The following is a 57,671-nucleotide window of genomic DNA, read 5'->3' as shown; positions in this document are numbered from 1 at the left end:
CGCAGATGGATACGGATTACCACTTAAGGTCATTTGAAGTTTCCCCGCAACCTCTCCAGAAATTGGTATAGCCATAGTTCCGTTGTTAGGACGTCCAGCAAACTCATACGTTTGGGCATGGTTTCCAGCTGTAGCTCCAGCACCTCCATTGTTCAATCCTTTCATGGTAAATCCAAATCCGGCAGGAACTTGGGTGGCGTATATTCTTTCATAATCTGCTTCTGCCTCCGTGCCAGGGTTTACGTGTGAGTACAACCATCGCTTTGAGATTGTCACCACGGGACTATTATATCCCTCAAAATTATTTGTTGTAGCTGATGCAGAAAAATCTGTCAACGACGTACCTGTAATATTTTTGATTATACCGATCCCGAAGTTTTTATTTCCAGATCCCGCAATATTTGGAGCGCCGACGGGGGAACACCAGTATCTATAATCATAGGCATCATCTCCGGGAGCTGTTTGCCTAACGGCTAAAGAACCATTCCCATCATTTAAAGCTGCATCGTTTCCTTGAATAAGTTGACCATTATCACGTAAATAAATGGAAGCATTAGTAGCTAATCCCGGATTGTTTTTCAAAAGATTCACATCTTCTTTCACAAACAAAACTTGATCCTTTACATAGATATAAGAATTGGTTGATGCATTTACAGGTTTTACCGTAAGCTGCGCGAAAGTATAAAAAGATGAAAATAGGAGAAAAGATGAAAGTAGTAGGTTTTTCATATTTTTGGGGTTTAAAAGAATTGCCCTTTGGGAAGACAAGCCTTTATTAATCAATGCAAATTTATAAAGATTTTTCATAAGTCAAACATATATTTTGAATTTACGTAAAAATTTCGTTTTTAGGTTTTTACATCCGTTAAAATATAATTTAATTTAAAACATGAAAATAGGGGACAAAGTTTCGGTATTGGATGATGATATTTCTGGCATCGTTATTAATATCAAAGGTTCGCAAATCACAATTGAAACCAAAGATGGTTTCGAAATAATCTTTGAAGCGGATGAACTTATTGTTCTCGATGGTTCCCTTTCAAAAAAGGAACTGGCACAAATGGATATTGATGACATTTTATCTGAAAAAAGCCAGCCAAGACGAAACAAAACACAGCGCCTTAAGCCAAAAGAAAGAAATCTTCCGCCAATGGAAGTAGATCTCCACATACACCATTTGGTTGAAAAAACTCGCGGACTTAGTAATTACGATATGCTGAATATTCAAATGGAAACTGCCCAACGACAGCTGGATTTTGCTATTTCAAAACGAATTCAAAAAATCGTTTTTATTCACGGAGTGGGTGAGGGCGTTCTAAAAACAGAGTTGGAATTTCTGTTCAACAGATATGAAAACTTAAAATTTTACGATGCAGATTATCAGAAATATGGCAAAGGTGCTACCGAGGTCTATATTTTTCAAAATGCCGCTCAATAATTAAAATGTGGGCGTGATGTTCACATCTGGAAAAGCGATATTTTCGATAGTCCCCAATTCTAAGGTTTCTATCGTTAAACTTTCTTCACCATTCACCAAAACCAAATTTTTAAGAGTTACTCTAATGGTCTTCCTAACAGTGTAAGTATGTTCAATATATTGCGTGGTATCCACGGATCCTGATCTGTCTTCGCGTAAATAATTAGGAATTTCACTGCCATTTTCAATATCATTTCTGGGGTTCAAGTCTGCGCTTATCGGTTCTTCATTTATTGTTAATACTTCATCACCATCGTCATCCATGTCCAGATAATCTGGGGTGCCATCCGCATCAGTATCCAATGGATTTGTATTCGGGTCGTCATCGGTATCATCTTCATTGTTTAGCTCAAATGCTGTGGGAACGTTATCGCCGTCATCGTCAAAATCGTAATAGTTTGGTATGCCATCTCCATCCGTATCCAAGGTTTCCGGCATTTCGAATTCGGCAGGAATTCCATCATTATCGTCGTATTCAAAAGTGACAGTTATTTCCACGCTTCCAGAAATACTTCGGTAATCGGTTAAAATACCCGGACTGGTTGGTGGCACGCTGCTACAGAAATAATCATTTGCAATTGTCGCGTTGTAAGTTCTGTAATTCACAAAATTGGTTGCCCCGTCGAGGTTAAAAATTTGTATTTCGTCCTGCGTATTGAAAATGCTGTCAGTGGCTCCCAATTTCAACGAAATGCTCTCCTGTAAATCGTCATTTATTTTGAAAAAAACATAATTTCCCACCTCGCCGCATATTTCAAGATTTTCATCAGAAAAATCAAAAGACGTAACTATAATGTCTCCGTCGTCGCAACTTTGAACGAGAAAAGCGGCAAATATAAGAGCAAGAAATTGTTTCATTTTATTCAATTAAATTTAAGATGCGCTACAAAGTAACGTATTTCTTTTTAACTGAAAATGTCACAAAACCTATTTAATATGTATTTTTGCCGTCATCGGAATTTTTTTCACACAAGTAATTTTTTTGGAATAAAATAGTTTAAAGGCATGAAAAAAGTATATTTTGATAGCGCGGCTACAACCCAATTACGAAGCGAAGTTATTACTTGTATTACTGAAGTTTTAAAAACCGAATACGGAAATCCATCCTCCACACACTCGTACGGCAGATCTTCAAAATCCTTATTGGAAAATGCCAGAAAAGAGATAGCAGGTTTTTTCAACGTTTCTGCGCCCGAAATAATTTTCACTTCCGGAGGTACCGAAGCGGACAATCTTATTCTGAAAAGTTGTGTGAACGATCTGGGCGTGAAAAGAATTATCTCCAGCAAAATCGAGCATCACGCCATTTTACATACGTGCGAAGATTTAGAAATGAACCCCGGTGTAAAAGTGGATTATGTGAAACTTGATGAATGTGGGCAAGTGGATTATGAAAATTTGGAAGAACTGCTGAAAAATTCTACTGAAAAGACACTGGTGAGCTTAATGCACATCAATAATGAAGTAGGCAATATGCTGGATTTAAAGCGCACCGCACTTCTTTGCAAAAAATATGATGCACTTTTTCATAGCGATACGGTACAATCCGTTGGGCATTTTGAATTGGATTTTTCTGAAATTCCCATTGATTTTGCAGTAGGCGCGGCACATAAGTTCCACGGTCCCAAAGGCGCTGGATTTGCCTTTATAAGAAAGAATTCAGGTTTAAAGCCTTTGATTCATGGAGGTTCCCAAGAACGGGGAATGCGTGCAGGGACCGAAGCTGTGTATGCTATCGCGGGTATGGCGGAAGCATTAAAACTTTCGTATAAGAATTTGGAAAAAGAGCGTGCGTATGTTGCAGAATTGAAAGACTATTTCAAACAACAGCTTGTTAAAAATATTCCCAACGTAAAGTTTAATGGCGGATGCGACAATAATGAGCGCAGTACTTATACACTTCTTAATGTTTGTCTGCCAATTTCACCCGAAAAAGCTTTAATGCTTCTTTTTCAACTTGATTTAAATGGAATTGCTTGTTCAAAAGGAAGTGCCTGCCAGAGTGGAAGTGAAGGCGGATCACATGTTTTGAAAGCATTTTTATCTGAAGAGGATTTAAAAAAACCGTCCATTCGTTTTTCATTCTCCAGTTTCAATACCAAAGAAGAAGTGGATTATGTGGTTGAAACGCTGAAAAATTTTATCGAAAACTAATTTTTTCTTCTCAATTTTTCCATTAAAACCTCATTGTCGTACGGAGGTTGAAAACCCTTGGCGTCAAAAAATTTGGAATGGAATATTGTACTTTGGTATAAACATCTCTTACAAAAGTGCTGGTAATTGAATTCTGTACATCAAAAATATTGAATATCTCTGCACCAATTGTCAGTTCTTTAAATGGCTTTAGCCATCCGCTTTGGCGTAATTTATTTTCGTTTACAATTACATAGCTAATTCCCAAATCGGCACGTTTATAATCGGGTAGTCTTATTTGATAATCGTATGGGTCTGCATAACTTGGTGATCCACCCGGAAGCCCGGTGTTGTAAGTTAAGTTAAGGTACATTTTTAAATCAGGAATAACTTTTACGTAATCCTGAAAAAGGACGCCAAATTTCAAGCGTTGATCCGTTGGCCTAAAAATATAACCACGGTCCTCGATATTTTCTTCTGTTTTCAAATACCCAAAACTCAGCCAACTTTCAGTTCCGGGAACAAATTCCCCGGCCAAGCGAAGATCAAGTCCGTACGCATATGCCACGGCATTATTGCGTGCGCGGTAACGAATGCGAACGTTTTCAAGTGTATAAGGATTTACATCTGTTAAATCCTTAAAATATATTTCAGAATTCAATCGAAACGCCCGATCCCACATTTTAAAACTGTAATCGTTCCCGAAAACGATGTGTACAGATTGTTGCGCTTTAACCCCAGGGCGCACGGTTCCAGTAGAATCCCGTAGTTCCCTATAAAAAGGTGGTTGGTGATATAGCCCTCCGGAAAGCCTGAAAAGCATATCCATATTCCAATCTGGTTTTAAAGTTATTTGTGCCCTAGGACTGAATACCGTTTGGGTTACACTTTCAATGGCATCGCCGCTTACCGTCCAGTTGTGCGCGCGTACGCCGGCGTTCAGCCAGAGATCGCTAGTACCTATCATCGTCCTGCGGCTCCATTGTGCGTAACCGGAAACACGGTTTATTTGAACATCATTGATTGCGCGAATATTCGTATACGGAGTGATGGGTGCGTCGTAAGGCTGATACGGCTGATTGTTTCCCGGAAGTACCGGCGGACGGATTGAAAACCCTGCTGAATCAATGATTTCGTATTCCTGTACGCGATCACGAATATCTTCGCGGGTAAATTTTATACCGTATTCAATATTATTATCATCTATTGAAATATTTCCTTTGTGTTCCACATTCACAATAAGCGCATCAAGATCATTACGGGCGTGGGTCAATTGGCCTCCAATTCCTTCAGAGAATTCAACTTCGCCCAAATCCTCGCTCCCAATGCTTGTGTTGACTTGGCCTAAGCGATATTCAGCAAGAATATCGTAGTATTCCTGTTCTGTGGTTTGATAGATGGAGCCAATAAATTTTGAAGTATAATTATCAGAAACAACCCACGTAGATTTTAGTGCGCCGAAGTACGTGTTGTACCGATCCTCTTCCTGTCCTTCATAAAAAATTAAAAGTGCAACAGGGTCTGTAAGCGTTCCGAAATTTGTCTGCCGTGTAAGAGGCTGGTAATCATATTGATTGATGGAAACATTTCCCAAAAAACTCAATTCAAATTTATTGGTGAATTTATAAGTTAAATAAGTTTGCGCATCCGCAAATCTGGGGCGGAAATTTGTTTCCGTCTGTTTGGCATCCACAAATAAGCTATTATCACGGTATCGGATGCCTGTGATACCAGTAAGCCTTCCGTCTTTTGAAATTCCTTCAACCGCAGCGCTTGCCCCTAAAAAACTGAGGTCTAAACTTGCTCCAAAATCAACTGCCCTTTTATAGGTAATATCTAAAACAGAAGAAAGTTTATCGCCATATTTTGCTTGAAAACCTCCAGCTGAAAAATCCACGTTGCTTGTAAGATCGCTATTCACGAAGCTTAAACCTTCCTGTTGACCGCTACGTATCAAAAAGGGACGGTATACTTCAATTTCGTTTACATATACAAGGTTTTCGTCATAATTTCCGCCACGTACCGCGTATTGTGTGCTCAGTTCATCATTACCGTTTACCCCGGGCAGCGATTTTAATAAATTTTCTACTCCAGGATTGGAACCTACCATTTTACGAACGGTTTCAGGATCTAAGGATACTACACCTTCCACACGCTTATTTTCGCGACCAGAAATAACAACTTCCGTGATCTGCTCAATTTCCGTTTTCATGACAGGATTAAATTCATAATCCTCATTCGGGCTCAGATTAAAGCGGAGCGTCACATTTTTATGCCCCACGTGCGAGTACTTCACAATAACTTCTTGGTTTGATGGAATTTCCAAAAGATAAAATCCGTTGAAATCTGAAATAGTTCCCGTCCCGTCGTGGGTAACGTTTACGCCTGAAAGCGGAGCATTGTTTTCATCAATCACCAAACCTCTAATGGTAGCCTTTTGTGCGAAAACGGTAGTTGCGAAAAAAACGAAGAGGAAAAAAAGCGGAAGTTTTATTGTTTTCAAAAGTAATGGTTAGGAATTTTTTCTGAAAAATTTTGCTTCAAATGTAGCACTATTTCCTACATTATCTACAACGATTACTTTCAAATTGTTCTCGCTTTCCAGAATTACGTTATCGTTAAAATTATAGGTTAAAACGTCGTTTTTGTAATTATATTCCATCAAAATGAATTTTCCATTGATGGTTGCCCTGTAAGAACTTATGCCACTTAAATCATCGGTAATTTTTACTTCCAGAAAATTCTTATTGCTCATCCATTTGCCATCAGAAAAATTTACTGGCTTTATCACGGGTGGCGTAGTATCAGCGGCCACCGTAAATTTTCCAAAAGTTCTGGTCTTGCCAGTAAGTTTGTCGCCATTGCGGCTCGTGGAATTGTAATACGGAACTCCTTTATAATTAAGCCTGCCAATGTAAAGTTTATCCCTATCAACATCTTTATAATCTGAAATATCTGCTGTTATCGAAATATTTTGGTGGATGGGAACAATATCCTCATGAAAATTGAGCACATCGCCATTGGCATCAATGTTCAAATATGTATCCTCATAAAGTGCGTTTGCGGGAATGTAAATGCTGAATTTTCCTTTGGTAATTGAAGTAGCTTGATCTGAATAAATAAAATCATCTGATGTTTTCCTGATTTTCGGTTCAAGAATTTCGAGTTTTTTTCCTTCAATTGGTACGGTAATCACGATTTTGTTTCCGCTGAAATCAGAAACATCAATAGTATAAACTGATTGTCTTCCATCTTCAGCAATTATATAACCATTGTCATCTTCATTTGTAATGATGCTCAATGGATTATTTTTTTCCCTAAAAAGTTTTTGGATCATACTTTTATTGGTCTCGTAATATTCATAATCCGTATATCTATTCAAATATCGGGTTTCATCGAACGAAAATTTATTGAAGAGCACCTCAAATTTTTCCGTTCCGTTATAAACCGTTTTTATTCTGTAAGAACCATTTTTATTTGAAGCGCCATCCTGTTGATCATACGTGGTTATACCGAAACCCAGTTTGCCGAAAGCTTTTACGCTTTCCGTTTTATAGCTCCCGTCTTTTTGTTTTATTAATCTAAGTTTCTGTCTATTTTGGTTTTGGTTCACTTGTGAGTCTTCATCAATAGGATACACAAATAAATTGGTCACAATTGGTATCTGCGTATCTGGAATGGACACGCCGAAAAGTAACGGATTCATTGGTCTTTGCGCTCCATCGCGTATTTCATAGTGTAAATGGGGGCCGCCGCTGCCGCCCGTGTTTCCAGTGTAGGCAATTAAATCACCTTTTTTTACGGGTAGCAAACTTGCATCTGGAAATAGTTCAATTTCAAATGTTTCCTTTGCGTATTGCGTATCTTTCACATATTTCTCAATTTCCCCGGCAAAACTTCTTAAATGCCCATAAACTGTAGTGTATCCATTTGGGTGCAAAATGTAAAGAGCCTTTCCGTAACCATAATGTTGTACATTAATGCGGCTTACATAACCATCTGCGGGTGCATAAACCGGTAGGCCTTCGCGCTGTTCGGTCTTAATGTCTATTCCGCTGTGAAAATGATTGGCCCGCATTTCCCCAAAATTTCCCGCAAGTATAAGCTCGATGTCCAGCGGATTTGCAAAATAATCTTTAGGAATTTCACTTTGCGATTGTACGGCAGTTGCGAATAATAGAAATGGTAAAATATATTTTGTCATGGTGCAAAAATAATAACGTGCTAGTAATAAAGGGGGGAGAAACAAATTTATTGTAATTGACCCTAATAATACAAAAAATAATACAAAACAGTTTGCTTATTAATAAGTGTATGTTAACTTTGTGCAAGAAGTATTGAAGCAAGTTTTTATGAGCAATCTTTCAGAAATAGTTGATTCTCTTGAAAATAGAATTAGCAAACTGCTCAACAGGCATGAGAAATTGAAAAGGGCTAATTTGGAATTGGAAGAAGAAATAGCTATCCTGAAATTTCAACAAAATCAATTTCAAAAAGAAATTGAGGTGTGGACCGAAAAATGCAGCTCGTTAAAAACGGCAAATTCAATGCTCGGCAGCGACCAACACAAAAGAGAGACTAAACTCAAGATAAATGCTCTTATTCGGGAAATAGACCAGTGCATAGCACAACTTTCTGGATAAATTATAATAATGGCCGAACCTTTAAAAATTAAACTATCTATTGCGGACAGAGTCTACCCGCTAACTATCAACCCCGCACAGGAAGAGGGTTTGAGGCTTGCCACAAAAAAGATAGAGGAAATGATTAAAAAGTTTGAACAAAATTATGCCGTAAGGGATAAGCAGGATGTACTGGCAATGTGCGCATTACAGTTTGCGGCCCAAGTAGAGCAAAAGGAAATAGATAAATCTAATGATAGTACGGAGGTGGAAAAGAGGCTAAGCGCTTTGGACACACTTTTGCAGGAACAACTATCATAACGTTCTTTACATTAAAAAAGGTTACTGCCTACATTAATACTTATTTTTGGTAAACTCAACAGGAATTCTTTAAAAAGGGTGAGTTTAAGTTGTAAAAGCGAGCCGTCTTTGAGCGGATACTTGACCAGCTTGTTAACCCTAAACTTGTTTTTAAGGAGTTTATTCAAAATCACTATATTAATGTAGGCTTTTTTTATATATAAACTCAATGAAATAATGGATGTAGTTATACCCGTAATAGCCGTAATTGTAGGATTGGCGTTAGGATTTTTAATAGCAAAAATGTTGGAACGCAACAATGCTTCCCAGCTTATAAAAAACGCTAAAAAGAGCGCCTCAAATATTTTAAAGGAAGCAAAGTCTGAGGCGGAAGCCATAAAAAAAGATAAGATACTTCAAGCGAAGGAAAAGTTTTTGGAACTTAAAGCAGAGCACGAAAAAGTAATTTTAAGTCGTGACAAAAAGATTTCTGAAGCCGAGAAAAGAACTCGTGATAAAGAATCTCAAGTTTCCAGCGAACTTTCAAAAAACAAAAAATTGAGCGCCGAACTTGAGGAGAAGCAAACGGATTACAACGAGCGCCTTTCTTTGCTCGATAAAAGGCAAAACGAAGTAGAAAAACTTCACCGCAGCCAAATCGAGCAATTAGAAGTTATTAGCAGCCTTTCTGCCGAAGATGCCAAATCCCAGTTGATGGAAAGCCTTAAAGAGGAAGCAAAAACGCAGGCAATGGCTTATGTGCAGTCTTCTATGGAAGAAGCCAAAATGACAGCTCAGCAGGAAGCCAAAAAGATTATTATAAACGCTATTCAACGTATTGGTACGGAAGAGGCGATTGAAAATTGCGTTTCGGTATTTAATCTTGAAAGCGATGATGTAAAAGGTAGAATAATAGGTCGCGAGGGTAGAAATATTCGTGCCATCGAAGCGGCAACGGGAGTAGAAATTATTGTTGACGATACCCCGGAAGCAATCATACTTTCTTGTTTTGATTCGGTACGAAGGGAAATTGCACGTTTATCGCTTCATAAATTGGTAACCGATGGTCGCATCCACCCAGCCAGAATAGAAGAAGTTGTTCAAAAAACAACCAAGCAAATTGAAGAGGAAATCATAGAAGTAGGTAAGAGGACCGTTATTGATCTTGGAATTCACGGGCTTCATCCAGAGCTTATTAAAGCTGTGGGTAGAATGAAATATCGTTCCTCTTACGGTCAAAATTTATTGCATCATTCACGCGAAGTTGCAAGGCTTTGTGGCGTGATGGCGGCTGAACTTGGCTTAAATGCCAAACTTGCAAAAAGAGCAGGATTGCTGCACGATATTGGGAAAGTTCCTGAAACCGAAACTGAAATGCCGCACGCCCTTTTAGGAATGCAGTGGGCAGAAAAATACGGAGAGAAACCCGAAGTTTGTAACGCAATAGGGGCACACCACGACGAAATTGAAATGACCGGGTTATTGTCGCCAATTGTGCAGGTTTGTGATGCCATTAGCGGTGCTAGACCTGGTGCCAGACGTCAAGTATTGGATAGTTACATTCAGCGTCTGAAGGATTTGGAAGATATTGCCTTTGGTTTTGGAGGTGTGAATAAAGCATATGCAATTCAGGCCGGAAGAGAATTACGGGTTATGGTAGAAAGTGAAAAGGTGAGCGATGAGAAGGCAGCGCAGCTTTCATTTGAAATTTCACAAAAAATCCAAACAGATATGACTTATCCGGGGCAGGTAAAGGTCACCGTAATAAGGGAAACCCGGGCAGTAAATATTGCCAAATAAGACTAAAAAAAACCGCTTTTTCAAGCGGTTTTTTTTTATTTCTATTAATTCCTAAAGATTATTATTCATCATAAATATTTTCATACCCTTTTGAAGGTTCCTCAAAAAATTTCCCTGTAACATAGCGAAAATGCTTATCCAGCTTTTCGATTTTTTCCATATCCTTTTCAGATAATTCCAAACTGGCAGCTTGAAAATTTGATTTTATATGATCTTTTGTTGTTGATTTTGGAAGCGTAGCGCAATCCCGGTGGTTTTGCCATGCGATCAAAACCTGAGCAACAGATGCATTTTGCGAGCGAGCTAATTGCTGAAGCGTTTCATTTTCAAGTAAACTTGGCTCAGATTCTCCTTTCATGGAATCTGCACGATCGCCCGAACCCAACGGGGAATATCCCGTGACCAAAATATTTTCACCTTTGCAAAAATTTAAAAGTTCCTGTTGTTGTAAAAATGGATGCAGTTCAACTTGGTTCATTTCTGGTTTTATGGATGCCTTTGATATCAAGTCCTTCAATTTCTTAATGCTAAAATTTGAAACTCCAATGTGTCTAGTCAAACCATCAGTCTTGGCTTTTTCCATTTGTTTCCACGTATCTATTATGGGAGCTTCCTGAGGGGTTAAATAGTCATCAGGTTTTTTTGGAAAATCGACTCCATTTTTGAACGCCACCGGCCAGTGGATAAGATATAAATCCAAATAATCAAGTTGTAATTTTTTAAGCGAATCTTCCAAGGCGGGCCTAACTTGACCTTCGGCATGGCTGTCATTCCAAAGTTTTGACGTAATAAATACATCTTCCCGAAGAATTTTCCCTTCATCAAAAACTTCTTTTAAAGCTTCCCCTATCAATTTCTCATTTCCATAGGCTGCGGCAGTATCAATGTGGCGATAACCAGCCTCAAGGGCATCTTTCACCGCTTTTTTTACTGCATTTCCCGTAGATTTCCAAGTTCCCAGACCTATGGCGTGCATAGAATCGTTGTTACTGAATTTTAATGTTTTCATGTTTTTTGTTTTGTTTGGTATTGAAATTACAAACAATACTGCCGGCACTAAAGTGATGACGCTACTTTAGCGTTTTTTTAACCTGAATGGAATTGGAGTCTTATTTCAATTTTCAGAATCCTACTTTCGAGGGTGGAATTTATTTATGACTTCTGTTAAATGGCGTCTGTCCACGTGCGTGTAAATTTCAGTGGTCGTTATACTCTCGTGACCTAACATTTGCTGAATGGCCCTTAAATCAGCACCATTTTCCAATAAATGCGTTGCAAAGGAATGTCTAAATGTATGTGGGCTTATATTTTTATGAATGCCGGCAGTTTCTGTCAATCTTTTAATTATAGTGAATATCATGGCTCGTGTTAGCGCTTTTCCCCTACGGTTTAAAAAAAGAGTATCCTTCGCGAGTGGGTGTATTTGTTGGTGAACACGAATTTCATTTCTATAAATGGAGATAAACTTCTCGGTAACGGCACCAATAGGAACAAGCCGCTGTTTATCGCCTTTACCCGTTACTTTTATAAAACCTTCTTCGAAAAATAAATCTGATATTTTTAAATTGACCAGTTCCGAAACCCTAAGGCCACAGCCGTATAAAGTTTCTAAAATGGCACGGTTTCTTTCACCCTGCGGTTTTGAGAGATCTATTGAATTTATAAGAAGATTTATTTCTTCCAGCGATAGCGTATCCGGAAGCTTTCGGCCAAGATTAGGAGATTCAATCAATTCCAGCGGATTTGTTTTTCTGTAATCCTCAAAAATAAGATAGGAAAAAAATCCTTTGAGCCCCGAAATTATGCGGCTTTGTGACCGGGGATTTACCTGTTTCGCAATGTCATATATAAATTGTTGAAGCGTTTCCTCAGAAATATTTATAGGGTTGACATCAATGGAATTGGCTTCCAACCAGCTTTCCAATTTTTTTACATCCAGCGCATAATTTATAATGGTGTTATTTGAAAGTCCACGTTCCAGCCGCAAAAAATTCTCATAATCCTTAAGTGCTTGTTTCCAATCCATATAACGATATTACTGTAAATTTTAAAAGTTAACAAAAAACTAAATGCATAATTGCCCACGATCACAACATTATCTTTGCGTAATCAAAACAAAAAACTTTTACTTATGAAAAAATTTATTTTAGCGGCATTGACCGTGTTTATGGGATCAAACGTATTTGCACAGGAAATTGATTTCGGTATTAAGGCCGGGGTAAACTTCGCCAGTATTTCAGATGCGGACGATCTTTCAAATAGAACAGGTTTCCAAGCAGGTATTTTTGGCGGAATTAAATTTACCGATAATCTGGGCATACAAGCAGATTTGCTTTACTCCCAACAAGGAGCGGAATTTGATGCCGGCGATTTCGATTTAACGTATGTAAACGTTCCTGTGGTATTAAAATATTATTTGGTTCAAGGATTGAATATTCAGGCGGGGCCACAGTTTGGATTTATTGTAGATGATAATATATCAACTGTCGTTGGGGATATTGAAGAGTCTATTGAAGCAGAAAAAACCGATGTTTCTGGTATAGTTGGTGCGGGATATGATTTTCCATTCGGGATTCGCGTGGATGCCCGTTATAATTTTGGACTTACCAAAGTAGTGGAGGGGAGTGATAGCAAAAACAGCGTTGTGTCCATTGCTCTTGGATATTCTTTTTTATAAAAAACATAGATACTTCTTTAAAAAGCCACCAATTTCTCCGTGGTTTTTTTTATAAAAATGGTTGAATAAAAAAGAAATGTTCTCAGTTTAAACGTTTTTTTTTATCTTCGATTTAATTACTAACATTTAAAAACAATTTAATTATGAAAAAATTATTACTTATTGCAGCGTTTGTTGGATTCTCGACCATGGCCGTACAAGCGCAGGAAGTTCGCTTTGGGGCGAAAGCCGGGGTTAATTTTGCAAATGTAAATGGTGATGACGTTGATGACACTAATGGTCGCGCTGGTATTCACGTGGGTGGCGTAGCACGAATTGGTATTTCTGAAATGTTTTCTATCCAACCTGAATTAGTATTTTCAAGCCAAGGTTACAAATTTAATTTACCGGGTGAAGATGGTCAAATACGTTTAGGATACATCAATATACCAGTTTTAGCGGATATCACATTAGCTGATGGATTCAGTCTTCAAGGTGGTCCCCAATTTGGATTTAATATCTCAGCAGATGCAGAATTTGATGGTGATACTGAAGATATTGAAGACGCACAGACCATTGATTTTGGAGTGGGTATTGGTGCGCAGTATATCTTTCCTATGAATTTGTTTTTCCAAGCTCGTTATGTAATAGGCGTAACAAATGTTTTTGAAGAAATTGAGGGATTTCAACCTGATGCAAAAAATTCTGTATTAAGTTTATCGGTTGGGTATTTTTTCAATTAAAAAGAATATGATTATTTAAAAAGCGGAAGAGAAATCTTCCGCTTTTTTTATTTCATATCTTTACAAAATGAAATTTATAATTATAAATGGACCAAACCTGAACCTTCTCGGGAAACGGGAAAATGATATTTACGGCGATGAAACTTTCAATGATTTTTTTGAAAAATTAAAGAAGAAATTTGCCAATCAAGAAATATCCTATTTTCAATCAAATATTGAAGGCGAATTGATTGATAAAATTCAGGAAGTAGGTTACAATTATGATGGCATTATCTTGAATGCCGCAGCCTATACCCATACATCCATTGGAATTGCTGATGCAGTAAAAGCAATTACAACTCCAGTAGTGGAAGTACATATTTCCAATACTTTTTCACGTGAGGATTATAGGCACAAAAGCTATATATCGCCAAATGCGAAAGGTGTTATTGTTGGATTTGGATTACAGAGCTATGAATTGGCTTTGCAGAGCTTTTTATACATAGCGAAGAGGAATTAGTGAAGAGCGAAAAGATCCAAGAGTCAAGAAACAAGACTTAAAAAAAACCGCATATAATGCGGTTTTTTTATATCTCTTATCGCTACAAATGTATCACCTCTCCATACGCATCAGCAACTGCCTCCATTACGGCTTCGCTCATCGTTGGGTGTGGATGTATGGCTTTAAGAACTTCGTGACCCGTGGTTTCAAGTTTTCTACCTAAAACAGCTTCCGCAATCATATCGGTTACCCCGGCACCTATCATATGGCAACCCAGCCATTCGCCGTATTTCGCATCAAAAATCACTTTTACAAAACCATCTTTTTCACCTGCGGCGCTCGCTTTTCCACTCGCACTGAAAGGAAATTTACCAACCTTCAATTCATAGCCGGCATCTTTTGCCTGTTTTTCAGTCATACCCACACTCGCGATTTCCGGCGAAGCGTATGTACAACCCGGTATGTTTCCATAATCAATTGCTTCAACATGCAGTCCGGCAATTTTTTCAACACACGTAATTCCTTCAGCTGAAGCAACGTGGGCGAGGGCAGGACCGGGCACTACGTCTCCAATAGCATAGTAGCCGGGAATGTTGGTTTGGTACCAGTCATTCACCATAATTTTACCTTTATCAGTAACAATACCTACATCTTCCAAGCCAATGTTTTCAATATTTGAAGCGATTCCCACTGCGGAAAGTACGATTTCGGCTTCCAAGATTTCTTCACCTTTTGAAGTTTTTACGGTTGCTTTCACAAGTTTTCCGGAAGTATCCAATTTTTCAACAGAAGAACTTGTCATAACTTTAATACCCGCTTTTTTGAAAGACCGTTCAAATTGTTTTGACACATCCTCATCTTCCAAGGGTACAAGATTTGGTAAAAATTCTACGATGGTAACGTCGGTTCCCATTGCATTATAAAAATGAGCAAACTCAACACCAATGGCGCCGCTGCCTACAACAATCATACTTTTAGGCTGCTTTTTTAATGTCATTGCTTCACGGTAACCAATCACTTTTTTTCCATCCTGCTTAAGGTTTGGCAATTCTCGGGAGCGTGCTCCCGTTGCAATAATGATATGGTCTGCGGAAATTTCATTTCCATCAACTTCAACTTTTTTTCCGGGTTTCAGTTTTCCGAAGCCATTAATAACTTCAATTTTGTTTTTTTTCATCAAGAACTGAACTCCTTTACTCATTCCGTCAGCGACACCACGGCTGCGATCCACAACCTTTCCAAAATCCTTATCAAAATCCTTCACCGTAAGGCCATAACTGTCCGCGTGCTTCAAGTAATCAAAAACCTGTGCGCTTTTTAATAATGCTTTTGTGGGAATACAGCCCCAATTTAAGCAGACGCCGCCAAGGTTTTCTTTTTCAACAATTGCAGTTTTAAAACCTAATTGCGAAGCTCTAATTGCGGTTACATAACCGCCCGGTCCGCTTCCTAAAACTATTACATCGTATTTGCTCATTATCTATTTATTCTGAATTTTTATTGAAGCCACGAATTTACGAAATACAAAAAGAAATCCCGATAGCTATCAGGACAAATAACAATCCCGATAGTTATCGGGACCAAAATTCAAATAATTCAAAATGCAAAATGATAAAAATCAAAAAGCACCGAATTCCAAAACGGTACACTGGAATTCGGTGCTTTAAATTTTTTTGACTGAAGTTTTATTTCTTTTTAAAATCCATTGAAAGTGAATTCACACAATAACGCTGGCCGGTTTGCGTAGGACCATCTTCAAAAACGTGGCCCAAATGGCTTCCGCAGTTTGCGCATAAAATTTCTGTACGGATCATTCCGTGGGTTTTATCCTGCACATATTCAATAGCGCCATCAATTGCATCATCGAAGGAAGGCCAGCCGCAATTGCTTTTAAATTTGTTATTGCTTTCAAAAAGTGGGGTGTGGCAAGCACCGCATACGTACGTTCCGTCTTCAAAGTGAAGGTTGTATTGTCCACTGCGCGGAAATTCTGTTCCTTTTTCACGAAGAATATGGAAACGTTTCTCGCCCAATTCCTCGCGCCATTCAGATTCCGATTTTGAGACGGGATATTTATTTGGATTGCTCATTTTCAGGAATAAAATTTAGTGCAACGCCGTTTATGCAGTGTCTTTTTCCTGTAGTCTCTTTAGGCCCATCGTTAAAAACGTGACCCAAGTGTCCGCCGCAAGTTGCGCAATGTTCCTCGGTTCTAGTATAGCCCAATTTGTTATCTGATGAGTATGCAACATTTCCTTCCACGGCGCGATCAAAACTTGGCCACCCCGTACCGCTATCAAATTTATGCTCACTTTCAAAAACAGGAGTTCCGCACGCAGCGCATACATATGTTCCTTTTTTCTTGTTGTCGTTGAGATCGCTGCTAAAGGCCATCTCTGTACCTTCCTTTCGCAGTACGTTGTATTCTTCAGGAGTTAGTTCCGCCTTCCATTCGGCATCTGTTTTATTTATTTTGAATTCCTCCTTTTTCTTCTGTTGCGCGGATGAATTGCAACTGAAAAGGATGCAACCTAAAAGCATGATTAGTATGTATTTCATAATATTATTTTTGGATTCGTTCAATTTCAGAAGTATCTATTTGCCCTCGTTCCAAAATTTGTTCAATCGTGGGATTAGTAGCTGCGAACTCTGCCGGTACTACTGCAATTCGAAAGATTTGATTATTTAAATCTGAAGGATCGATATTTGTTAAATCAAAATTACCTTCGATAGTAAATTGTAAGTCTCGAAATGTATTGTTAAAATTATATTGAAAAATATCTCCAGTTCCATCTTGATAAAAAACACTTTGTGGTAATTGTGTCCAGATATCCGCCGGAGGGTTTATGGTATTATCTTGACCAGATAGGCGATATGTCAATACAACATCACTTTCGAAAACTTCAAATGGAAATGTATAGATTGGACTAAAATAGGTGTTGCTAGGATAATCTTCATAATTAAAATTAGCATTTACTTCAAAAACCTGAGCGAAAATCAATCCACCTGGTTCACCCGGAGGTCCCGGATCGCCTTCGCAGGAAGTGAAAAAAATAGTGGAGGAAAGGGCTAAGAATAAAAGTAAGTGTTTCATAATTCTAGTTTTATATTGTGTAAAGATTGTTTTTCGAAAGTGGTTTCAACTTTTGTGCCGTAAATTTAATTGGTATATGTGGGCTTCATTATTAATGAAAGATTAAAGTTTGTGCGAAAATTCCCTTTTGAAGTTTTAAAATAATTTTAATAGTAAGCTATCATTATATCTGTAATTTTAACAAATAAACAATCAATAACTATGAAACTAAAATTAGCAACTTCCATCTTCGCTGTAGCAATTTTCGCAATAGCGTGCAACACAAACCCCTTTACAGGTAAACAGACACTCGCACTCGTGCCAAATTCCCAAATATTACCGATGGCTTTTCAGCAATACGAACAATTTTTAAGTGAAAACAAAGTAGTTACAGGTACTTCCAACGCTAATATGGTAAAAAGCGTGGGGCAAAAAATCGCCGCGGCTTCCGAAAGATATTTAAATGCGAATGGATATTCTGGTTATTTGACGGATTACCGTTGGGAATATAATCTAGTTGATAGCCCAGAGGTAAATGCGTGGTGCATGCCGGGCGGAAAAATTGTAATCTACACGGGAATACTTCCCATCACAAAAGATGAGGCTGGACTAGCTGCCGTCATGGGCCATGAAGTTGCGCACGCCTTGGCAAATCATGGGCAACAACGTATGAGCGCAACCACATTGCAGGAGATTGGCGCCGCGGGATTGAACGTGGCAACGGCAAGTTCGCAATATGGCCAGATTTTCAATCAGGCTTATGGCGTTGGGACCAATATTGGCGTTATGTTGCCGTTTAGTAGAAGCAATGAAACGGAAGCCGATAAAATTGGTTTGACGCTTATGGCCATTGCAGGATACGATCCTATGGCCGCTGCAGAATTATGGAAACGAATGCAAGCGCAGGAGCAGGGAGCTCCGGCGGAATTTTTGAGTACCCACCCCTCCAGTGGAACGAGAATTCAAAACATACAGGCCTGGGCACCCGAAGCAAAAGCCGAAGCTGCTAAATTTGGAGTTACTTCATTTAAAAAATAATATCTTTAAATAAAGGTTACATAATTAAGAAATCCCGCTATAGCGGGATTTTTTTATTAGTTTAGTGAACAGAAAATTATATCGAATTTCTACACGAATGGAAAACCTAACCAAAGGAAGTAAAAAACTGCTAAATGCTTGGGCGTTTTATGATTGGGCGAATTCAGTATATAGTTTGGTCATTGCATCGGCTATTTTCCCCATATTTTACCAAGCATTATTCAATGCTTCAAATGTGGAAACTATTTCCATTTTTGGAAGAAATATGCGCAGTACGCCTTTGATCACTTTTACAACAGCGGCCGCATTTCTTTTAGTTTCATTTATATCGCCACTACTTTCCGGTATTGCGGATTATGTGGGAAACAAGAAAAATTTCATGAAATTCTTTTGCTATTTGGGAGCAATATCGTGTATGGGTCTTTATTTTTTCAGCCTAGAGCGTATATATATAAGTCTTCTGTTTTATTTTTTTGGGCTGATAGGATTTTGGGGGAGTTTGGTTTTTTACAATTCCTATCTGCCAGACGTTGCTTTTCCGGAGCAACAGGATAAAATTAGTGCCAAAGGCTATTCTTTGGGATATATAGGAAGTGTTATTTTGCTTCTTTTCAATCTGGGAATGGTAATGTTCCCTCAGTATTTTGGTTTTGGAGAGGGTGGCGCGGCAAGTCTTGAGGCAATGAAATGGTCTTTTATTTCAGTGGGCGTCTGGTGGATTGCTTTTAGTCAATATTCATTCTATTATCTTCCGAAGGGAAACAAAACTGGAAAAAAAGTAACGGGAAAGGTAATTTTAAATGGTTTCCGGGAGTTGCGCGGTGTATATAATTCGCTTTCAGAAAATAGACAATTAAAAAGATATTTGATTGCATTTTTTGTTTATAGTATGGCAGTACAGACTGTGATGCTCGTAGCCACATACTTTGGAGAACAAGAGATTTCTTGGGACGGTGACGAAGGTAAGACAATTGGGCTGATTATGAGTATTTTGATAATTCAATTGGTTGCAGTTGTTGGGGCAATATTAACTTCCCGAGCTTCAGAAAAAATAGGAAATATTCCTGTCCTTATTTTTATTAATTGTATCTGGGTAATTATTTGCGTAGTGGCATATTTCATAGAAACTCCACTTCAGTTTTACGGTACGGCAGCCGTGGTAGGTTTGGTTATGGGGGGCATTCAATCACTTTCACGTTCAACATATTCTAAATTTTTGCCACAAACAAAAGATACTACTTCATATTTCAGTTTTTATGATGTTTCAGAAAAGATAGGAATTGTAATAGGAATGCTTATCTATGGGCTCATAGACCAAAGCACGGGAAGTATGCGGAATTCAATTCTTTTTCTTGTTGTATTTTTTGTAATGGGCGTAGTTTTATTGCTAAGAGTGCCAAGAAAAAAAATCAGTTAAACAATTTTTACTTATGTTTGCGGTTATTAGAAAGGAAATTACATATTTATGAAAAAAATCTATTTTTTACATGCATTGCTTCTTGGTTTTTTGGCATTCCAATTTATTTCTTGTGAAAACGAACCTTTAGAAGGGGATTTTCCACAAGAGGATCCAAATACCAATGTTGAGAGCACTTTTATTAAGGCAAAAATAGATGGAGAGGATTTTTTCACCAACATGGGAAATGCAAATTTCAATTCAAATAATCAAATCATATTGCTCGGTGGAAAACCAAACGGACAATTAATATCAATTTCAATTTCAAATCCTTCTTTAGGAGAATTTGATCTTGCTACAGATGAAGATAATCGTAATTCAGCAAGTTATAAAGATGAAATTTTTGGATCTATTCCATTTGCAACATTAGCAAGTTATGGGGGATCAGGTCAAATAAATTTATCACTTCTTGATACGATTTCAAAAACTGTTTCTGGAACATTTAGCTATGATGCCTTCCGGATTAAATTAGATGAAAATGGGGAGCCAATGATTGATGAAAATGGTGAAAATATATACGAAGGAGTGAATGTCACAAATGGAGAGTTTTCCTTACCTATAATATAATCTTATAAATTTCGATTTATTTTCCCAGACCCCAAAACCTTAATATCCTTAAACATTGGGTTTCCGCTGTAGGTGATAGAACCAGAACCTTGCACTCTCGCCTTTAATCTCTGCTTTGCATACACTTGGGCTGCTCCCGAGCCAGAAACGAAGACGTCCGTATTGTCAGTAATTAATTTTTTTCCATTGTAGCTGCCACTTCCGGTTGTTTTAATGTCTAGATTGGTTGAATTTCCTTCCAAATCCATCGTTCCTGAGCCGTTCAACTTGGCATCTGTAGATTCTGTTTCTATAACTAAATCTATGGAGCCTGAGCCTTGAAGATTTATTTCCAAATTTTTACTTTGGATTGTTTCAGTGCCGGCAATACTTCCCGAACCGACCAATGAAATTTTAGATAATTTTTCATAGGGAACTTCAATTCTAACATTCTTCACATTTTTAAGTGAAATATTATTTTGAAACGTAATTTTTAAATTTTCATCTATTGATTCTATAGATAAAAAGTCAATGATTTTGGATTCGGCGGTAACATTAATCTTTCCTATCTGGTCTTTTATCAAGACAATTTCCATTGATCCTATTATTTCAATTGAATTATATGTTTCGGTTGTGAAAATTTTGGATATCATTTTTTCATTTCCTTCTACATTTTTTTGGGCAATAGCGTTCGTATTAAAAATTAGAATTTGGATGAACACAAAAACTTTTAAAAGATTTTTCATATATAAATAATTTAATTTGGGTTATGCATTTTGAAGTTGGTATTGTAAAGACACTATTTTTAAGATTGCGTTACACTTTTGAAGTTTTTTCTAAAAAATTGAAATTAAAAATTGTCGCATTTTAAGGTGGCATAACCTTTGAAATAAATGAATTTTAGAAACCTGAATGTTTTGTAATTTCAGTATTAAAAATACAAACTGTTGAAAACAAATACATTGTGTAAATAAATTATGTGACACAATGTCCTAGAATAATATATGGCTAATACAAAATTAACATCATTAGACAAATTGTCATTGCAAAATTTAAGTGAAGATGCAGACTTTATACCTTTAATGTCTGCGGAGGATGAAGATGCAATGCATAAAGAAAATCTTCCAGACACCTTGCCCATTTTACCTTTGCGAAATACTGTTTTATTTCCTGGAGTGGTAATCCCCATTACCGCCGGAAGGGATAAATCCATCAAACTTATCAATGAAACTTACAAGGGAAGTAAGGTAATTGGGGTTGTTTCGCAAATTGATGAAAACGAAGAAGAACCGGGTATTGATGATATAAATACTATTGGGACCGTTGCCCAGATTTTGCGCGTTTTGAAAATGCCAGATGGCAACACCACGGTAATTATTCAAGGTAAAAAACGATTTGAAGTAGCTGAAGTAATTAAAACTTCACCTTACATCACGGCAACCATTCGCGAAGTAGCGGAGGCGAGGCCGGCAAAAGAGAATGAGGAATTCAAGGCTATCATCGAATCTATTAAGGAAAAATCTTTGGAAATAATAAAAGATAGTCCAAACATTCCTTCGGAAGCCGCTTTCGCGATAAAGAATATTGAAAGTTCAAGTTTTTTGGTCAACTTCGTTTCTTCAAATTTGAGTATTTCTGTTGAAGAAAAGCAGACGTTGCTGGAAATTAATGATTTGAAAGATCGCGCGCTGGAAACGCTACGGTATATGAATATTGAAATGCAAAAATTATCCCTGCGAAACGATATTCAAAGTAAGGTGCAAAATGATATAAGCCAGCAGCAGCGCGAATATTTTCTTCATCAGCAAATGAAGACCATACAGGAAGAACTTGGCGGTTCTTCCACGGAGGAGGAAATTGAGGAAATGCGTCAACGTTCCAAGGAAAAAAAATGGAGTAAGGATGTTCAAAAACATTTCGATAAAGAGCTTGGAAAGTTGCAGCGAATGAATCCACAAGTGGCTGAATACAGTATTCAGCGCAATTATTTGGATCTTATTCTCGAACTTCCCTGGGAAAAATTCAGTAAAGATAAATTTGATTTAAAGCGGGCAAGAAAAATTTTGGACCGTGACCATTATGGCCTAGATGATGTAAAAAAACGCATCATAGAATATCTTGCCGTTTTGAAGCTTCGGAATGATATGAAATCGCCAATTCTTTGTCTTTACGGCCCTCCGGGAGTTGGTAAAACATCCTTGGGTAAATCAATTGCCGAGGCGCTTGGAAGAAAATATGTGCGAATGTCTTTAGGCGGATTACGAGATGAAGCAGAAATTCGTGGCCACAGAAAAACTTACATTGGCGCAATGCCCGGTAGAATTATCCAAAGCTTGAAAAAAGCCGGTACGAGTAACCCTGTATTTGTTTTGGATGAGATTGATAAAATTTCAGTTAGTAATCAAGGGGATCCATCTTCGGCTATGCTTGAAGTGCTCGACCCAGAACAGAATAATTCGTTTTATGATAATTTCTTGGAACTGGGCTACGATCTTTCAAAGGTGATGTTCATTGCTACTTCAAATAGTTTGAGCACCATACAGCCTGCATTGCGCGACAGGATGGAGATTATCAATGTTACCGGTTATACAATTGAAGAAAAAGTAGAGATTGCAAAGCGCCATTTGCTTCCAAAACAATTGGAGGAGCACGGTCTGGATAGCTCACATATAAAAATTGCGAAGCCACAGCTTGAAAAAATTGTAGAAGGCTATACCCGGGAGAGTGGTGTACGTTCGCTCGAGAAGCAAATAGCCAAAATGGTTCGTTATGCAGCCATGAAAATTGCAATGGATGAAGAGTACGAAGTGAAGATTACAAACGAAGCTATTGTCGAAATACTCGGCCCTCCAAAAATGGAACGCGGAAAATATGAAAATAATGATGTAGCCGGAGTAGTGACAGGTCTTGCATGGACTTCCGTGGGCGGTGACATCCTTTTTATTGAATCTGCGCTTTCGCAGGGAAAAGGAAATTTGAATATGACCGGAAACCTTGGAAAAGTGATGAAAGAATCTGCAACCATTGCTTTGGAATACATTAAATCCCACGCTAAGGAATTGGGTGTTTCCGCAGATATTTTTGAGAAATACAATGTGCATATCCACGTTCCAGAAGGTGCAACCCCAAAGGACGGTCCCAGCGCTGGGATTACAATGCTTACATCTTTGGTTTCACTTTTTACTCAGCGAAAGGTAAAGAAAAGCATCGCGATGACCGGAGAAATTACACTTCGCGGAAAAGTGTTGCCCGTGGGAGGAATTAAAGAAAAAATCCTAGCGGCAAAAAGAGCTCGCATCACCGACATCCTTCTAAGTGAAGAAAATAAGCGTGACATCGCTGAAATAAAGCAGGAATATTTGAAAGGATTGACCTTTCACTATGTGAAGGATATGAGCGAGGTACTAAATTTGGCACTCACGAAAGAAAAAGTCAAGAACGCGAAGAAATTATAGGAAATTTCATTTCAAATAGATTTCAGGTCTCGGTTACATTTCTTACCGAGGCCTGATTTTGTTTTAATCAGATTATAATTTTATTTCATGAACAATCATTTCTTTCCTTTGCAAAAATAAATTATCATTGCATTCGTTTTAAATTTCAGTTACGGTAACACACCTCTATGGCCCAAAAGGTTTGCTTTTTTTTCTTTTTGATTGTATCTACAGTTGTTACTGCACAAATTGGGGGTAGATCTACTTACCAATTCTTAAATCTTATAAACAATCCACGAATGGCGGCCTTGGGCGGAAAAGTAGTGACCAACTACGATTACGATCCCACACAGGCAATATTCAATCCAGCCAGCATCAATCCAGAGATGGATAACCAACTTTCTTTAAACTATACAAATTATATAGGCGATATAAATTATGGAACGGCAGCCTACGCCTATCTCTGGGATAGGAGAACGCAAGTAATCCATGCAGGAATTACCTATGTAAATTACGGTCAATTTGATGGTTACGATGAAGCAGGAAATCCTACTAGTAATTTCAGTGGGGGAGATGTGGCAGTCTCCGTGGGACACGCGCGAAATATACCGTTTACGGATTTTCACGTTGGCGGAAATTTAAAATTTATTTCTTCAAAGTTGGAACAGTATTCATCTTTTGGGGTGGCCGTTGATATTGCGATTATGTATGTTTATGAAGATTGGGATCTAAATATCACTGGGGTAGCCAGAAATTTGGGAACACAATTGACGCCGTATGATATTGAACTGGAACCACTTCCATTTGAACTTATCTTCGGAATTTCCCAAACGGTGAAAAACATTCCCATCCGCTGGCATTTCACTTTGGAAAATATGCAGCGCTGGAATATTGCATATTCTAACCCTAATCGTGAAGAAACAAATTTGGAAGGAGAAACTACGGAAGAAAACATTAATTTTATAGATAACGCATTTCGGCATATGATCGTGGGAGTTGAATTATTTCCCGAAAGTGGATTTAATATTCATTTGGGTTATAATTTGAGAAGAGGGGAAGAGTTGCGCATTGAAGAAAGGCGCGCTTTTGCCGGACTAAGTGCCGGTTTTGCCATAAAATTGAATAAACTAAGATTGAGTTATAGCTACGCAAAATTCAGCACTGCCGCGGCCTCCAGCTATTTTGGTCTCAATATAGATCTACAGTAAATGAAAAAAATTACCATTGCGATAGACGGATATTCATCTACCGGAAAAAGCACCGTTGCCAAACAACTTGCGGATTCCCTGGGATACGTTTATGTAGATAGCGGTGCAATGTATCGAGCGGTTACACTTTTTGCGCTTGAGAATAATATTATTTCTGAAAATTATTTCGATGAAGAAAAATTGCTGAAATCCTTACCTGAAATACATTTGGAATTCAGAAAAAAAAATCCATTGGAACGGGCCGACATTTATTTGAACGGCAAAAACGTTGAAAAGGATATCCGTACCATGCACGTTTCGGAATTTGTGAGTCCTATTGCCGCAGTGCACGAAGTCCGCGTAAAATTGGTAGCGCAGCAAAAAATGATGGGTGCCGCAAAAGGCGTGGTAATGGACGGCAGGGACATTGGCACAGTAGTATTTCCGGATGCTGAATTGAAAATTTTTATGAATGCTTCATCCCGGCAGCGGGCGCAAAGAAGATTCTTGGAATTGTATTCGCGAGGTGAGGAGGTTCAGTTTGATGATGTTTTAAAAAACATTGAAGCACGCGACCACATTGATACCACGCGCAGCGATTCTCCGCTCGTAAAGGCACAAGATGCCATTGAAGTTGATAATTCTGAAATGAATTTGGATGACCAGTTCCACACCGTACTTCAGCTTGCAAAGGACAGGATAGCCGGCAGAATTTGATTTCGTTCTAAAATCTTTTTTGAATACTCCCCCAATTTTCTGAATCTTTGCGAATTCATTAAAAATTATTTCAACTAAAATCATGGCTTCATTTTTTCAGGAATTTAAAAACTTTGCGGTTAAGGGAAATATGATCGATATGGCAGTGGGTATCGTAATAGGTACTGCCTTTAACGATGTTATCAGTGCCATCGTCAAAAAAGTTGTATTGCCCCCGCTTTCACTTTTAACGGATGGCGTAAACTTTTCAGACCGAAAGTATATTCTTCGTGAAGCTTCTGCGGGCAATGCTGAGGTTGCAGTAGGTTATGGTGAACTTTTTGAGGTAATGCTGGATTTTCTTATAATTTCATTTACCATTTTTCTAGTTGTGAAATTTATAAACAGATTTAAAAGAAAATCTGAGGATCCAAATGACAAAACCGTAGATACGCCTAAGGATATTCAGCTTTTATCGAATATTGAAAGATTAATGGAGGAGCAGAATTCGTATTTGAAATCCAAAAAATCCTAATCTACTTTTCGCGCAGTTGCTTTTCGGGTCTTTGTTTTGCCAACTTCCTTAAATTCAAAAGTATATTTGTTTTTATCGGTAGTTAATATCTTCATGTGGATGGCCTTTTTCTCAGCCATATTTTTGGGATTTAATTTCTGCACGACATATTCGCAATCATTTATCCATCTAATTGAAGACGTGTCGCTCTTTCCCTGAAAATAATCGATTTCTGTGGTGTCATTGCGCACTATTCGTGTTTTCAGCACTTCGGTACCGGAGAGCGCCTCAAATTCAAATATACCCGTTTTAAAATCCTTGCAATCCCTTTTTGGTTCGTAACAACCATAAACAAATAGCAGGAGTATGATTAGGGAAAAACGCATAAACTATTTTTGGCGAATTTCAGAAAAAAAAACCAGACGCTCAATTTTGGTAGGATTTAAAAGAACCATTTTTATAGAAAATTACAATTCGCTCAATTGAATCATCCGAATTCCTAAGAGGTGAAAACTCATTATGATTTTTAGCAGAAATTTCTGAAAACAGGTCAGGCTCCCGATTCTTATTTTTTGGGCTTTCCGTTTTTTCAGGTTTTGCTTCAACAATTTTACTTTCAGAAACTTTACTGGAAGGGAAGGTACCTTTTCCATCCATTAGCCAATAAAGATTTACCTCTGGAAATTTCTTCAAAAGATTCATTACAAATTCCAAGCTGGGTTTATTTCTGCCCGAAAGCAAATGTGAAATTGTGGACCGGTTGAAGTTCATCTCGTACGCAAATTGAGTTGCAGAAAGAGTATAAAACTCAAGAATTTTTTCCAGTCTTTTTGCGAAATCCTCACTGTTTACCATTGTAACATTTTTAAATATAAATTTCAGTTTACAAATGTAAAATTTATTTTAAAGTCTAGCAATATGTTTAAAATACCAATAAAATATATTTAAATACAACTTTATATAATATTATATAAAAAATTAATTTACAATAATTTATAGTCGTTTTTTAAAATAAATAATATTAATAAAATAATTGTCTTTAGTTCGTCATTTTTTGTTTACTTCAAACAACAAATAAGCTACCACTAATCGTTTACATTTGTAAACTAACGAATGTTTAACTTTGTAAACAATCGTATTTTATGGAATTAACATCTTGGTTTTATAACAGCATGGAGACCCAGCTAAAGGGTCGGTATATTTCTTCGGAACACATACTTCCTCTTTTTAAAATTTATTCCGAAAAGTCAAAAATCTCCACTATTGGTTCTTCTGAAATGGGGAAAGTAATTCCAATGATTACAATTGGAAATGGTAAAAAAAATGTTTTGGCGTGGTCGCAAATGCACGGCAATGAATCAACAACTACGAAGGCGCTTTTTGATTTTTTGAAATTTATCAATCAGAGGGAATTTTTGCAATCTGAAATTGAAACTTTTTTGAATGGGTATACAGTTCACATCATTCCTATGCTCAATCCAGACGGTGCCGCTGTATTTACACGCGAAAATGCCAACAATGTAGATTTAAATAGAGATGCAAAAAATTTGAGTCAAAAGGAAAGTCAATGCCTGCGACAAATTTTTGACAATTTGAAACCCGATTTGTGCTTAAATATGCACGATCAACGTTCAATATTTGGTTTCGAAAATGGTGAGCCTGCGGCTATTTCTTTTCTATCTCCGGCTTCGGATGGGCAGCGATCTATAACTGAATCGCGTAAAAAGGCAATGAAACACATTGTAAAAATGAATCGTTTCTTACAGAAAGTTATTCCCGGAAAAATAGGAAGGTTTGATGACGGGTACAATGAAAATTGCACGGGCGATTCATTTCAGAAAATGAATGTGCCAACAATACTGTTTGAAGCAGGGCATCACGATCAAGATTATTCCAGGGAAAAGTCACGAGAATATTTATTTTATTCATTGCTCGCCTTGTTCGAAATTGTAGGGGATCACAAGCAAATTGACTATTCGGCGTATTTTAAAATTCCCGAAAATCAAAAAAATTATCGGGATATTATAATAAGAAACATAGCTTATGAAGAAGGTCAGTCTAATATAGATTTAGCAATACAATATTCAGAAATTTTAAAAGATGGAACAATTCAATTTATTCCAAAGGTTGATGAGATTGGAAATTTGAACCATTTGTTCGGTCATAGAGAAAAGGATGCCAAGGATTTAGAAATAAGTGATTTTAAAAAATTGTTAAATAATAGTGAAAATTTAATAGATATTGTCAGTAAAATTTAGGGAAAGGCAATTTATTTTCAACAAATATGTTTCATATCTTGATTATTCCATTATTTTTGCAAAAAAAATAAAACATATGCCCAAATTTAAATTAGACGATACTGACCATAAAATATTAGATATGCTTATCGACAATACCCGTACGCCTTTCACGGATATTGCAAAGAAACTCGAAATCTCAGCCGGGACGGTTCATGTTCGCGTAAAAAAAATGGAAGAAGCTGGAATTATTACCGGTTCATCACTTCAAGTAGATTATGAGAAATTAGGATATTCCTTTATAGCATACGTTGGAATATTCATCTTCAAAACTTCACAAACACAATTTGTTCTTGAAAGAATAAGCGACATTCCTTATGTTACTGTTGCGAGTGTTACCACGGGCAAATTCAATATTTTCTGTAAAATTCGCGCAAAGGATACATCTCACGCAAAGGAAATAATTTATAAAATAGATGATATTGAAGGTGTTAGCCGTACCGAAACGATGATTTCCATGGAAGAAAGCATTAATGACAAAAAGCGACTGCTTCATTCCATCTTCAACGAGATCTAAATTTTATCATTTATTTGAGAAAAACCTTTGTTTTGCGGCAAAGGTTTTTTTTATCTTTAATTTCATCAGAAAAAGAAAATTTCTCAAAAGCATAAATTTCTATGAAATTTTTAAAATTATTAAAAGATACCTATATAAGCTGGGATAAAAACGATCCTTGGGTAAAAAGTGCGGTAATTGCCTATTACGCTCTTTTTTCACTTCCCTCGCTTTTAATAATTACGGTACACATGGCCGGGGTATTTTTTGGGCGCGAGGCTGTAGAAGGAAGAATTACTTCAGAAATCAGCGGATTGGTAGGCGAGGGGAGTGCAGAGTTGATCCAGGCAATGATTATCAACGCATCCTTATCTGAAAGTTCTGTTTTGTTTATAATCTTTGGGGTTGGTATGTTGATTTTCGGTGCTACTGGTGTTTTCTTTCAACTTCAAAAAGCATTGAATGATATTTGGAGCGTTCGAGCCAAAAAAAATACCTTTGTTGATACCTTAAAACGTCGAGCTACCTCATTTGGAATGGTTTTGGCCATTGGGCTTTTGCTCTTGATTTCTTTGGTAATAACTACTGCAATCAATGCTTTAAGCGAATTCATAAGCGGTTATTATTCTGAATTATCTTCACACTTGATTGAAGTTTTAAATTTTATCTTTTCCCAAATTATTATTACCGCACTTTTTGCAGCTGTATTCACGCTATTACCCGATGTAAAAATAAAATGGAAAACCAATTTAATTGGCGCATCCATGACAGCATTATTGTTTTTGGTAGGGAAATATTTAATTGGATTTTATTTTGCCAAATCAGATCCGGCAAGCGTTTACGGTGCAGCGGGGAGTGTGGTTTTATTACTTTCTTGGGTTTATTACACGTGTCTCATTTTATTTTTTGGAGCCGAATTCACAGTAAATTGGGCGCTTCATCGCAATGTTACGGTGGAACCTACAAGCAATGCAACACTTTCTTATGAAAAGGAAATCGAGGAGTTGAGGGAATACAAAAGAAAGGTAGAAGAAAGTAAAAAAAAAGCCGAATCCTTAATGAATAATTGATTTTGTTTATCATTAACAAAGATTAGCAAAACATTAATGTACACGGGTTGGGAAAACGATCATAACAGAGTAATTTTAGGCTAAATAAAAAATAAAATTATTATGGAAACCAACAAAAGAATTGCAATTTTAGCTACAAATGGCTTTGAAGAATCTGAACTTAAATCACCAAAGGAAGCGATGGAGAAAGAAGGCTTTCAAGTAGATATTGTGAGTGAAGAATCCGGTAAAATTAAGGCGTGGAAAGACGGAAACTGGAGCAACGAGTACAGTGTTGATAAAACACTTGATAGCGTAAATGCTAAACAGTATAATGCATTGGTATTACCCGGTGGCGTCATAAATCCCGATAAATTGCGAAGAAATGACAACGCCCTACAATTTGTGAAAGATTTCTTTGAACAGAAAAAACCAGTTGCAGCTATTTGCCACGGACCACAAATTTTGATTTCTGCGGAAGTGGTAAAAGGTAGAAAACTAACTTCTTTCAACTCTATAAAAACTGATTTGGTGAATGCCGGTGCAAATTGGGTTGACGAAGAAGTTGTGGTAGATGAAGGCTTTGTAACCAGTAGAAACCCCGATGATTTGCCAGCCTTCAATTCAAAGCTTATTGAAGAAATAAAAGAAGGAAAACATGAATTGCAACACGCATAGTTCTAATTTCATTGAAATAAAAAAAGAGGCCTTGATGGCCTCTTTTTTTAATGCTGAAAACTGAATATTTTATTCTTCTTCGTCCAGTTTTTTCTTGTCCGGAATTTCACTAATTGGCTCGTTGAAGTCTGCATCATCATAGTCTTCTTCATCAAAATTTGCCATAGTTGTTTCTAATCTTGAACTTACTTTTACTAAAAAAACTGTGTCTTCAGTTCGTACTTCCACGGCCTCAACCGTCTCATTTTTAGCGTTTTTAAAAGTCACTACGTGGTCATCATCATATCCGTCAGGATATTTTTCAACTAAAAGTGAAAGTATCTCTGGGGTTAACTTTCTGTAATCAACAATTATTCTCTTCATTATTAAATTAAGGCGTTTGGGTTGGTTTATAAAACTATTCAAAAATAAAAGACATAAGCCTATTTCCAAGAATTTTTTTAGAAATTTTTATAAAAATCAAATGCTTTGAAAATGGTGGAATTGGGAACAACACAGTCGGTTCTATAGTTTCCAATATCTTTCAACAAAACGAATAAAACCTTTCCATTCTGATTTTTTTTATCAAAAATCAGAAATTTCAAAATCTTGGCTATATCTTCTTCGAAAAAACTTTGCTTCGGAAAATAAGATTGGAAATGATGCGCAATTTCATTCAGTTTATCTTTTGGGAAATTTAATTCTTTATGAGAAATATACGTTGCGAGAATGATGCCAATAGCAATTGCCTCGCCGTGTAAAAGTGTTGATTTTTCGGCATTTTCCAAAAAATAAGCTTCAATGGCATGGCCTAGCGTATGTCCATAATTAAGGGTTTTTCTTTCGTTTTTTTCAAACGGATCTTTCTGGACAATTTCTTTTTTAATTCTGATGGATTCCCATATTCCATTTTCTAATGCTTCATTATTTTCAAAATTGAGCGATTGCATTTCATTCCAATATTTTTCAGAATAAATCAATCCGTGTTTCAGCATTTCAACCCAACCGGAGAGTAGCTGTTCTTTCGGGAGCGTTTTCAAAAAATCCATTTCAACTAGTACGAATAAAGGGTTGTTAATAACCCCAATTTGATTTTTCACAGGTCCCAGATCCACGCCGTTCTTTCCACCTACCGATGCATCCACCATGGCAAGGAGCGAGGTGGGAATATTTAAAAATTCTATACCGCGCTTGAAAGTGGATGCTATGAAACCGCCAATATCCGTAATCATCCCGCCGCCCAAGTTGATTATAAGCGAATTTCTATCCGCATTTTTTTCAGAAAGTTTTTCCCAAATCGTCAGGCAGCTATCAATATTCTTATATTTTTCTCCTGTGGGAATAGTAAGGACCTCGAACTGAATTTTAATCTTCAGTTTATTTTTGAAAAGAGGCGTGCACAGCATGTTCGTGTTTTCATCTGCAAGTATAAAAATCTTGGAAGGTTTTTTCTTCAGAAGAAATTTTTCCAGCGCAAGCCAACCCTCCTCATTTTTAAGAACTGTTCCTTTTTCAATATCCATTTTATTGGGACTAAATGATTGTCTATCTCGTTTTTTCAGAATTCAAAACTAAGTATATTTGTACACATTTTTAAAAAAATATATGAGCCGAAACACCTTGTTCGATAATACAAAGACCGCATTTCAATTGAAGAGTGATTCACAACTGGAACGTGCGTATTTTCTTTTCAAAATGATTTCAAAAGAATCATTGGTGAAGATTGGTACCGCTATCACAAAAGTGGCTCTAAATTTAAATCTTCCCGTGGAAGGGCTTATAAAGCGAACGGTTTTCGATCATTTTTGTGGTGGAATAAATGAGCGGGACTGTATGGATACGGTGGATAATCTGTACGATGCCAATGTTTATTCGGTATTGGATTATTCCGTGGAAGGAAAAGAGGAAGATGCCCAATTTGATGCTACTGCCGCAAAGGTTATGGAGCTTACCCAATTTTCAAAAAATAAACCGGCGATGCCATTTTCAGTTTTTAAGCCTACGGGTCTTGGGAGATTCAAGATTTGGCAAAAAATTACTGAAAAAGAAAAATTGACGCCGGAGGAGGAAAAACAATGGGAAAATATTCAAACACGGTACGATCGTGTAGCAAAAACCGCTTCTGATTGTGATATAAGCTTATTGATTGATGGGGAAGAATCCTGGATGCAGGATGCGGCAGATGACCTTTGCGAAAAGATGATGGAAAAATATAATAAGCAGAAGCCAATAATATTTAACACATTACAGTGCTACCGCTGGGATAGGCTTAATTATTTGAAAAAAGCACACCAGCGTGCAAAGGACAAGGGTTATAAACTTGGATTTAAAGTTGTGCGGGGTGCATATATGGAAAAGGAAGGTGACCGCGCCATTGAAAAGGGATATTTATCGCCAATATGCATCAGCAAAAAAGCTACGGACGATTTATTTAACACTGTTGTTGAATACATTTTAGAAAATCTGGATGATATCTCTTTATTTATTGGAACCCATAATGAATCCAGTACATATTTGGCCATGCAAATGATGGAAGAAAAAGGGATTGATGAAGAAGATAGAAGGGTTTGGTTCGGCCAACTTTACGGAATGAGCGATCATATTACGTTTAACTTGGCGAAGGAGGGATACAACGTAGCCAAGTATATTCCATTTGGTCCTGTTAAGGATGTAATGCCATACCTTATACGCAGAGCGGAAGAAAATACATCAGTGGCGGGGCAAACAAGCAGGGAACTGACTTTACTGAAAAAGGAAAGGGTCCGGAGAAATATTCTTTAGAATTACTTAGGTAGAAGTTTTGCCTTTAAAATTGTGGCTTTTTCTTCACAATTTTCGATGTAAATTTTTAAATTATTATCTGAATATTCGCCTTCTACAACATATTCTTTGCAATCTTCCGGCTTTATGTTGCTTTCCGAGAAAAGTACATCGCCATTTACCAATAATTCTGAAACAGAAGCTGTATCAATATTCTTTTTATTGAAAAAATCCATCGCTTCTTCCGAAAATGCGCGAGGTTTTAGCCGAATATTCTTAAGTGTTCTGGATTCTGGCCCATAAGCACAGGATGTCTTCTTTCCGCTTAAAATGAAAAATAAAATCCCAATTCCTAAAAAAAGCCCAACGGAAAAGTAGGCTAACCTGTAAATAAACTTCATTTGTGATTCAAAAATTAGAAAATGAACAGATTAATGTCGCTGTGTGGCATATCAAACCAATCTGCAACGGCTTTGTTCGTTAAAATTCCGCGGTAAAAGTACAAACCATTCTTCAAACCCTTATCAAATTGAATTGCATTTTCCAAGCCACCACTTTCCGCGATTTCCAAAATATAGGGAGTGAAGATATTGCTGATGGAAATGGATGCGGTTTTTGGATATCTTGCCGGAATGTTTGGCACTCCATAATGAATTACCTCATGTTTTATTATGGTAGGGTTATCGTGTGAAGTAGTTTCGGTTGTTTCAAAGCATCCACCCATATCTACACAGACATCAATAATGACGGCACCTTTTTTCATATTTTTTACCATATCTTCAGTAATGATGATGGGTGCACGGTTATGTCCACGAACAGCACCTATGGCAACATCACACCGTAAAAGCGCTTTCATCAAATTTTTGGGCTGAATGGTAGAAGTATATAAAATTCTATTTACATTGGTTTGAATACTTCGCAATTTTGTAATCGAACTGTCAAAAACTTTTACGTTTGCCCCGAGACCCAAAGCGGATCGCACGGCAAATTCACCCACCGTCCCGGCACCAATAACTACCACTTCAATGGGAGGGACGCCGCTAATGTTTCCAAAAAGAAGACCGTTTCCTTTTTTAGCATTTACCATCAATTCTGCCGCGATCAATACAGAAGCTGTACCTGCAATTTCGCTCAATGCTTTAACAGCAGGGTAGCTATGGTCTTCATCTTTAATAAATTCGAAAGCTAAGGCTGTAATCTTTCTTTTAGCTAGCGCTTCAAAATAAGATTTCTTGCGGGTTTTTAGCTGTAATGCAGAAATAAGAACCGTCTTCGGTTTAATCATTTCCAGTTCATTGAGTGTTGGTGGTTCCACCTTCAGTACCATGGGACAACCGAAAACTTTTTTTGTATCTGCAGTCATGCTAGCTCCGGCATCTGAATACTCTTTGTCCGAAAATCCAGACTCATTACCAGCTCCGTTTTCAATTAAAACTCTATGGCCATTGCTTACAATTGCATTAACGGCATCGGGTGTAAGGCAAATTCTTTTCTCTTGGCTATGGGTTTCTTTGGGTATTCCAATAAATAAATTTCCTTTTTCGCGAGCTATTTCAAGTGTTTCTTCTTGAGGTAATAATTGGGATTTGGAAAAAGGGGATTTTGGCTTGGTCATGTTTTTACAATTGGCAATATCAATTTACATAATATTTTAAAGATTGACGCCGATTTTTCTATCTAAAAAGATCTTTTATTTGTTGCCAAAAAGTTCTTTTCTGAAGTAGTTCTTCTTCAAATGTTTTTAAATTATCTTCTCTAATTTTATTGAATAAACGCGCCCTAATTAAATATACAAACGGTATGATCACCATCATAAGCGGAATTAAATATACAATTTCGACCTCGTCTTGGTTTCTACTTTGATTAATTACGCCCCAAAGCTGGAAGATGTACATTGCAAGAGGGACCAAAATAATCCAATGCCACCAATGTTTACAGGTAAAAAACCACATTAAGAGCAGTATTACAGGAATAATCTTACCGGTTAAAAACCAAGCATATTGATACAAGGAGGGATATTTTGTGGATAGGGTAAAAAAAGAAGTTTCCCAAACTTGTGAATCGATTGGGAAACTTTCATATAAATAATAAAGAAAAGGTGTGATGGCTATAATAAAAACTACTAGCCCACCTTGAATTAGGCTTTTTTTATCCTTGTCTCGGAGGAGTGACCGTCCATGGGTCGATTTGTTGGGGGGCTTGTTCATCTTGAATACTTTCTGGAGTACAAGAAACGAATAATCCGGTTGCAAAAATTGCTAGTGCGATAAAATACTTTGAGTTTTTCATTTTGTAAGTTTTTGTGAGGTTAATATGGTTCAAACTTACTATGAAAAAACTTATGATGCTTAATTATGTTAATTGTATCTTTACAAGTTTTTCCGTAATTAAATACATCAATTATTGAATTAATATCACTAAAACATTAATTTCTTAATGTTTTAAGCAATCGGTAAATGTTCATAAACTTATACTACCAGTAGATTTAGTGGTTTAACATTAGTTTTTTGTCAGTAAAATACTTTATGATAAATTTTCCATTTTCTTCTGAAAGTAATGGGAGCGAGGTATTTCCCAAAATGCTTAAAATTCAGATTCGTGTAGAAAATGGCTGCGACTAAGTTACGTATTAAATTTTAATCGATTTGGGGAGCTTAAAATAAATCTTTAAAAGACTGCCAAAAACCCTTATTAGAGCCTAGTTCCTTTTCAAAATCTTTCAGATCATCTTTTGTAAGATTATGCGAAAGTTTTGCTTTTATAAGATATACGAATGGAACTATCACCAACATTATGGGAAATAACCACCAGATTTCAACTTCATCAGTAATTCCTACGTCATCATTGAATACACTAAAAAGTTGAAATGCAAACATTCCAATGGGAATGAGAATGGTGTGGTACCACCAATGCTTACAGGTTATAAACCATATTATTAAAAGAAACAGTGGAACAAATTTACCCATCATTGTCCAAGCAGACACTTGAACTTTCTGGTACCAATTTGCGGTATATGTAAATAAAAAAGTTTCCCACGTTTTTTCTTGTGGGAAACTTGTATATGAATAAAAAATATAAGGTGATGCCGCTATAATTAGCGCAATAATACTACCCGTTACTAGGTATGATGATATCGCTTTTTTTGATTTGTTGTGGAGCTTGTTCATCCTGGATGCTTTCTGGAGTGCAAGATGCAAATGTTCCGATTGATAAAATTGCTACGATAAATAAAGATTTTACAGTTTTCATATTATATGTTTTATGTGAGGTTAATAATGCTTCAAACATAAACTGAAAAAAGAAAAATATCTTAACTTTTTTTGAGTTAACTTTATAAATTTTTTGCAAAAGAAAACCCTGCTTTATATTTTTTGCGATTTGGGGCAAACAACTTAAAGTAACTAAAAAAATGTTTATTTATCTATACAATGCTATCTCACAGGCGTTAAGTTTAAAGTTCTACTTCCGTTTTTATTCTTTTTTATAGTAATATGATTATAATCATTTGTAATTAAATCGCCAATTTTCTCTGGCCACTCAATTAATAAAATGTTATTGCTACTTAGATAATCTTCAATGCCAAAATCGTATGCTTCTTCAACGGAATTTATCCTATAAAAATCGAAATGATAAATACTCTCATTTTCGAGCTCATATTCATTCACAATTGAAAAAGTGGGACTGGAAGCGGGATATTGTAAACCGAGTTGTTTTGTTATTTCGGTTATGAGGGTTGTTTTACCCACTCCCATTTCTCCGTAAAACAGGTAGGTTTTTGAATCTGCCATTTCAATTACTTTTCTAGCAACTTCTGGCAATTCGTTATGGGTATAGGTTAATTCCATATGTTAAAGGGCGGTACGAATATAATAATTTTATCCAACAAATGCATTAAAACAGGATAAAGTGTAAATTGCTTTAATTTCTATTTTGGAATCATTACGGCAAATGGAATAATCATTTCTTCCAAAGATACACCTCCATGTTGATAGGTATTCCGGTAATAACTTACGTAATGGTTATAATTATTGGGATAGGCAAAGAAATAATCTCCTTTTGCGAATATGAATGAGCTACTCATATTTATAGTAGGCAGATGGATGGACTTGGGATCCTTAACGGCTAACACCTCTTTTTCTTCATAGGTTAAACTCTTCCCGGTTTTGTACCTTAAATTGAGGCTGGTATTTTTATCTCCAATAACTTTGGAAGGATTCTTAACATTTATGGTGCCGTGATCTGTGGTGATAATTAATTTAAATCCTAATCGGGCTGCTTGTTGAATTATTTCCAACAGGGGAGAGTTCTTAAACCAACTTTGGGTAAGGGATCTATAGGATTTATCATTGGAGGCCAATTCCTTGATCACTTCCATTTCCGTCTTGGAATGTGAAAGCATATCAACAAAATTATAGACAACTACCGTTAGGTCTTCATTTTTATGGCTTTTGAAGTTTTCAACTAACTTTTTACCCTGCTTTAAACTAGAAATTTTATGATAGCTCCAGTTAAGATCCAAGCCCAGTCTCTTCAATTGGGCTGCCAAAAAATCTTCTTCGTGCATATTTTTTCCACCTTCATCTGTATCATTCAACCAAAAGTTAGGATGCAACTTTTCCATTTCACTCGGCATTAATCCGGAGAAAATGGAATTTCGTGCGTATTGGGTCGCGGTGGGAAGAATGCTGCTGTACATTTCTTCCGATATTTTCTTATAGCTATTCGCAACAATAGGTTCAAAAGCTTTCCATTGGTCAAAACGTAAATTGTCTATAACCACCAATAGCGTGGATTGTCCTTCGGAAATTTCCGGCACCACTTTGTTTTTGAAAAGTGTGTGGGACATCGTAGGGGCATCATCTTGCTTAAACCAGTCAGGATAGTTTTTATTTATAAATTTGAAAAACTGGTTATTGGCTTCAATCTTCTGTGATTCCAAAATTTCAAACATCCCGGAATCCTCTATATCCTCAAGTTCCAATTCCCAATAGACCAATTTTTGATACAGCTCTTTCCAGCCATCAAGACTATTGATCATAGAAAGATCCATGGCAATTTTTCTGAATTCCTGCTGGTAGTTTGATGTTGTCTTTTCAGAAATTAGCCGCGAGTGGTCCAAATTCTTTTTTAAGCTCAAAAGAATTTGATTGGGATTTACGGGCTTTATGAGATAATCAGCAATCTTAGATCCAATTGCCTCTTCCATAATGTATTCCTCTTCGCTTTTGGTTATCATAACCACAGGAAGGGAAGCTTGTTGCTCCTTTATTTCGGCCAAAGTTTCCAGACCCGTAAGGCCGGGCATATTTTCATCAAGAAAAACGATATCAAAAGTTTCCTTTTTTATTTCCTCTAAAGCTTCAGAGCCACTCTGCGCGGTGGTTACTTTATAATTTTTATTTTCAAGAAATAATATGTGTGGCTTCAGTAAATCTATCTCATCATCTACCCAAAGTACTTTTATATCGCTCATATATGTATATTTGTTCGTGAAAAAATGCTGCTTCTTGCAATTTTTTTTTCAAAATTAAACCCGATTTATTTCAAAAAAATTTTGCGGCTAATAAATAAAAGTTAAAGTTTGAAAAACCCTTCCAAGCTCAAGATTATAAACGATCCTATCTACGGTTTTATTACCATTCCCGGGAAGTTGCTGTTTCAATTGATCAATGATCCATATTTTCAAAGACTGCGAAGAATTTCGCAGATGGGGCTTTCCTATTTGGTTTTTCCCGGTGCCCACCATACACGTTTCCATCACGCACTTGGTGCTATGTCTTTGATGCAGAACGCCGTGCAGACACTATGCAACAAGGGCATTAAAATTTCTGAAGAAGAAAAAGAGGCCTTGTACGTTGCCATTCTGCTCCACGATATTGGCCACGGTCCGTTTTCCCACGCTATGGAAAACAGCATTGTGGAGGGCGTTAACCACGAGCATATTTCAATCTATTTTATGGAAGCGCTCAACCGTAAATTTGAAGGAAAATTGACGTTGGCAATTTCCATTTTTAAAGATGAATATGATCGAAAATTTCTCCATCAATTGGTTTCCGGGCAATTGGACATGGACCGGTTGGATTATTTGCGCCGCGACAGTTTTTATACAGGCGTTCCCGAAGGCAATATAAACTCGCAGCGGCTTACCGCTATGCTTAATGTGAAAAACGACAATCTGGTTGTGGATTACAAGGGAATTTATTCAGTTGAAAAATTTTTGATTGCCCGACGGTTAATGTATTGGCAGGTTTACCTCCACAAAACTGGTGTTGTTGCAGAGCAGCTTTTATTGAGGCTGCTAAAACGCGCAAAGCAAATTACTCAACAGGGCATTAATTTGCCTGCAAGCTCTGCTTTATCTTTTTTTCTGAAGAATAAAATTGATGCCAGAAATTTTTCAGAGGAAGTTTTGGATACCTTCGCTAAATTGGACGATACTGATATTATTGCCGCAATGAAAGTATGGTCCGAAAACGATGATTTTGTTTTGAGAAATCTATCGTTAATGATTTTAAACCGCAATCTGCTTAAAATTAAGGTGCGATCAACCCATTTTTCCGAAGAAAAAATTTTAGCGAAAAAAGAAAATTTTATGAAGAAGTATACCCTTTCATTAGAGGAAGCATCCTTTTTTGTATTTACGGGCGCAATGGAAAATCAGGCGTACAGAACAGATAGGGACAATATAAATATGCTCACAAAATCTGGAAAAATTGTTGATGTAGCCGCGGCAAGCGACCAGTTAAATTTAGAAGCGCTAAGCAAAACCGTGATTAAATATTATCTCTGTTTTCCAAAAAACAAATACTAAATCCTTTTTTTCTATTTTTGCAGGAATGAAAACCGAGCAACAAGTTCATATTGTTCATTCAATTAAGAATACAATGCTGCTTTGTCCGAATTAAAATAACCACCACTAATGAAGTTTACAGCAGCCCAAATAGCAGGAATTTTGAACGGAACCGTTGATGGAGATGAAGGCGTTGAGGTTTCAAAACTTGCAAAAATTGAAGAAGGCAGCGAAGGTAGCTTAACATTTTTGGCAAATCCAAAATATACACATTACATATATTCCACACAGGCTTCCATAACCATTGTAAGCAAAGACTTCAACGCTGAAAACAAATTGAGTACTACGCTTATTCGCGTAGAGAATGCATACAAGGCTTTTTCACAATTATTGGAATATTACAATCAAGTGAAAATGAACAAGACCGGGATTGAAAGCCCGGTTTTTATTTCGGAAAGCGCTACGTATGGTGATAAAATCTACATAGGTGCATTTGCATATATTGGTGAAAATGTTACAATCGGCCAAAATGTAAAAATTTATCCGAATGTATATATAGGAGACAATGTGGTTATCGGGAATGATGTTACTCTTTTTACGGGTGCAAAAATATACTCAGAAACCATTATCGGCAATAACTGCGTCATCCACAGCAGCGTTGTCGTGGGCGCTGATGGATTTGGTTTCACCCCAAATGAAAAAGGGGAGTACAGTAAAGTTCCGCAGACTGGTAATGTAATTATTGAGGATTTTGTTGACATTGGTGCAGGCACCACTATAGATCGCGCCACGTTAGGCTCTACGATCATTAAAAAAGGGGTAAAGCTTGACAATCAAATTCAGATAGCACACAATGTTTCCATTGGGGAAAACACTGTGATTGCAGCCCAGACGGGCATTGCCGGTTCTTCAAAAATTGGAAAAAATTGTATGATCGGCGGCCAAGTAGGCATTGCCGGACACATTGTAATTGGCGACAACGTAAAAATTCAAGCACAGAGTGGAATAGGCCGAAGTATAAAGGATAATGAAAGCGTCCAGGGTACTCCGGCTCTAAATTATTCCGATTTCAATAAAAGTTATGTACATTTTAAAAACCTTCCCAAAATAATGGAGAGGTTTAATATTTTTGAAAAAAAACTTGAAAATGAATGAATGCATGGTAAAACAGCGCACTATAGCTAAGGAAATATCCCTTACGGGAGTTGGGCTCCATACAGGTAAGGAGGTTACCATTACCTTTAAACCAGCACCTGAAAATCACGGTTATAGTTTTATCCGTACTGATTTGGAAGGAAATCCCACCATTGAGGCAGATGCCAACTATGTGGTAAACACCCAAAGAGGAACAAACCTCGAAAAACGAGGTGTAAAGATCCAAACGTCGGAACACGTTCTGGCGGCGTTGGTAGGGCTTGAGGTTGACAATTGCATCATGGAATTAAATGCTTCCGAACCTCCCATTATGGATGGTTCCTCAAAATTCTTTGTTGAAGCTGTTGAAATGGCTGGAATTGTCGAGCAGCATGCGCCAAGGGAAGAATATGTGGTGAAGGAGGTTATTTCATATTTGGATGAAGAATCCGGCAGCGAAATTATTTTGATGCCTGCTGATGAATATCAGATAACAACAATGGTGGATTTTGGAACCAAGGTTTTGGGAACCCAAAATGCGTCACTTCAGCATATATCAGATTTCAAAAAGGAAATAGCAGACGCACGTACGTTCAGTTTTCTTCATGAAATTGAAATGCTTCTTGAAAACGGCCTTATTAAAGGTGGAGATTTAAACAATGCAATTGTTTATGTTGACAAGGAACTTTCCTCGGGCACAATGGATAAATTGCGAAAAGCCTTCGGGAAGGATACTATTTCAGTAAAACCGAACGGGATTTTAGATAATTTGACATTGCACCATCCCAACGAAGCCGCGCGTCATAAATTGCTTGATGTTGTTGGGGATTTGGCTTTGGTAGGAATGCGCATTCGCGGAAAAGTGATTGCCAATAAGCCGGGGCATTTTGTAAATACACAGTTTGCCAAAAAACTTTCAAAAATTATAAAACAGGAAAGCCGAAATAAAATACCTAAGTTTGATATCAACCAGCCACCAATCAAAGATGTAAATCAAATTATGGCCATGCTGCCACACCGGCCTCCATTTTTATTGGTTGACAAGATTATGGAGCTTTCAGACAGCCACGTAGTTGGTTTGAAAAACGTAACCATGAATGAACCATTTTTTGTTGGTCATTTTCCCGGCGCACCAGTAATGCCTGGCGTTTTAATTGTGGAGGCGATGGCACAAACTGGCGGTATTTTGGCATTGAGTACTGTGCCGGACCCTGAAAATTATCTAACATTTTTTATGAAAATAAATAATGTGAAATTTAAGCAACAAGTAAATCCGGGCGATACATTAATCTTTAAATTGGAACTGATGTCGCCCATCCGCCGTGGAATTGTACATATGAGCGGGAATGCCTATGCTAACGATAAACTTGTAACAGAAGCAGAATTGATGGCACAAATGGTCAAAACAAAAAATCTATAGATGAATCAACCACTTGCATACGTCCATCCGGGCGCCAAAATAGCCAAAAATGTTGTGATTGAACCTTTTACAACTATTCATAATAATGTTGTAATCGGTGAGGGAACCTGGATTGGTAGCAACGTAACCATAATGGAAGGGGCAAGAATCGGTAAAAATTGCAATATTTTTCCGGGTGCCGTAATTTCTGCCATTCCACAGGACTTAAAATTTAAGGATGAGGATACAACGGCTGAAATTGGTGATGGTACAACTATTCGTGAATATGTTACCATAAACCGTGGAACGGTAGATCGAGGTAAAACTGTGATCGGCAAAAACTGTTGGATTATGGCGTATTGCCACATTGCGCACGATTGTATTGTGGGAGATAACTGCATATTTTCAAACAACAGTACACTGGCCGGACACATTACCGTGGGAGACCACGTGGTATTGGCTGGAATGACGGCGGTTCACCAATTTTGCATGATTGGCAACCATGCTTTTGTAACGGGTGGGTCCCTTGTTCGGAAGGATGTGCCCCCTTATGTGAAGGCCGCTCGCGAACCTTTAAGTTATGTAGGCATCAACTCCATTGGCCTTCGGCGCCGTGGTTTTACTTCAGATAAGATTACTGAGATCCAAAATATTTTCCGCATTTTATATCAGAAAAATTATAATACCTCCCAAGCTTCGGAAATTATTGAGGCCGAAATGGAAGCAACCCCGGAACGCGATGAAATTCTTCAATTCATTAAAAATTCGAAGCGTGGAATTATGAAGGGATATTTCAATTCAAATTAAATTTCAAAAAAATATTTCAAATAAATTTAAGTCAAAACACATTATATAATGGCTACATCATCAGATATTAGAAAGGGATTGTGCATACGCTACAATAACGATATTTATAAAATAATTGAATTTTTACACGTAAAACCTGGGAAAGGTCCTGCGTTTGTTCGTACCAAATTAAAAAGCGTTACAACCGGGAAGGTAATAGACAATACCTTTTCGGCAGGTCACAAAATTGATGATGTGCGCGTGGAGACCAATAAATTTCAATACCTATACAACGAAGGTGAAATTTATCATTTTATGAATACGGATGATTACACCCAAATCCGGCTGATGAAGAATTTGCTCGATACGCCAGAGTTGATGAAGGAAGGTGAGGTTGTAACTGTATTGATTAATACCGAAGATAATTCGCCGCTTTCTGTTGAAATGCCCGCCCACGTGGTTCTTCAAGTGGTTAGCACTGAACCTGGAGTTAAGGGAAATACTGCAACCAACGCTACAAAGCCTGCAATTTTGGAAACGGGGGCAGAGGTAAATGTGCCGCTTTTCATAAATGAAGGTGATAAGATTCGAATTGATACTGAAAAAGGCCAGTACCAAGAAAGAATGAAAGACTAAATTTGAAAATATAATATAAAATTTTCCGCACGTGAAATTTCCAACTCCCCAAACACTTGAAACCATTGCATACTTAATCGGCTCAGATTATGTGGGCGATGCTAATTTTCCAGTTTTTGGTATGAATGAAATTCACGTGGTGCAACCGGGAGACATTGTTTTTGTGGATCATCCCAAATATTATGATAAGGCGTTACAGTCCCCGGCAACCATTATTCTCATAAACAGAAAAGTGGATTGCCCGGCAGGGAAGGCATTGTTAATTTCGGAAGATCCATTTCGGGATTTTAATAAATTGACACTTTATTTTAAACCTTTTCAAAGTTCAAAATCTGCCATTTCACAAACTGCAGAAATTGGCGAGGGCACCGTTATTCAACCCAATGTGTTTATTGGTAATAATGTGAAACTGGGTCGTAATTGCCTAATTCATTCCAATGTAAGCATTTATGACAACACAATTATAGGAAATAACGTTACCATCCACGCCGGTACTATACTTGGAAGCGATGCTTTTTATTATAAAAACAGGCCTGAAAAATTTGATAAATTATTGAGTGGTGGAAACGTAGTTATTGAAGATGATGTGGATCTTGGGGCTTTATGTACTATAGATAAGGGAGTTACGGCATCTACTACTATAGGGGAAGGATCAAAACTAGACAATCAAGTGCACGTGGGGCACGATACCATAATAGGGAAACGCTGCTTAATTGCATCACAAGTTGGTATTGCAGGTTGCGTTCTCATTGAGGATTTTGTCACTATTTGGGGGCAAGTGGGGATTACCAGTGGAATTACTATTGGAGAAAAAGCCGTTATTTCGGCCCAAAGTGGTGTAAGCAAGTCTTTACCCGGAAATAAAGCCTATTTTGGCACGCCTGCAGATGAATTCAGAAAAAAGTATAAGGAATTGGCTTCTATAAAATTAATTCCGGATATTATTGAAAAATTGGATAAATTACCATGAGTAGTAAAGCAAAAGATATAGTAAAGGATTTTTACAAATCTGATATTCTAAAAGACCATACAGTTTTAGAGCGATTTTTTCATCCAGAACTTGTTTTGATCTGGAACAGCGCGAATGGGCTTTCCATCATGAACTACGACGATATCGTGAAGTTTTTTGATGAGGTGCGCCGTTCCTATAATGATTTGCGTATTGAGGTAAGCCATTTATTGGCAGATGGCGACCACGTTACTATTCGATATAAATATTATATCCGAACTATGGAAAATCCAGATGAGGAATTGGGAATAGCGCATTTTATTGCAATTTGGGAAGTTAAGGATGGCAAAATTTACCGCGGCCATCAAGTGAGCCAGCCAGTAACAGCCAATGATGATACTACCGAAAGTTATCATAGGGTTAAAGTTTAAATTCCTTTAGTACCTTTTGTAAAAAAGGTATCTTTGCAGCAATAAAATTTGATCAAAATAGAGCGATTTAATTAAGAAAAAAATAAACAAACAAAAGATAATATTCAAAAATGAGCGTTTTAGTAAATAAAGATTCAAAAATAATTGTTCAGGGTTTTACGGGAAGTGAAGGTTCATTCCACGCTGGGCAAATGATAGAATACGGTACCAATGTAGTTGGCGGTGTTACTCCTGGCAAAGGCGGCCAAAAGCATTTGGACAAACCGGTCTTTAACACTGTGGAGGAGGCAGTTAAGGAAACAGGTGCAGATACCACGATTATTTTTGTTCCACCGGCATTTGCCGCAGACGCCATAATGGAAGCTGCCAACGCGGGCATTAAAGTAATTATTACAATTACCGAGGGAATTCCGGTTGCAGATATGATAAAGGCCGCAGATTACATAAAAGATAAAGATTGCCGCTTGATAGGTCCCAACTGTCCGGGCGTCATTACTCCGGGCGAAGCAAAAGTGGGAATTATGCCCGGTTTTGTATTTAAAAAAGGGAAAGTAGGGATTGTTTCAAAATCTGGAACGCTTACCTATGAAGCTGCGGATCAAGTTGTTAAACAAGGCTTGGGGATTACCACAGCCATTGGTATTGGTGGGGATCCAATTATTGGTACCACAACCAAAGAAGCTTTGGAAATGCTTATAAATGATTCTGATAGTGAAGCAGTTGTAATGATCGGTGAAATTGGAGGTCAGCTGGAAATAGATGCCGCAAAATGGTATAAAGAAAGCGGAATTAAAAAGCCTGTAATTGGTTTTATCGCCGGAGAGACCGCTCCTGCAGGTAGAACAATGGGCCACGCAGGTGCCATCATTGGCGGAAGTGAGGATACTGCTCAGGCCAAGAAAAAAGTGATGCGTGAATGTGGAATTCACGTGGTAGAATCACCAGCTGAAATTGGAAAAAAGGTAGCCGAAGTTTTGGGTAAAAAATAAATTATTCAGAATCAAAAGGGAAATCGTTTTTGGTTTCAAATATTACAAAACCCTGTTAATTCCCAGGGTTTTTTTTATGGTGAACACGCAACGTTTTGTTATATTTGAATCCCCACCGTTTCGCGGTTTTAAATCCATAAATCTTCGTTGAAACATAGTTGGGCCACTTGTTCATAAAAAAATATTATATGAAATTATTAGAAGGAAAAACAGCAATAATCACTGGCGGAAGCCGTGGAATTGGAAAAGGAATTGTTGAAGTATTTGCCAAACACGGCGCAAATGTAGCTTTTACATATAGCTCTTCAGCCGAGGCAGCAAATGCATTGGCAGATGAAATTTCAAAAAGTGGGGTAAAAGCTAAAGCATACAAAAGTGATGCTGCATCCTTTGAAGAATCCCAGACGTTGGCGGAAGAAGTTTTGAAAGATTTTGGCAGCATTGATATTCTTATCAATAATGCTGGAATAACCAAGGACAATCTACTTATGCGAATTTCTGAGGAAGATTTCGATAAGGTTATTGAGGTAAATTTGAAATCTGTCTTTAATATGACGAAAGCGGTCCAGCGCGCTATGCTGAAACAGCGCAAAGGTTCAATAATCAATATGAGCTCTGTCGTAGGGGTAAAGGGTAATGCCGGACAAACCAACTATGCGGCCTCCAAGGCAGGTATCATCGGCTTCACAAAATCGATTGCGCTGGAACTTGGTTCGCGCGATATTCGTTGCAACGCCATTGCACCCGGCTTTATTGAAACCGAGATGACCGGAAAGTTGGACGAAGCAACTGTTCAAGGTTGGAGAAATGCAATTCCATTAAAACGTGGCGGCTCTCCAGAGGATATTGCGAATGCCTGTGTCTTTCTTGCCAGCGATCTTTCAGCGTATGTCACTGGGCAGGTACTTAATGTTGATGGCGGAATGCTTACCTAATTTCAATTTACGATTTTCAGCGGCAGTCTGCAATGAATGTATTTGCTGAAAATTCCCAAACCTTAATTTTGAAACTAATTTAGTGTCCACAGAAACCATTATATATATAATTTTTGCAGGGCTTGTTTCGTTGGCGCTTGCTGGTTTTATGTATGGCTTTAGAAGCAAACAAAAAGGAACGCTGCGCTGGGTTTTTTTCGCACTTCGTTTCGTTGTACTTTTTGCTATTTTATTGCTTATTATCAATCCCAAGTTTAAAAGTGAAACTTACACTATTGAAAAGCCAAAGCTCCCTATAATTGTTGATAACTCTTATTCAATCAATGAATTATCACAATCCGAAAATGCTTTGGAATTCATCAATAGTCTGAAAGAAAATGAGGATTTGATTGAGAAATTTGATGTTTCATTTTATAGCTTCGGAAGTGATTTTGGCAATGAAGATTCACTATCTTTTGATGAAAAAAATACGAATATAAGCCGAGCCCTCTCCGAAGCCAATGAACTTTTCAGAAATCAAAATGCACCCACAATTTTAATCACCGATGGCAACCAAACGCTTGGTAGCGATTATGAATTTTCCTCGGCAACGTATGGAAATAAAATCTATCCAGTCATTCTTGGCGACTCTCTAAAATATACCGATCTCAAGATAGAACAGCTTAATACCAATCGGTATGCTTTTCTGAAAAATCAATTTCCGGTTGAGGTAATTCTCACGTATAGTGGTTTAGAGGCCATCAACTCTGAATTTATTGTAACCCAAGGTGCCGCAACGGTTTACAGAACAAGTGTCAATTTTTCAGAAAATGAAACTTCAAAAACAATCAATTTTACGCTGAATGCGAGTAGTGTAGGCCTTCAGAAATATACGGCACAAATAGTACCGCTTGCTAATGAGAAAAATAAAACCAACAACAATAAGCAATTTGCGGTTGAAGTGATAGACCAGGCAACCAATGTGCTTGTTGTGAGCAAACTTGTGCATCCAGATTTGGGTGCGCTCAAAAAAGCGATTACAAGCAACGAGCAGCGCACGTTCACGGTAAAAAATCCTTCGGAAGCTACTTCTGTACTCAATGATTATCAACTAATAATGCTTTACCAGCCTGACCGTAGCTTTGCTTCAGTATATTCGGAAATTTCTAAATTGAACAAAAATACATTGGTTTTTTCTGGCTTGCAGACCGATTGGAATTTTTTAAATAAGATCCAAAAATCTTATCTCAAAGAGGCGTCAAGCCAAAACGATGATGTTCAGGCTGTATTAAATACAAATTACGGAACTTTCGCCATTGAAGATATCGGTTTTTCCAATTATCCGCCATTGCATACAGAGTTTGGTGCGCTTTCAATTAGTGTAACGCATGAGGTAATGCTGAAACAGACGGTCAACGGAATTGAGACCGGAAACCCGCTGCTTGCTACTTTGGAAGCTAATGGAAGGCGTGATGCTATATGGGATGGTGAAGGATTTTGGCGTTGGCGAGCCCATAATTTTATGGAACAGGAAAGCTTTCAAAATTTTGATGATTTTATAGGAAATCTTGTGCAATATTTAGCTTCAAATAAGCGTAGGGGTAGGCTTGAGGTTTCCGCCGAAACGTTTTATTACAATAATACACCCATCAAAATTTCAGCTCAATATTTTGACAAAAATTATGTTTTTGATAATCGCGCATCTTTGGAAATTTCTGTAAAAAATATAGAAACAAATGTACAGACGGTCTTCCCGATGCTATTGAAAAATAACTACTTTGAAGTGGATTTGAATTCACTGCCTGCAGGTGAATACAGTTATACGGTGAATGTTCGAGGTGAGGAAATTGCGAGCAGCGGAAACTTTTCCATTTTAGATTTTAATGTTGAGCAACAATTTTTGAATGCAAACGTGGAAAAACTACAGCGCGTTGCGGCAAAAACCAACGGAAATGCGTATTTTATAAATGAGGCAAATAAACTCGTGGATACGCTTTTGGCAGACGAGTCCTTTAAAAATGTTGAAAAAGCAGAGCAGAAGGTGGTCCCGTTAATAGACTGGAAATACTTGCTCGCACTCATCGTTCTGGCACTTTCCGCGGAATGGTTTATACGAAAGTATAACGGCCTCATTTAATTTAAATTTTCAAGTATGGATAAATTACCAAAAATCACGATTCCCGTGGCCATTGGCCTTATATTTTAATAGTTGTTATCGCGATGTCGTCCGTCACTATAAAAGCGGGGCACGCCGGCGTGTTATACGAAACTTTTGGGAATGGAGTAGTAACGGATGAACCCCCACTTGGCGAAGGGTTTCACGTAATTGCGCCCTGGAATGAAGTCTTTATTTACGAAGTGCGCCAGCAAGAGTTAAGCGAAAAAATGCAGGTGCTTTCCAGCAATGGACTTGAGATAAAACTGGATGCATCCGCGTGGTTTCAGCCCATTTATGGTACTGTGGCAAAACTTCACCAAGAAAAGGGGGAAGATTATCTTCAGCGTGTCATTCAACCAGCAATACGGAGTGCCGCCAGAAGCGTTGTGGGCCGCTACACACCAGAGCAGTTATACTCAACAAAGCGGGATGCCATTCAAGAAGAGATTTATGCAGAAACCAAGAAGATTTTGGACAAACAGTATGTTCAATTAAATGAAATTTTGGTGCGTGATGTTACCCTTCCGCCAACCATAAAAGATGCAATTGAGAGAAAACTTCGACAAGAACAGGAATCCTTAGAATATGAATTCAGGCTTGAAAAAGCTGAAAAAGAGGCGGAACGCCAACGAATAGAGGCGGAAGGTAAAGCTAAGGCAAACACCATATTAAGCGCATCTTTAACAGATAAAATCCTAAAAGAAAAGGGAATTCAGGCAACTTTGGAGCTTTCAAAATCAACTAATGCCAAAACGGTAATTGTTGGTTCTGGTGAAAATGGATTGCCATTGATTTTAGGGGATAACTAATTACGGTTTTCTTTATAAATCAGTTTTTTTGAATGATTTTATAATCAGAAATCCGCAAAGTAGTGTTACGGCACATAATCCAGTTGCCAGTAAATTATTTCCATAAATAAAATTTCCGATAGAAAATAGTGCACAATAAACGCCAAACACCCCAGCAAAAAATCCGAGAATCTTCATTCCAAATCCTTTAAACTTTGATTGGTTTCCAAAAATCAAATTGTTGAAGGTTTCCAAAGTTTGCTTATTTGATGGTTTTGTGAGCAGTGTAACCATCACCCAACCAATTGTTGTGACTACCACGCCCAAAACCAATTGCCAATAACCTTCCATTTCGACAAGCGGGTTTTCCATTTTTCCATTGATGAAGAAAAATGCGGCAATCAAGAAGGAAATTACCATCGCCGCAATTTCGCTGTATGGGTTTATTCTGCTCCAAAACCAGCGAAGGATAAACAATAGACCTGTTCCGGCACCAATGGAAAGTAGCAGATCAAACCCTTCCCGTGCCTCTTCCAAAATGAGCGCGAGCAGCGCTGCCAAGACCATCATCAATACGGTTGAAATCCTTCCAACGGCTACCTGTTCTTTTCCGTTTGCTTCTTTTCTGATAAAACGTACGTAAAAATCATTTACCACATACGAGCTTCCCCAATTTAAATGCGTGGAAATGGTGCTCATAAATGCGGCAATAAGTGAGGTAATTACAATTCCTAAAAGTCCGGCGGGTAGAAAAGTAAGCATTGCAGGGTACGACAAATCATTTTTTACAAATGATGGATTTAAGTCTGGAAAGGCCGCCTGTAGACTTTCTATATTTGGAAATATAATGATAGAAGCCAAACCAATTATTATCCATGGCCACGGACGCAGTGCATAATGTGCGAAATTGAAAAATAGCGTGGCCCACGTGGCGTGTTTTTCGTCCTTTGCCGCAAGCATTCGCTGGGCGATGTAGCCACCACCTCCAGGTTCGGCCCCGGGATACCAAACACTCCACCATTGTACCGCAAGAGGGACAATAAGCAGAGGAACTAAAAGTTCAGGTTTTGAAAAATCTGGGAGCATCGCAGTTTTTGCGGCTACTGCGGGAGTTGACAATAAATTTTTAATCCCTCCAATTTCAGGCATATTCACAATATAAATGGTAGCCCAAATGCTTCCTACCATTGCGATTATAAATTGGACAAAATCGGTAAGCAGAACGCCTTTCAATCCCCCAAAAGCTGAATAAATAACAACTACCGGTGAAGCAATCAGCAAAACTTCAATGGATGATAATCCAAACATTACGTGCCCAATCTTGATGGCGGCCAAGCAAACATTTGCCATTATCACGATGTTGAAGAATATGCCTAAATAAATGGCGCGAAATCCACGAAGAAATGCGGCGCTTTTTCCGCTGTAGCGCAGTTCATAAAATTCCAGATCTGTAGTAATTCCGCTTTTTCTCCATAATTTGGCATAGAAAAAAACAGTAAGCATCCCCGTAAGCAGAAAGCTCCACCATATCCAATTTCCAAAAACACCATCCTCGCGAATAACCCCAGCTACAAAGTTGGGTGTATCCGCCGCAAACGTGGTCGCCACCATACTCACGCCTAGCAGCCACCACGGCATATTTCTGTCAGAAAGGAAAAAGGATTTTGAATCTTTGCCAGATTTTTTTGCTACGAGTAATCCTATCAAAATAAAAATGGCGAAAAAAAGGATGATGATGCCCCAGTCGAGCGGTGCTAATTGCATAATTTGATACGTTGATGGGCTAAAGTTAAATGTTTCGCTCTTTAAAGCTTTCATTTAAATTAAGATTTTATTAAAAAGTATGTCGATGGCATTTAGTTATCTTTAGAAGCAATGAGCAATTAACAATTAACAATTAGCAATTAGCAATTAACAATTAGCATTGCGCATACTATTCATAATAAACCTATAAACATACATCTATGGCTACAGCCGCCCGAATCAAGAAAAAGGCAACCAAAATTGCCCCTTCAAAAGCAAAAAACCTCACGCCCGGCACGGTTGCCTATACGGGTAAGAAGACCACGACCGTTACAACGCTGGATATTATTGATTACAGTAAGGAAAATTTTTCGCGTTTTCAGACCAACGTTGTGGAAGATGCCTTTAAGTATGAAGATGCCGATAACATAACTTGGATAAATGTAAACGGACTAAGCAACGTACAGGATATTGTAACGTTGGGAAATCATTTTGAGCTGCACCCACTTATCCAGGAAGATATTGTTACTACCAACCAACGCCCCAAGATTGACGAATATGAGGAATATCTGTTCATTGTTTTCAAAATGCTTCATTATGACGAGAATGAAAAATTGATCAACGAACACGTGAGCATGGTGGTGGGCAAGGATTATGTGGTAACATTTCAAGAGGCGGAGGGCGATGTTTTTGACGACCTGCGCGAGCGGCTGGGGCACGGAAAGGGCAGGGTGCGAGGGGCAAAATCAGATTATTTGATGTTTGCAATCCTCGATGCGGTGGTGGATAATTACTTCAGTGTCATGGAATTTATGAGCAACAAGGTGGAAGTGCTGGAGGACAAACTTTTTGATGATAAGGAGAATGAGGACTTCACGCAGGAAATTCAATATCTCAAAAAAGAAATCCTCAAAATTCGCCGTGCCGTGCTTCCGCTGCGGGAAGTAATCAACAGACTGGAAAAAATAGAGACCCCGCTCATTGAGGAGCGTACTTCAAAATATATAAATGACCTTTACGACCACATAATCCAGGTAAACGAAAGCGTGGAAATATACCGGGATATGATCTGGGGCCTGATGGATATGTATATGACCACCATAAGCAACAAAATGAACGAAGTAATGAAGGTGCTTACCATTATGGCGTCCATTTTTATACCGCTAACGTTTATGGCGGGAATCTACGGAATGAATTTTGATTACATCCCGGAGTTGCACCTCAAGTACGGCTACTTTTACCTTTGGGGCGCCATGATTTTGGTTTTCTTCGGCTTGCTTTGGTACTTCAAAAGAAAAAAATGGCTATAGCAATGCACAATTCTGAAATTAAAATTCTTCCCGAAACTTTTGAATTTCTTAAAAACTTAAAGGAGAATAATGATCGTGAGTGGATGCAATTACATAAAAAAGAATATCTTAAAAACGAAAATTCCCTTAAAAAGTTTTATACCGAAATTGAAAAAGGACTGAATGTATTTGATGAAATTTCTACAGTAAAAATCTTCAGGATTAATCGGGATATTCGTTTCAGTAAAAATAAAATGCCTTACAATTTCCACCGAAGCGTAAGCTTTAGCAGAGCTGGATTGCAACGCCGCGGTGGTTATTACCTAAGATTGGAACCTGGTAATAGCTATATGGCCGGTGGTTTTTTTGACCCCAATCCTACCGACCTTCTGCGCATTAGAAAGGAATTTGAAATGGATACATCAGAAATTCGAAAAATTTTAAATAATAGGGAATTTAAGAATGCATTTGGGGATTTTAATAAGGAATATACCGTAAAAACAGCTCCCAAAGGCTTCAGAAAGGATGATGAAAATATAGATTTGATAAGACTAAAAAGCTTTTTTGTAAGTCATAACTATACTGATGATGAAATTTTTTCTTCGGAATTCAAAAGTATGCTGCTACACCACTATAAGTTACTTCAGCCATTTTTTGATTATATGAGTGATGTGTTAACAACGGACTTAAATGGCGTCTCGCTTTTGGAATAAAACTGTTGCTTCATAAATAAATGTAAAAAGCCTTCATTGCTGAAGGCTTTTCCATGTATTTGAACGGTTGGTTAGTAAGGGTTCAAATAGATCTGTATTAGTTTAACCTGAAGGTTACCCTGCGCACCAATTGTCTCGCTGGGGCTGACCCTTTTTCTACGGTAGTGTCTTCACCGCCGCCGCGTGTGGTCAATCTGCCTTCAGCAACACCAGAGGCAACCAATATTTCCTTTACTTTATTGGCTCTTCTTTCTGATAGTTCTTGATTGTATTCAGGGTTTCCAAGCTCATCTGCATAGCCTATCAATTCAGCATTTGCGGAAGGATTGTCCTTCATATATTTAATCAAATAATTGATAGCTTCCAGTGAATAGGTCTCTGGCTTATCACTGTTGAATTGGAAATAAACGTTAACGTACCCTTTGTTCAACAATTCAGAAACATCAACTCCACCGTTTTGTCCATTTTTTTTGAATTCTTCTTTGGTAACAAATCTTTGATCCAGTGAAGATTCAATTTCGTCAGGAATTCCATTTTTATTTTTATCAACGGCAACACCTTTGCTGTCTACCGTTACACCAGACATGGTATTCGGCTCGCGATCTAGGTAATCTGGCACTCCGTCCATATCAGAATCTAAAAGGTCATTCTCAAGTTTGGTCACTCGTTCCTCAAGCGCCGCAACTCTGTCTTTCATTACATCTTCCCTTGGTGCCCAGTCTGCATGCTTTTCATTACCGCCCAAGTAGATATTAAGACCTACGGAAAAATCTACCTTAAACCCTTTAAAACCACGGCCGTCAGTAAATTGTGTACCATCCCAGGTGTAATCTTGGTTTACATTGCCTATTAAAGAAATATCTGTAAAAATGGCAACTCTTTCACCCAATTTTACTTGTGGGGTAAGTCCACCAACCACGTGAAAAATAGGATCGTTGTCATCAAGTTCAATAGGTTCTTTTGGGCTTAACAATGAATATCCAGCACCCCCGTGGAATAAAAGTCCCACACTGTTGGTCCAGTCGCTGAATCGAAGTACATTTCCTAAGTTAACAACCCCTTGAAGAGAACCTCTGTAATAATTTGATTTAAAGGGAAGGCTGTTGTCGTCATTTTCAATGGTGCTGTAACCAGCATCAACCTTAAGACCAAAACGATCATTAAGCATGTAACGCACACCAAGGCTGAATTGCCCAAAACTGGGTGTGTGCGTAAAATAACCAGGGGCAAACTGCCTGCTCGGTTTGTGAAAACCACCGCCTAATTCAATAGACCATTTGTTGTAATCAAAGTTTTCAACTTCTTCTTGCGCCGTTGCGAAAGTAGCCGTTAACAAGGCTAAAGCGAGTACTGTTTTTTTCATGTTTTTGGTTTAATTAAGCGGCGAAAATACCTACAATAAGAAACATAATGAAGGATTAATTGATAATTTAAAAATTATTTAACAGGCTAGCGTGTTAAATAATTACGGTATTTTTGGAATAAGTAACTCTTAATGAGCAACTAAGAGCGCGGTTTTTTCAAAATAAAGCATGTTATCCTTTAGGCGCTCCCGCACAAGGTCCATCATCCGCTTGTTGAGTGCGGAGGAATTCTGGACGTACAGACCATATTCTTCAATGGTAAATTGCCCAATAACCATCCCTTTAAGAGAATTTCTGAATTTCATATCCTTATGGATGGCGTTTTCAATGTAGTCCAGCTTCTTTTCAATGGAAAGATCGTAAAACACGTTTTTATGTTTGGCGATATAGTTGTTAAAAGCAGCCAGCAAAAGGTCATTTTGAAGTTTTATAACGGGCCGTAATGTTTTATTTTGAAAATATTCATCCGCAGACATCGAAGGGTTAATTTTAGCGGAAGGAATTTCGGGGCGCAAACCCAACAGTACACTATCACGTGATTCCATAATGGTTTTTTTTAAAAGTACTTATTACAAATTGTGTTTTGAAAGTTTTGGCAATTAGTTATAAACCTTGTTTTCAACAAAACCGATGATTGTTTCTATCTTTGAAATTATAGGAAACAACAAACCTGCCAAGATGTGTCCAATAAAATTCCTTAACTGAAACATAAAACGAAACGATGAAAATATTTTCCGCAGAACAATTATACGAAGCTGATAAAATAACCCTGGAAAAACAGCAAATCACGTCCGCCGAATTAATGGAGCGCGCCGGTGAACAGGTGTTTCAATGGTTACACCAGCGTCTCAATGCAGCACAGGTGCCAATCCATATTTTCTGCGGAATAGGCAACAATGGCGGCGATGGACTCGTGGTTGGCAGATTATTGATTCAGCACGGCTACAACGTGCACACCTACGTTGTTAATTGTAGTGACAAACGCTCAAAAAATTTTCTCATCAATTATGATAAAATAAAAAATGTTTCAAAAAAGTGGCCCGCTTTGATGAAGAGCGAGGCCGATTTTCCGCAGATAAATTCTGAAGATATTATTGTTGACGCCATTTTTGGAATTGGCCTTAACCGATGCCCAGATGGCTGGGTAAAAAAATTGATCCAGTATTTAAATGAAAGCAATGCGTATAAATTGGCAATCGACATTCCCAGCGGACTCTACGCAAATATGCCATTGGATAATGCCGAAGCTGTATTGAAAGCAAATTTTACCGTAACGTTTCAAACCCCGAAGATGGCATTCTTTCTTCCAGAAACGGCCAAATTTGCACCTAACTTTGATGTTATTGACATTGGCCTCGACGAAAGTTATCTTAATTCTGAAGAGCCATTGGCGCAAATTATCTCTAAGCCACAAGCCCAAAAGTTTTACAAGCCGAGGGAAAAATTCACGCATAAAAACACCTATGGACACGTCGCCATTGTAGCGGGAAGTTATGGGAAAATGGGAGCCGCCGTTTTATCCTCCACGGCTGCCTTCCGCGTAGGGGCGGGGCTGGTTACAGCTTATGTGCCTAAATGCGGCTATCAAATTCTGCAAAACAGTTTGCCGGAAGCTATGGTTGTTTCAGATAAAAATGAAACTATTTTAAGTGAAATAAAATTCGACTTTGAGCCAAATTCCATTGCCATCGGGATGGGAATCGGGAAAGATGAAATTACAGTTTCGGCATTGAAACATTTTTTATCTGAAGTTAAAGTACCTCTCATAATTGATGCCGATTCATTAAATATCCTTTCCGAAAACAAAAAACTATTAAAACATATTCCGAAGAATGCCGTACTGACCCCGCATCCTGGGGAATTGAAACGACTTATTGGCCCTTGGAAAAACGATTACGATAAATTGGAAAAAACAAAAAAATTTTCAAATAAACACAAAGTCATCGTTTTAATAAAAGGCTCTTATAGTATCACGGTTTATGGCGACAAATTATATGTGAATACGTCCGGAAATCCTGGAATGGCAACTGCTGGCAGCGGCGATGCGCTTAGCGGCGTAATTGCTGGTTTGCTATCACAGAATTACGATCCGCTTTTAGCAACTGTTTTTGGAGTCTATCTGCACGGTTTGGCGGGTGATATTGCCGCTCAGGATTTGGGGTACGAAGCACTT

57 protein-coding genes, 1 other RNA gene and 1 pseudogene (2 of these 59 cut by a window edge) are annotated in these 57,671 nt (G+C 37.8%); 35 read left to right on the top strand and 24 right to left on the bottom strand.

Going from position 1 to position 57,671, the window contains the following annotated elements; genetic code table 11:
• Nucleotides 1–729, bottom strand: the start of a protein-coding gene (locus KIV10_RS11435; RefSeq protein ID WP_214113763.1) for a T9SS type A sorting domain-containing protein. The gene continues 1,218 nt to the left of window position 1, outside the view; the window shows 729 of its 1,947 coding nt (coding positions 1–729); the start codon lies at nt 727–729; its stop codon lies beyond the left edge, outside the window.
• Between the two features lie 160 nt (nt 730–889).
• Here KIV10_RS11435 and KIV10_RS11430 point away from each other — a divergent pair, with 160 nt between their 5' ends.
• Nucleotides 890–1,438 (top strand): Smr/MutS family protein, encoded by a 549-nt coding sequence (locus KIV10_RS11430; protein WP_214113761.1) that lies wholly within the window; start codon nt 890–892, stop codon nt 1,436–1,438.
• Here the strand turns inward: KIV10_RS11430 and KIV10_RS11425 are convergent, their stop codons facing one another.
• Nucleotides 1,439–2,335 carry a hypothetical protein gene (locus KIV10_RS11425; RefSeq protein WP_214113759.1) on the bottom strand — a complete coding sequence of 299 codons (897 nt, stop codon included), beginning with the start codon at nt 2,333–2,335 and terminating at the stop codon, nt 1,439–1,441.
• A 147-nt stretch (nt 2,336–2,482) separates the two neighbouring features.
• Between KIV10_RS11425 and KIV10_RS11420 the strand changes: the two genes are divergently transcribed.
• The gene (locus KIV10_RS11420) at nt 2,483–3,631 is read left to right on the top strand and encodes a cysteine desulfurase family protein (RefSeq protein ID WP_214113757.1); all 1,149 of its coding nucleotides are present in this window, start codon (nt 2,483–2,485) and stop codon (nt 3,629–3,631) included.
• Nucleotides 3,632–3,653: 22 nt separating this feature from the next.
• Here KIV10_RS11420 and KIV10_RS11415 read toward each other — a convergent pair whose 3' ends face one another.
• Both KIV10_RS11415 and KIV10_RS11410 read right to left on the bottom strand, forming a co-directional pair.
• Complete coding sequence (locus KIV10_RS11415; protein WP_214113755.1) at nt 3,654–6,113, bottom strand: TonB-dependent receptor; 2,460 nt, start codon at nt 6,111–6,113, stop codon at nt 3,654–3,656.
• Between the two features lie 9 nt (nt 6,114–6,122).
• Nucleotides 6,123–7,814 (bottom strand): M23 family metallopeptidase, encoded by a 1,692-nt coding sequence (locus KIV10_RS11410; RefSeq protein ID WP_214113753.1) that lies wholly within the window; start codon nt 7,812–7,814, stop codon nt 6,123–6,125.
• A gap of 148 nt (nt 7,815–7,962) precedes the next feature.
• Here KIV10_RS11410 and KIV10_RS11405 point away from each other — a divergent pair, with 148 nt between their 5' ends.
• From KIV10_RS11405 to rny, 4 genes are all read left to right on the top strand, one after another.
• Nucleotides 7,963–8,253: a hypothetical protein gene (locus KIV10_RS11405; RefSeq protein WP_214113834.1), complete on the top strand. Its 291-nt coding sequence runs from the start codon at nt 7,963–7,965 to the stop codon at nt 8,251–8,253.
• A gap of 9 nt (nt 8,254–8,262) precedes the next feature.
• Nucleotides 8,263–8,553, top strand: a complete 291-nt coding sequence (locus KIV10_RS11400; RefSeq protein ID WP_214113751.1) for a cell division protein ZapA — start codon at nt 8,263–8,265, stop codon at nt 8,551–8,553.
• A 53-nt stretch (nt 8,554–8,606) separates the two neighbouring features.
• Nucleotides 8,607–8,714, top strand: a non-coding RNA gene (ssrS, locus tag KIV10_RS11395) — 6S RNA.
• A gap of 55 nt (nt 8,715–8,769) precedes the next feature.
• Nucleotides 8,770–10,332: a ribonuclease Y gene (rny, locus tag KIV10_RS11390; protein ID WP_214113749.1), complete on the top strand. Its 1,563-nt coding sequence runs from the start codon at nt 8,770–8,772 to the stop codon at nt 10,330–10,332.
• A gap of 61 nt (nt 10,333–10,393) precedes the next feature.
• Here rny and KIV10_RS11385 read toward each other — a convergent pair whose 3' ends face one another.
• A complete protein-coding gene (locus KIV10_RS11385) occupies nt 10,394–11,341 on the bottom strand; it encodes an aldo/keto reductase (RefSeq protein ID WP_214113747.1) in 948 nt (315 codons plus the stop codon).
• 120 nt (nt 11,342–11,461) lie between these two features.
• Nucleotides 11,462–12,358 carry a site-specific tyrosine recombinase XerD gene (gene xerD / locus KIV10_RS11380; protein ID WP_214113746.1) on the bottom strand — a complete coding sequence of 299 codons (897 nt, stop codon included), beginning with the start codon at nt 12,356–12,358 and terminating at the stop codon, nt 11,462–11,464.
• A gap of 105 nt (nt 12,359–12,463) precedes the next feature.
• Between xerD and KIV10_RS11375 the strand changes: the two genes are divergently transcribed.
• The 3 genes from KIV10_RS11375 to aroQ all read left to right on the top strand — a co-directional run bounded on the left by KIV10_RS11375 (nt 12,464) and on the right by aroQ (nt 14,230).
• A complete protein-coding gene (locus KIV10_RS11375) occupies nt 12,464–13,009 on the top strand; it encodes a porin family protein (RefSeq protein WP_214113743.1) in 546 nt (181 codons plus the stop codon).
• Nucleotides 13,010–13,152: 143 nt separating this feature from the next.
• Nucleotides 13,153–13,731 carry a porin family protein gene (locus KIV10_RS11370; RefSeq protein ID WP_214113741.1) on the top strand — a complete coding sequence of 193 codons (579 nt, stop codon included), beginning with the start codon at nt 13,153–13,155 and terminating at the stop codon, nt 13,729–13,731.
• A gap of 67 nt (nt 13,732–13,798) precedes the next feature.
• Nucleotides 13,799–14,230 carry a type II 3-dehydroquinate dehydratase gene (gene aroQ / locus KIV10_RS11365; RefSeq protein ID WP_214113739.1) on the top strand — a complete coding sequence of 144 codons (432 nt, stop codon included), beginning with the start codon at nt 13,799–13,801 and terminating at the stop codon, nt 14,228–14,230.
• Nucleotides 14,231–14,312: 82 nt separating this feature from the next.
• Here the strand turns inward: aroQ and lpdA are convergent, their stop codons facing one another.
• The 4 genes from lpdA to KIV10_RS11345 all read right to left on the bottom strand — a co-directional run bounded on the left by lpdA (nt 14,313) and on the right by KIV10_RS11345 (nt 17,306).
• The gene (gene lpdA / locus KIV10_RS11360) at nt 14,313–15,689 is read right to left on the bottom strand and encodes a dihydrolipoyl dehydrogenase (RefSeq protein WP_214113737.1); all 1,377 of its coding nucleotides are present in this window, start codon (nt 15,687–15,689) and stop codon (nt 14,313–14,315) included.
• A gap of 208 nt (nt 15,690–15,897) precedes the next feature.
• A complete protein-coding gene (msrB, locus tag KIV10_RS11355; RefSeq protein ID WP_214113735.1) occupies nt 15,898–16,302 on the bottom strand; it encodes a peptide-methionine (R)-S-oxide reductase MsrB in 405 nt (134 codons plus the stop codon).
• Nucleotides 16,286–16,771, bottom strand: a complete 486-nt coding sequence (msrB, locus tag KIV10_RS11350) for a peptide-methionine (R)-S-oxide reductase MsrB (protein ID WP_214113733.1) — start codon at nt 16,769–16,771, stop codon at nt 16,286–16,288. Before msrB (KIV10_RS11350) ends, msrB (KIV10_RS11355) begins: the two co-directional genes overlap by 17 nt.
• A 4-nt stretch (nt 16,772–16,775) precedes the next feature.
• Nucleotides 16,776–17,306 (bottom strand): collagen-like protein, encoded by a 531-nt coding sequence (locus KIV10_RS11345; RefSeq protein ID WP_214113731.1) that lies wholly within the window; start codon nt 17,304–17,306, stop codon nt 16,776–16,778.
• A gap of 201 nt (nt 17,307–17,507) precedes the next feature.
• Between KIV10_RS11345 and KIV10_RS11340 the strand changes: the two genes are divergently transcribed.
• The 3 genes from KIV10_RS11340 (at nt 17,508) to KIV10_RS11330 (ending at nt 20,346) form a co-directional block, all read left to right on the top strand.
• Entirely contained in the window at nt 17,508–18,323 is an 816-nt protein-coding gene (locus KIV10_RS11340) for a M48 family metallopeptidase (RefSeq protein ID WP_214113729.1), read from the top strand.
• Between the two features lie 97 nt (nt 18,324–18,420).
• Nucleotides 18,421–19,740: an MFS transporter gene (locus tag KIV10_RS11335; protein WP_214113727.1), complete on the top strand. Its 1,320-nt coding sequence runs from the start codon at nt 18,421–18,423 to the stop codon at nt 19,738–19,740.
• A 48-nt stretch (nt 19,741–19,788) separates the two neighbouring features.
• Entirely contained in the window at nt 19,789–20,346 is a 558-nt protein-coding gene (locus KIV10_RS11330) for a DUF6252 family protein (protein WP_214113725.1), read from the top strand.
• A 2-nt stretch (nt 20,347–20,348) separates the two neighbouring features.
• Here the strand turns inward: KIV10_RS11330 and KIV10_RS11325 are convergent, their stop codons facing one another.
• Nucleotides 20,349–21,071: a head GIN domain-containing protein gene (locus KIV10_RS11325; RefSeq protein WP_214113723.1), complete on the bottom strand. Its 723-nt coding sequence runs from the start codon at nt 21,069–21,071 to the stop codon at nt 20,349–20,351.
• Between the two features lie 258 nt (nt 21,072–21,329).
• On the opposite strand from KIV10_RS11325, the gene lon reads away from it, so the two are divergent.
• The 4 genes from lon to mscL all read left to right on the top strand — a co-directional run bounded on the left by lon (nt 21,330) and on the right by mscL (nt 26,177).
• Nucleotides 21,330–23,780, top strand: a complete 2,451-nt coding sequence (gene lon / locus KIV10_RS11320; RefSeq protein WP_214113715.1) for an endopeptidase La — start codon at nt 21,330–21,332, stop codon at nt 23,778–23,780.
• Nucleotides 23,781–23,947: 167 nt separating this feature from the next.
• A complete protein-coding gene (gene porQ / locus KIV10_RS11315; protein ID WP_214113713.1) occupies nt 23,948–24,967 on the top strand; it encodes a type IX secretion system protein PorQ in 1,020 nt (339 codons plus the stop codon).
• A complete protein-coding gene (cmk, locus tag KIV10_RS11310) occupies nt 24,968–25,663 on the top strand; it encodes a (d)CMP kinase (protein WP_214113711.1) in 696 nt (231 codons plus the stop codon). It abuts the gene before it with no gap.
• An 82-nt stretch (nt 25,664–25,745) separates the two neighbouring features.
• Nucleotides 25,746–26,177, top strand: coding sequence for a large-conductance mechanosensitive channel protein MscL (gene mscL, locus KIV10_RS11305; RefSeq protein WP_214113709.1), 432 nt, complete (start codon nt 25,746–25,748; stop codon nt 26,175–26,177).
• On the opposite strand, the gene KIV10_RS11300 is transcribed toward mscL, so the two are convergent.
• Together KIV10_RS11300 and KIV10_RS11295 are read right to left on the bottom strand one after the other, a co-directional pair.
• Entirely contained in the window at nt 26,174–26,542 is a 369-nt protein-coding gene (locus KIV10_RS11300) for a DNA topoisomerase IV (protein WP_214113707.1), read from the bottom strand. The two genes, mscL and KIV10_RS11300, sit on opposite strands and share 4 nt — an antisense overlap.
• 40 nt (nt 26,543–26,582) lie before the next feature.
• Nucleotides 26,583–27,011, bottom strand: coding sequence for a helix-turn-helix domain-containing protein (locus KIV10_RS11295; RefSeq protein ID WP_214113705.1), 429 nt, complete (start codon nt 27,009–27,011; stop codon nt 26,583–26,585).
• Between the two features lie 287 nt (nt 27,012–27,298).
• On the opposite strand from KIV10_RS11295, the gene KIV10_RS11290 reads away from it, so the two are divergent.
• The 4 genes from KIV10_RS11290 to KIV10_RS11275 all read left to right on the top strand — a co-directional run bounded on the left by KIV10_RS11290 (nt 27,299) and on the right by KIV10_RS11275 (nt 30,676).
• On the top strand, nt 27,299–28,414 hold the full coding sequence (locus KIV10_RS11290; RefSeq protein WP_214113703.1) for a M14 family zinc carboxypeptidase: 1,116 nt from the start codon (nt 27,299–27,301) through the stop codon (nt 28,412–28,414).
• Nucleotides 28,415–28,490: 76 nt separating this feature from the next.
• Nucleotides 28,491–28,970, top strand: a complete 480-nt coding sequence (locus KIV10_RS11285; RefSeq protein WP_214113701.1) for an Lrp/AsnC family transcriptional regulator — start codon at nt 28,491–28,493, stop codon at nt 28,968–28,970.
• Between the two features lie 101 nt (nt 28,971–29,071).
• Nucleotides 29,072–30,019 carry a YihY/virulence factor BrkB family protein gene (locus KIV10_RS11280; RefSeq protein WP_214113700.1) on the top strand — a complete coding sequence of 316 codons (948 nt, stop codon included), beginning with the start codon at nt 29,072–29,074 and terminating at the stop codon, nt 30,017–30,019.
• A 102-nt stretch (nt 30,020–30,121) separates the two neighbouring features.
• Nucleotides 30,122–30,676, top strand: coding sequence for a type 1 glutamine amidotransferase domain-containing protein (locus KIV10_RS11275; protein ID WP_214113697.1), 555 nt, complete (start codon nt 30,122–30,124; stop codon nt 30,674–30,676).
• 69 nt (nt 30,677–30,745) lie between these two features.
• On the opposite strand, the gene KIV10_RS11270 is transcribed toward KIV10_RS11275, so the two are convergent.
• Both KIV10_RS11270 and aroB read right to left on the bottom strand, forming a co-directional pair.
• Nucleotides 30,746–31,039 (bottom strand): hypothetical protein, encoded by a 294-nt coding sequence (locus KIV10_RS11270; protein ID WP_214113696.1) that lies wholly within the window; start codon nt 31,037–31,039, stop codon nt 30,746–30,748.
• A 77-nt stretch (nt 31,040–31,116) separates the two neighbouring features.
• Nucleotides 31,117–32,178: a 3-dehydroquinate synthase gene (gene aroB / locus KIV10_RS11265; RefSeq protein ID WP_214113694.1), complete on the bottom strand. Its 1,062-nt coding sequence runs from the start codon at nt 32,176–32,178 to the stop codon at nt 31,117–31,119.
• 82 nt (nt 32,179–32,260) lie between these two features.
• Between aroB and KIV10_RS11260 the strand changes: the two genes are divergently transcribed.
• Complete coding sequence (locus KIV10_RS11260) at nt 32,261–33,436, top strand: proline dehydrogenase family protein (protein WP_214113832.1); 1,176 nt, start codon at nt 32,261–32,263, stop codon at nt 33,434–33,436.
• A gap of 2 nt (nt 33,437–33,438) precedes the next feature.
• Here KIV10_RS11260 and KIV10_RS11255 read toward each other — a convergent pair whose 3' ends face one another.
• From KIV10_RS11255 to porX, 6 genes are all read right to left on the bottom strand, one after another.
• Complete coding sequence (locus KIV10_RS11255) at nt 33,439–33,816, bottom strand: DUF4258 domain-containing protein (RefSeq protein ID WP_214113692.1); 378 nt, start codon at nt 33,814–33,816, stop codon at nt 33,439–33,441.
• 14 nt (nt 33,817–33,830) lie between these two features.
• Nucleotides 33,831–35,030 (bottom strand): alanine dehydrogenase, encoded by a 1,200-nt coding sequence (locus KIV10_RS11250; protein ID WP_214113690.1) that lies wholly within the window; start codon nt 35,028–35,030, stop codon nt 33,831–33,833.
• Between the two features lie 58 nt (nt 35,031–35,088).
• Complete coding sequence (locus tag KIV10_RS11245) at nt 35,089–35,622, bottom strand: hypothetical protein (RefSeq protein WP_214113688.1); 534 nt, start codon at nt 35,620–35,622, stop codon at nt 35,089–35,091.
• 447 nt (nt 35,623–36,069) lie between these two features.
• Nucleotides 36,070–36,582, bottom strand: a complete 513-nt coding sequence (locus KIV10_RS11240; RefSeq protein WP_214113686.1) for a hypothetical protein — start codon at nt 36,580–36,582, stop codon at nt 36,070–36,072.
• A 264-nt stretch (nt 36,583–36,846) separates the two neighbouring features.
• Nucleotides 36,847–37,260 carry a tRNA (adenosine(37)-N6)-threonylcarbamoyltransferase complex ATPase subunit type 1 TsaE gene (gene tsaE, locus KIV10_RS11235; RefSeq protein ID WP_214113684.1) on the bottom strand — a complete coding sequence of 138 codons (414 nt, stop codon included), beginning with the start codon at nt 37,258–37,260 and terminating at the stop codon, nt 36,847–36,849.
• A gap of 80 nt (nt 37,261–37,340) precedes the next feature.
• Nucleotides 37,341–38,888 carry a T9SS response regulator signal transducer PorX gene (gene porX / locus KIV10_RS11230; protein WP_214113681.1) on the bottom strand — a complete coding sequence of 516 codons (1,548 nt, stop codon included), beginning with the start codon at nt 38,886–38,888 and terminating at the stop codon, nt 37,341–37,343.
• Nucleotides 38,889–38,996: 108 nt separating this feature from the next.
• Here porX and KIV10_RS11225 point away from each other — a divergent pair, with 108 nt between their 5' ends.
• The 11 genes and pseudogenes from KIV10_RS11225 to KIV10_RS11175 all read left to right on the top strand — a co-directional run bounded on the left by KIV10_RS11225 (nt 38,997) and on the right by KIV10_RS11175 (nt 50,410).
• Entirely contained in the window at nt 38,997–40,226 is a 1,230-nt protein-coding gene (locus KIV10_RS11225; protein ID WP_214113679.1) for an HD domain-containing protein, read from the top strand.
• Nucleotides 40,227–40,334: 108 nt separating this feature from the next.
• A complete protein-coding gene (lpxD, locus tag KIV10_RS11220; protein WP_214113678.1) occupies nt 40,335–41,360 on the top strand; it encodes a UDP-3-O-(3-hydroxymyristoyl)glucosamine N-acyltransferase in 1,026 nt (341 codons plus the stop codon).
• The gene (locus tag KIV10_RS11215; protein WP_214113676.1) at nt 41,353–42,759 is read left to right on the top strand and encodes a bifunctional UDP-3-O-[3-hydroxymyristoyl] N-acetylglucosamine deacetylase/3-hydroxyacyl-ACP dehydratase; all 1,407 of its coding nucleotides are present in this window, start codon (nt 41,353–41,355) and stop codon (nt 42,757–42,759) included. Before lpxD ends, KIV10_RS11215 begins: the two co-directional genes overlap by 8 nt.
• Nucleotides 42,760–43,545: an acyl-ACP--UDP-N-acetylglucosamine O-acyltransferase gene (gene lpxA, locus KIV10_RS11210; RefSeq protein WP_214113674.1), complete on the top strand. Its 786-nt coding sequence runs from the start codon at nt 42,760–42,762 to the stop codon at nt 43,543–43,545.
• 48 nt (nt 43,546–43,593) lie between these two features.
• The gene (efp, locus tag KIV10_RS11205; protein ID WP_214113672.1) at nt 43,594–44,160 is read left to right on the top strand and encodes an elongation factor P; all 567 of its coding nucleotides are present in this window, start codon (nt 43,594–43,596) and stop codon (nt 44,158–44,160) included.
• 31 nt (nt 44,161–44,191) lie between these two features.
• Nucleotides 44,192–45,130 (top strand): UDP-3-O-(3-hydroxymyristoyl)glucosamine N-acyltransferase, encoded by a 939-nt coding sequence (locus tag KIV10_RS11200; protein WP_214113671.1) that lies wholly within the window; start codon nt 44,192–44,194, stop codon nt 45,128–45,130.
• Nucleotides 45,127–45,540 (top strand): nuclear transport factor 2 family protein, encoded by a 414-nt coding sequence (locus KIV10_RS11195; protein ID WP_214113669.1) that lies wholly within the window; start codon nt 45,127–45,129, stop codon nt 45,538–45,540. Before KIV10_RS11200 ends, KIV10_RS11195 begins: the two co-directional genes overlap by 4 nt.
• Before the next feature lie 110 nt (nt 45,541–45,650).
• Nucleotides 45,651–46,529, top strand: a complete 879-nt coding sequence (sucD, locus tag KIV10_RS11190; RefSeq protein WP_214113667.1) for a succinate--CoA ligase subunit alpha — start codon at nt 45,651–45,653, stop codon at nt 46,527–46,529.
• 188 nt (nt 46,530–46,717) lie between these two features.
• The gene (gene fabG / locus KIV10_RS11185) at nt 46,718–47,464 is read left to right on the top strand and encodes a 3-oxoacyl-[acyl-carrier-protein] reductase (protein WP_214113665.1); all 747 of its coding nucleotides are present in this window, start codon (nt 46,718–46,720) and stop codon (nt 47,462–47,464) included.
• Nucleotides 47,465–47,546: 82 nt separating this feature from the next.
• Nucleotides 47,547–49,580: a VWA domain-containing protein gene (locus tag KIV10_RS11180; protein ID WP_214113663.1), complete on the top strand. Its 2,034-nt coding sequence runs from the start codon at nt 47,547–47,549 to the stop codon at nt 49,578–49,580.
• Between the two features lie 15 nt (nt 49,581–49,595).
• Nucleotides 49,596–50,410 (top strand): annotated as a pseudogene (locus KIV10_RS11175) (prohibitin family protein).
• Between the two features lie 12 nt (nt 50,411–50,422).
• Here the strand turns inward: KIV10_RS11175 and KIV10_RS11170 are convergent.
• Nucleotides 50,423–52,153 (bottom strand): sodium:solute symporter family protein, encoded by a 1,731-nt coding sequence (locus tag KIV10_RS11170; RefSeq protein WP_214113830.1) that lies wholly within the window; start codon nt 52,151–52,153, stop codon nt 50,423–50,425.
• Nucleotides 52,154–52,353: 200 nt separating this feature from the next.
• On the opposite strand from KIV10_RS11170, the gene corA reads away from it, so the two are divergent.
• Nucleotides 52,354–53,442 carry a magnesium/cobalt transporter CorA gene (gene corA / locus KIV10_RS11165; protein ID WP_214113661.1) on the top strand — a complete coding sequence of 363 codons (1,089 nt, stop codon included), beginning with the start codon at nt 52,354–52,356 and terminating at the stop codon, nt 53,440–53,442.
• Entirely contained in the window at nt 53,433–54,134 is a 702-nt protein-coding gene (locus KIV10_RS11160) for a DUF2461 domain-containing protein (protein ID WP_246516275.1), read from the top strand. Before corA ends, KIV10_RS11160 begins: the two co-directional genes overlap by 10 nt.
• A 97-nt stretch (nt 54,135–54,231) precedes the next feature.
• Here the strand turns inward: KIV10_RS11160 and KIV10_RS11155 are convergent, their stop codons facing one another.
• Both KIV10_RS11155 and KIV10_RS11150 read right to left on the bottom strand, forming a co-directional pair.
• Entirely contained in the window at nt 54,232–55,497 is a 1,266-nt protein-coding gene (locus KIV10_RS11155; RefSeq protein ID WP_214113659.1) for an OmpA family protein, read from the bottom strand.
• Between the two features lie 129 nt (nt 55,498–55,626).
• Nucleotides 55,627–56,043 carry a glyoxalase gene (locus KIV10_RS11150; protein ID WP_214113657.1) on the bottom strand — a complete coding sequence of 139 codons (417 nt, stop codon included), beginning with the start codon at nt 56,041–56,043 and terminating at the stop codon, nt 55,627–55,629.
• A gap of 176 nt (nt 56,044–56,219) precedes the next feature.
• Between KIV10_RS11150 and KIV10_RS11145 the strand changes: the two genes are divergently transcribed.
• Nucleotides 56,220–57,671, top strand: the 5' portion of a protein-coding gene (locus tag KIV10_RS11145; protein ID WP_214113655.1) for an NAD(P)H-hydrate dehydratase. Its footprint extends 84 nt past the window's final position; the window shows 1,452 of its 1,536 coding nt (coding positions 1–1,452); its start codon is at nt 56,220–56,222; its stop codon lies beyond the right edge, outside the window.

This window comes from Aequorivita echinoideorum (assembly GCF_018476645.1).
Classification (GTDB): Bacteria; Bacteroidota; Bacteroidia; order Flavobacteriales; family Flavobacteriaceae; genus Aequorivita; species Aequorivita echinoideorum.
Note: the sequence above shows the minus strand (reverse complement) of the source record. Positions and strands in the feature narration are given on the sequence as shown.

Bases quoted from the DNA above. Each gene is read 5' to 3' on its own strand.
- efp (WP_214113672.1), top strand. From the start codon at position 43,594: ATGGCTACATCATCAGATATTAGAAAGGGATTGTGCATACGCTACAAT.
- KIV10_RS11255 (WP_214113692.1), bottom strand. From the start codon at position 33,816: ATGAAGTTTATTTACAGGTTAGCCTACTTTTCCGTTGGGCTTTTTTTA.
- KIV10_RS11275 (WP_214113697.1), top strand. From the start codon at position 30,122: ATGGAAACCAACAAAAGAATTGCAATTTTAGCTACAAATGGCTTTGAA.
- KIV10_RS11400 (WP_214113751.1), top strand. From the start codon at position 8,263: ATGGCCGAACCTTTAAAAATTAAACTATCTATTGCGGACAGAGTCTAC.
- KIV10_RS11335 (WP_214113727.1), top strand. From the start codon at position 18,421: ATGGAAAACCTAACCAAAGGAAGTAAAAAACTGCTAAATGCTTGGGCG.
- mscL (WP_214113709.1), top strand. From the start codon at position 25,746: ATGGCTTCATTTTTTCAGGAATTTAAAAACTTTGCGGTTAAGGGAAAT.
- KIV10_RS11285 (WP_214113701.1), top strand. From the start codon at position 28,491: ATGCCCAAATTTAAATTAGACGATACTGACCATAAAATATTAGATATG.
- aroB (WP_214113694.1), bottom strand. From the start codon at position 32,178: ATGGATATTGAAAAAGGAACAGTTCTTAAAAATGAGGAGGGTTGGCTT.
- KIV10_RS11385 (WP_214113747.1), bottom strand. From the start codon at position 11,341: ATGAAAACATTAAAATTCAGTAACAACGATTCTATGCACGCCATAGGT.
- KIV10_RS11260 (WP_214113832.1), top strand. From the start codon at position 32,261: ATGAGCCGAAACACCTTGTTCGATAATACAAAGACCGCATTTCAATTG.
- aroQ (WP_214113739.1), top strand. From the start codon at position 13,799: ATGAAATTTATAATTATAAATGGACCAAACCTGAACCTTCTCGGGAAA.
- msrB (WP_214113733.1), bottom strand. From the start codon at position 16,771: ATGAAATACATACTAATCATGCTTTTAGGTTGCATCCTTTTCAGTTGC.
- KIV10_RS11150 (WP_214113657.1), bottom strand. From the start codon at position 56,043: ATGGAATCACGTGATAGTGTACTGTTGGGTTTGCGCCCCGAAATTCCT.
- KIV10_RS11155 (WP_214113659.1), bottom strand. From the start codon at position 55,497: ATGAAAAAAACAGTACTCGCTTTAGCCTTGTTAACGGCTACTTTCGCA.
- KIV10_RS11410 (WP_214113753.1), bottom strand. From the start codon at position 7,814: ATGACAAAATATATTTTACCATTTCTATTATTCGCAACTGCCGTACAA.
- msrB (WP_214113735.1), bottom strand. From the start codon at position 16,302: ATGAGCAATCCAAATAAATATCCCGTCTCAAAATCGGAATCTGAATGG.
- KIV10_RS11245 (WP_214113688.1), bottom strand. From the start codon at position 35,622: ATGAACAAGCCCCCCAACAAATCGACCCATGGACGGTCACTCCTCCGA.
- KIV10_RS11215 (WP_214113676.1), top strand. From the start codon at position 41,353: ATGAATGAATGCATGGTAAAACAGCGCACTATAGCTAAGGAAATATCC.
- KIV10_RS11295 (WP_214113705.1), bottom strand. From the start codon at position 27,011: ATGGTAAACAGTGAGGATTTCGCAAAAAGACTGGAAAAAATTCTTGAG.
- KIV10_RS11195 (WP_214113669.1), top strand. From the start codon at position 45,127: ATGAGTAGTAAAGCAAAAGATATAGTAAAGGATTTTTACAAATCTGAT.
- KIV10_RS11430 (WP_214113761.1), top strand. From the start codon at position 890: ATGAAAATAGGGGACAAAGTTTCGGTATTGGATGATGATATTTCTGGC.
- lpdA (WP_214113737.1), bottom strand. From the start codon at position 15,689: ATGAGCAAATACGATGTAATAGTTTTAGGAAGCGGACCGGGCGGTTAT.
- KIV10_RS11325 (WP_214113723.1), bottom strand. From the start codon at position 21,071: ATGAAAAATCTTTTAAAAGTTTTTGTGTTCATCCAAATTCTAATTTTT.
- KIV10_RS11290 (WP_214113703.1), top strand. From the start codon at position 27,299: ATGGAATTAACATCTTGGTTTTATAACAGCATGGAGACCCAGCTAAAG.
- fabG (WP_214113665.1), top strand. From the start codon at position 46,718: ATGAAATTATTAGAAGGAAAAACAGCAATAATCACTGGCGGAAGCCGT.
- sucD (WP_214113667.1), top strand. From the start codon at position 45,651: ATGAGCGTTTTAGTAAATAAAGATTCAAAAATAATTGTTCAGGGTTTT.
- corA (WP_214113661.1), top strand. From the start codon at position 52,354: ATGGCTACAGCCGCCCGAATCAAGAAAAAGGCAACCAAAATTGCCCCT.
- KIV10_RS11300 (WP_214113707.1), bottom strand. From the start codon at position 26,542: ATGCGTTTTTCCCTAATCATACTCCTGCTATTTGTTTATGGTTGTTAC.
- KIV10_RS11280 (WP_214113700.1), top strand. From the start codon at position 29,072: ATGAAATTTTTAAAATTATTAAAAGATACCTATATAAGCTGGGATAAA.
- KIV10_RS11240 (WP_214113686.1), bottom strand. From the start codon at position 36,582: ATGAACAAGCTCCACAACAAATCAAAAAAAGCGATATCATCATACCTA.
- KIV10_RS11340 (WP_214113729.1), top strand. From the start codon at position 17,508: ATGAAACTAAAATTAGCAACTTCCATCTTCGCTGTAGCAATTTTCGCA.
- rny (WP_214113749.1), top strand. From the start codon at position 8,770: ATGGATGTAGTTATACCCGTAATAGCCGTAATTGTAGGATTGGCGTTA.
- porQ (WP_214113713.1), top strand. From the start codon at position 23,948: ATGGCCCAAAAGGTTTGCTTTTTTTTCTTTTTGATTGTATCTACAGTT.
- tsaE (WP_214113684.1), bottom strand. From the start codon at position 37,260: ATGGAATTAACCTATACCCATAACGAATTGCCAGAAGTTGCTAGAAAA.
- KIV10_RS11250 (WP_214113690.1), bottom strand. From the start codon at position 35,030: ATGACCAAGCCAAAATCCCCTTTTTCCAAATCCCAATTATTACCTCAA.
- KIV10_RS11375 (WP_214113743.1), top strand. From the start codon at position 12,464: ATGAAAAAATTTATTTTAGCGGCATTGACCGTGTTTATGGGATCAAAC.
- porX (WP_214113681.1), bottom strand. From the start codon at position 38,888: ATGAGCGATATAAAAGTACTTTGGGTAGATGATGAGATAGATTTACTG.
- lpxD (WP_214113678.1), top strand. From the start codon at position 40,335: ATGAAGTTTACAGCAGCCCAAATAGCAGGAATTTTGAACGGAACCGTT.
- KIV10_RS11370 (WP_214113741.1), top strand. From the start codon at position 13,153: ATGAAAAAATTATTACTTATTGCAGCGTTTGTTGGATTCTCGACCATG.
- xerD (WP_214113746.1), bottom strand. From the start codon at position 12,358: ATGGATTGGAAACAAGCACTTAAGGATTATGAGAATTTTTTGCGGCTG.
- KIV10_RS11170 (WP_214113830.1), bottom strand. From the start codon at position 52,153: ATGCAATTAGCACCGCTCGACTGGGGCATCATCATCCTTTTTTTCGCC.
- KIV10_RS11270 (WP_214113696.1), bottom strand. From the start codon at position 31,039: ATGAAGAGAATAATTGTTGATTACAGAAAGTTAACCCCAGAGATACTT.
- KIV10_RS11345 (WP_214113731.1), bottom strand. From the start codon at position 17,306: ATGAAACACTTACTTTTATTCTTAGCCCTTTCCTCCACTATTTTTTTC.
- KIV10_RS11425 (WP_214113759.1), bottom strand. From the start codon at position 2,335: ATGAAACAATTTCTTGCTCTTATATTTGCCGCTTTTCTCGTTCAAAGT.
- lon (WP_214113715.1), top strand. From the start codon at position 21,330: ATGGCTAATACAAAATTAACATCATTAGACAAATTGTCATTGCAAAAT.
- lpxA (WP_214113674.1), top strand. From the start codon at position 42,760: ATGAATCAACCACTTGCATACGTCCATCCGGGCGCCAAAATAGCCAAA.
- KIV10_RS11330 (WP_214113725.1), top strand. From the start codon at position 19,789: ATGAAAAAAATCTATTTTTTACATGCATTGCTTCTTGGTTTTTTGGCA.
- KIV10_RS11420 (WP_214113757.1), top strand. From the start codon at position 2,483: ATGAAAAAAGTATATTTTGATAGCGCGGCTACAACCCAATTACGAAGC.
- cmk (WP_214113711.1), top strand. From the start codon at position 24,968: ATGAAAAAAATTACCATTGCGATAGACGGATATTCATCTACCGGAAAA.
- KIV10_RS11405 (WP_214113834.1), top strand. From the start codon at position 7,963: ATGAGCAATCTTTCAGAAATAGTTGATTCTCTTGAAAATAGAATTAGC.
- KIV10_RS11160 (WP_246516275.1), top strand. From the start codon at position 53,433: ATGGCTATAGCAATGCACAATTCTGAAATTAAAATTCTTCCCGAAACT.